This is a genomic window from Actinomadura fibrosa, from assembly GCF_900659615.1.
Classification (GTDB): Bacteria; Actinomycetota; Actinomycetes; order Streptosporangiales; family Streptosporangiaceae; genus Spirillospora; species Spirillospora fibrosa.
On record NZ_CAACUY010000047.1, the window covers coordinates 1 to 52,303 of the forward strand.

Annotated in this window: 46 protein-coding genes, 1 tRNA gene and 1 pseudogene; 17 read left to right on the forward strand and 31 right to left on the reverse strand. The window is 71.3% G+C overall.

Going from position 1 to position 52,303, the window contains the following annotated elements:
• The 8 genes from E1300_RS18320 to E1300_RS18355 all read right to left on the reverse strand — a co-directional run.
• On the reverse strand, window positions 1-552 hold a 552-nt coding region (locus E1300_RS18320; RefSeq protein ID WP_131758240.1), incomplete at its 3' end, for a hypothetical protein.
• On the reverse strand, window positions 549-911 hold the full coding sequence (locus E1300_RS18325; protein WP_131758241.1) for a hypothetical protein: 363 nt from the start codon (window positions 909-911) through the stop codon (window positions 549-551). The genes E1300_RS18320 and E1300_RS18325, both read right to left, overlap by 4 nt.
• Before the next feature lie 58 nt (window positions 912-969).
• Window positions 970-1,476: a hypothetical protein gene (locus tag E1300_RS18330; RefSeq protein ID WP_131758242.1), complete on the reverse strand. Its 507-nt coding sequence runs from the start codon at window positions 1,474-1,476 to the stop codon at window positions 970-972.
• 52 nt (window positions 1,477-1,528) lie between these two features.
• On the reverse strand, window positions 1,529-1,717 hold the full coding sequence (locus E1300_RS18335) for a hypothetical protein (RefSeq protein ID WP_131758243.1): 189 nt from the start codon (window positions 1,715-1,717) through the stop codon (window positions 1,529-1,531).
• 4 nt (window positions 1,718-1,721) lie between these two features.
• A complete protein-coding gene (locus tag E1300_RS18340) occupies window positions 1,722-2,114 on the reverse strand; it encodes a hypothetical protein (RefSeq protein WP_131758244.1) in 393 nt (130 codons plus the stop codon).
• 10 nt (window positions 2,115-2,124) lie between these two features.
• A complete protein-coding gene (locus E1300_RS18345; RefSeq protein ID WP_207399827.1) occupies window positions 2,125-3,285 on the reverse strand; it encodes a hypothetical protein in 1,161 nt (386 codons plus the stop codon).
• Window positions 3,286-3,308: 23 nt separating this feature from the next.
• Window positions 3,309-4,139 carry a hypothetical protein gene (locus E1300_RS18350; RefSeq protein WP_131758245.1) on the reverse strand — a complete coding sequence of 277 codons (831 nt, stop codon included), beginning with the start codon at window positions 4,137-4,139 and terminating at the stop codon, window positions 3,309-3,311.
• Window positions 4,140-4,155: 16 nt separating this feature from the next.
• The gene (locus tag E1300_RS18355; protein ID WP_131758246.1) at window positions 4,156-5,223 is read right to left on the reverse strand and encodes a hypothetical protein; all 1,068 of its coding nucleotides are present in this window, start codon (window positions 5,221-5,223) and stop codon (window positions 4,156-4,158) included.
• Between the two features lie 169 nt (window positions 5,224-5,392).
• Here E1300_RS18355 and E1300_RS52570 point away from each other — a divergent pair, with 169 nt between their 5' ends.
• Entirely contained in the window at window positions 5,393-6,229 is an 837-nt protein-coding gene (locus E1300_RS52570) for a CHAP domain-containing protein (protein ID WP_242619224.1), read from the forward strand.
• 83 nt (window positions 6,230-6,312) lie between these two features.
• Here the strand turns inward: E1300_RS52570 and E1300_RS18365 are convergent, their stop codons facing one another.
• Window positions 6,313-8,250 carry a hypothetical protein gene (locus tag E1300_RS18365; protein WP_242619225.1) on the reverse strand — a complete coding sequence of 646 codons (1,938 nt, stop codon included), beginning with the start codon at window positions 8,248-8,250 and terminating at the stop codon, window positions 6,313-6,315.
• Window positions 8,251-8,620: 370 nt separating this feature from the next.
• On the opposite strand from E1300_RS18365, the gene pabB reads away from it, so the two are divergent.
• Window positions 8,621-10,723, forward strand: a complete 2,103-nt coding sequence (gene pabB / locus E1300_RS18370) for an aminodeoxychorismate synthase component I (protein WP_131758247.1) — start codon at window positions 8,621-8,623, stop codon at window positions 10,721-10,723.
• 13 nt (window positions 10,724-10,736) lie between these two features.
• Here pabB and E1300_RS18375 read toward each other — a convergent pair whose 3' ends face one another.
• Both E1300_RS18375 and E1300_RS18380 read right to left on the reverse strand, forming a co-directional pair.
• Window positions 10,737-11,378 carry a class I SAM-dependent methyltransferase gene (locus tag E1300_RS18375; RefSeq protein WP_131758248.1) on the reverse strand — a complete coding sequence of 214 codons (642 nt, stop codon included), beginning with the start codon at window positions 11,376-11,378 and terminating at the stop codon, window positions 10,737-10,739.
• A gap of 86 nt (window positions 11,379-11,464) precedes the next feature.
• Complete coding sequence (locus E1300_RS18380; protein ID WP_131758249.1) at window positions 11,465-12,478, reverse strand: alpha/beta fold hydrolase; 1,014 nt, start codon at window positions 12,476-12,478, stop codon at window positions 11,465-11,467.
• Window positions 12,479-12,617: 139 nt separating this feature from the next.
• On the opposite strand from E1300_RS18380, the gene E1300_RS18385 reads away from it, so the two are divergent.
• Window positions 12,618-13,694, forward strand: a complete 1,077-nt coding sequence (locus E1300_RS18385) for a winged helix DNA-binding domain-containing protein (protein ID WP_165502897.1) — start codon at window positions 12,618-12,620, stop codon at window positions 13,692-13,694.
• A gap of 42 nt (window positions 13,695-13,736) precedes the next feature.
• Here the strand turns inward: E1300_RS18385 and E1300_RS18390 are convergent, their stop codons facing one another.
• The 5 genes from E1300_RS18390 to E1300_RS18410 all read right to left on the reverse strand — a co-directional run bounded on the left by E1300_RS18390 (window position 13,737) and on the right by E1300_RS18410 (window position 18,213).
• Window positions 13,737-14,714 carry an NAD(P)-dependent alcohol dehydrogenase gene (locus tag E1300_RS18390; RefSeq protein WP_131758251.1) on the reverse strand — a complete coding sequence of 326 codons (978 nt, stop codon included), beginning with the start codon at window positions 14,712-14,714 and terminating at the stop codon, window positions 13,737-13,739.
• 196 nt (window positions 14,715-14,910) lie between these two features.
• Entirely contained in the window at window positions 14,911-15,579 is a 669-nt protein-coding gene (locus E1300_RS18395; protein WP_131758252.1) for a hypothetical protein, read from the reverse strand.
• A 20-nt stretch (window positions 15,580-15,599) separates the two neighbouring features.
• A complete protein-coding gene (locus E1300_RS18400) occupies window positions 15,600-16,205 on the reverse strand; it encodes a zinc metalloprotease (RefSeq protein ID WP_131758253.1) in 606 nt (201 codons plus the stop codon).
• A gap of 105 nt (window positions 16,206-16,310) precedes the next feature.
• Window positions 16,311-16,661 (reverse strand): hypothetical protein, encoded by a 351-nt coding sequence (locus tag E1300_RS18405; protein WP_131758254.1) that lies wholly within the window; start codon window positions 16,659-16,661, stop codon window positions 16,311-16,313.
• Between the two features lie 115 nt (window positions 16,662-16,776).
• Window positions 16,777-18,213, reverse strand: a complete 1,437-nt coding sequence (locus tag E1300_RS18410; RefSeq protein ID WP_131758255.1) for an MFS transporter — start codon at window positions 18,211-18,213, stop codon at window positions 16,777-16,779.
• Between the two features lie 88 nt (window positions 18,214-18,301).
• Here E1300_RS18410 and E1300_RS18415 point away from each other — a divergent pair, with 88 nt between their 5' ends.
• Window positions 18,302-18,877 (forward strand): TetR/AcrR family transcriptional regulator, encoded by a 576-nt coding sequence (locus tag E1300_RS18415; protein ID WP_131758256.1) that lies wholly within the window; start codon window positions 18,302-18,304, stop codon window positions 18,875-18,877.
• Window positions 18,878-18,888: 11 nt separating this feature from the next.
• On the opposite strand, the pseudogene E1300_RS51620 reads toward E1300_RS18415, so the two are convergent.
• Window positions 18,889-19,216, reverse strand: a pseudogene (locus tag E1300_RS51620) (cupin domain-containing protein); the annotation flags it as partial.
• A 286-nt stretch (window positions 19,217-19,502) separates the two neighbouring features.
• On the opposite strand from E1300_RS51620, the gene E1300_RS18430 reads away from it, so the two are divergent.
• Window positions 19,503-19,937, forward strand: coding sequence for an MFS transporter (locus E1300_RS18430; RefSeq protein ID WP_207399828.1), 435 nt, complete (start codon window positions 19,503-19,505; stop codon window positions 19,935-19,937).
• A gap of 135 nt (window positions 19,938-20,072) precedes the next feature.
• On the opposite strand, the gene E1300_RS18435 is transcribed toward E1300_RS18430, so the two are convergent.
• Complete coding sequence (locus E1300_RS18435) at window positions 20,073-20,597, reverse strand: YbhB/YbcL family Raf kinase inhibitor-like protein (RefSeq protein ID WP_131758257.1); 525 nt, start codon at window positions 20,595-20,597, stop codon at window positions 20,073-20,075.
• 130 nt (window positions 20,598-20,727) lie between these two features.
• On the opposite strand from E1300_RS18435, the gene E1300_RS18440 reads away from it, so the two are divergent.
• Both E1300_RS18440 and E1300_RS18445 read left to right on the forward strand, forming a co-directional pair.
• Window positions 20,728-21,420 carry a GntR family transcriptional regulator gene (locus E1300_RS18440; protein WP_165502898.1) on the forward strand — a complete coding sequence of 231 codons (693 nt, stop codon included), beginning with the start codon at window positions 20,728-20,730 and terminating at the stop codon, window positions 21,418-21,420.
• A gap of 66 nt (window positions 21,421-21,486) precedes the next feature.
• The gene (locus E1300_RS18445; protein ID WP_131758259.1) at window positions 21,487-22,248 is read left to right on the forward strand and encodes an IclR family transcriptional regulator; all 762 of its coding nucleotides are present in this window, start codon (window positions 21,487-21,489) and stop codon (window positions 22,246-22,248) included.
• Here E1300_RS18445 and E1300_RS18450 read toward each other — a convergent pair.
• Genes E1300_RS18450 through E1300_RS18470 form a run of 5 tightly spaced genes read right to left on the reverse strand, consistent with a single transcriptional unit; the run spans window position 22,238 to window position 30,300 of the window.
• The gene (locus tag E1300_RS18450; RefSeq protein ID WP_207399829.1) at window positions 22,238-24,472 is read right to left on the reverse strand and encodes a beta-glucosidase; all 2,235 of its coding nucleotides are present in this window, start codon (window positions 24,470-24,472) and stop codon (window positions 22,238-22,240) included. The genes E1300_RS18445 and E1300_RS18450 overlap by 11 nt on opposite strands.
• Window positions 24,473-24,516: 44 nt before the next feature.
• The gene (locus E1300_RS18455; protein ID WP_131758260.1) at window positions 24,517-25,785 is read right to left on the reverse strand and encodes an ABC transporter substrate-binding protein; all 1,269 of its coding nucleotides are present in this window, start codon (window positions 25,783-25,785) and stop codon (window positions 24,517-24,519) included.
• An 8-nt stretch (window positions 25,786-25,793) separates the two neighbouring features.
• Window positions 25,794-28,565, reverse strand: coding sequence for an alpha-L-rhamnosidase (locus tag E1300_RS18460; protein ID WP_131758261.1), 2,772 nt, complete (start codon window positions 28,563-28,565; stop codon window positions 25,794-25,796).
• Window positions 28,562-29,386 (reverse strand): carbohydrate ABC transporter permease, encoded by an 825-nt coding sequence (locus E1300_RS18465; RefSeq protein ID WP_242619226.1) that lies wholly within the window; start codon window positions 29,384-29,386, stop codon window positions 28,562-28,564. The genes E1300_RS18460 and E1300_RS18465 overlap by 4 nt, the downstream gene beginning before the upstream one ends.
• On the reverse strand, window positions 29,383-30,300 hold the full coding sequence (locus E1300_RS18470) for a carbohydrate ABC transporter permease (RefSeq protein WP_131758262.1): 918 nt from the start codon (window positions 30,298-30,300) through the stop codon (window positions 29,383-29,385). The genes E1300_RS18465 and E1300_RS18470 overlap by 4 nt, the downstream gene beginning before the upstream one ends.
• Before the next feature lie 182 nt (window positions 30,301-30,482).
• Here E1300_RS18470 and E1300_RS18475 point away from each other — a divergent pair, with 182 nt between their 5' ends.
• The 4 genes from E1300_RS18475 to E1300_RS18490 all read left to right on the forward strand — a co-directional run bounded on the left by E1300_RS18475 (window position 30,483) and on the right by E1300_RS18490 (window position 34,955).
• Entirely contained in the window at window positions 30,483-31,424 is a 942-nt protein-coding gene (locus E1300_RS18475; RefSeq protein WP_131758263.1) for an AraC family transcriptional regulator, read from the forward strand.
• A 69-nt stretch (window positions 31,425-31,493) separates the two neighbouring features.
• Window positions 31,494-32,462 (forward strand): PDR/VanB family oxidoreductase, encoded by a 969-nt coding sequence (locus E1300_RS18480; protein WP_131758264.1) that lies wholly within the window; start codon window positions 31,494-31,496, stop codon window positions 32,460-32,462.
• A gap of 17 nt (window positions 32,463-32,479) precedes the next feature.
• Window positions 32,480-33,655, forward strand: a complete 1,176-nt coding sequence (locus E1300_RS18485; protein WP_131758265.1) for a cytochrome P450 — start codon at window positions 32,480-32,482, stop codon at window positions 33,653-33,655.
• Window positions 33,656-33,683: 28 nt separating this feature from the next.
• On the forward strand, window positions 33,684-34,955 hold the full coding sequence (locus E1300_RS18490) for a hypothetical protein (protein WP_131758266.1): 1,272 nt from the start codon (window positions 33,684-33,686) through the stop codon (window positions 34,953-34,955).
• A gap of 355 nt (window positions 34,956-35,310) precedes the next feature.
• On the opposite strand, the gene E1300_RS18495 is transcribed toward E1300_RS18490, so the two are convergent.
• Genes E1300_RS18495 through E1300_RS18505 form a run of 3 tightly spaced genes read right to left on the reverse strand, consistent with a single transcriptional unit; the run spans window position 35,311 to window position 40,587 of the window.
• Window positions 35,311-36,153, reverse strand: a complete 843-nt coding sequence (locus E1300_RS18495; RefSeq protein ID WP_131758267.1) for a hypothetical protein — start codon at window positions 36,151-36,153, stop codon at window positions 35,311-35,313.
• A 7-nt stretch (window positions 36,154-36,160) separates the two neighbouring features.
• Window positions 36,161-40,147 carry a PDDEXK-like endonuclease domain-containing protein gene (locus E1300_RS18500; protein WP_131758268.1) on the reverse strand — a complete coding sequence of 1,329 codons (3,987 nt, stop codon included), beginning with the start codon at window positions 40,145-40,147 and terminating at the stop codon, window positions 36,161-36,163.
• The gene (locus E1300_RS18505) at window positions 40,144-40,587 is read right to left on the reverse strand and encodes a hypothetical protein (RefSeq protein ID WP_131758269.1); all 444 of its coding nucleotides are present in this window, start codon (window positions 40,585-40,587) and stop codon (window positions 40,144-40,146) included. The genes E1300_RS18500 and E1300_RS18505 overlap by 4 nt, the downstream gene beginning before the upstream one ends.
• Before the next feature lie 819 nt (window positions 40,588-41,406).
• Here E1300_RS18505 and E1300_RS18510 point away from each other — a divergent pair.
• A complete protein-coding gene (locus tag E1300_RS18510; RefSeq protein ID WP_207399830.1) occupies window positions 41,407-42,480 on the forward strand; it encodes a restriction endonuclease in 1,074 nt (357 codons plus the stop codon).
• Between the two features lie 492 nt (window positions 42,481-42,972).
• Entirely contained in the window at window positions 42,973-43,461 is a 489-nt protein-coding gene (locus tag E1300_RS18515) for a hypothetical protein (protein ID WP_131758270.1), read from the forward strand.
• A gap of 566 nt (window positions 43,462-44,027) precedes the next feature.
• Here the strand turns inward: E1300_RS18515 and E1300_RS18520 are convergent.
• Window positions 44,028-44,104 (reverse strand) — tRNA-Arg (locus E1300_RS18520).
• 134 nt (window positions 44,105-44,238) lie between these two features.
• Here E1300_RS18520 and E1300_RS18525 point away from each other — a divergent pair.
• The 3 genes from E1300_RS18525 to E1300_RS18535 are packed head-to-tail and all read left to right on the forward strand — an operon-like array spanning window position 44,239 to window position 47,397.
• Window positions 44,239-45,009, forward strand: coding sequence for a phosphotransferase (locus tag E1300_RS18525; protein WP_242619228.1), 771 nt, complete (start codon window positions 44,239-44,241; stop codon window positions 45,007-45,009).
• Window positions 44,984-45,901 (forward strand): cobalamin biosynthesis protein, encoded by a 918-nt coding sequence (locus E1300_RS18530; protein ID WP_207399831.1) that lies wholly within the window; start codon window positions 44,984-44,986, stop codon window positions 45,899-45,901. The genes E1300_RS18525 and E1300_RS18530 overlap by 26 nt, the downstream gene beginning before the upstream one ends.
• Window positions 45,898-47,397, forward strand: a complete 1,500-nt coding sequence (locus E1300_RS18535) for a cobyric acid synthase (RefSeq protein WP_131758272.1) — start codon at window positions 45,898-45,900, stop codon at window positions 47,395-47,397. Before E1300_RS18530 ends, E1300_RS18535 begins: the two co-directional genes overlap by 4 nt.
• Here the strand turns inward: E1300_RS18535 and E1300_RS18540 are convergent.
• The 4 genes from E1300_RS18540 to E1300_RS18555 are packed head-to-tail and all read right to left on the reverse strand — an operon-like array spanning window position 47,390 to window position 51,072.
• Window positions 47,390-48,364: a glycine betaine ABC transporter substrate-binding protein gene (locus tag E1300_RS18540; RefSeq protein ID WP_131758273.1), complete on the reverse strand. Its 975-nt coding sequence runs from the start codon at window positions 48,362-48,364 to the stop codon at window positions 47,390-47,392. The two genes, E1300_RS18535 and E1300_RS18540, sit on opposite strands and share 8 nt — an antisense overlap.
• Window positions 48,364-49,185, reverse strand: a complete 822-nt coding sequence (locus E1300_RS18545) for an ABC transporter permease (RefSeq protein WP_131758274.1) — start codon at window positions 49,183-49,185, stop codon at window positions 48,364-48,366. The genes E1300_RS18540 and E1300_RS18545 overlap by 1 nt, the downstream gene beginning before the upstream one ends.
• On the reverse strand, window positions 49,182-50,432 hold the full coding sequence (locus tag E1300_RS18550; RefSeq protein WP_242619227.1) for an ABC transporter ATP-binding protein: 1,251 nt from the start codon (window positions 50,430-50,432) through the stop codon (window positions 49,182-49,184). Before E1300_RS18550 ends, E1300_RS18545 begins: the two co-directional genes overlap by 4 nt.
• Window positions 50,425-51,072, reverse strand: coding sequence for an ABC transporter permease (locus tag E1300_RS18555; RefSeq protein WP_131758275.1), 648 nt, complete (start codon window positions 51,070-51,072; stop codon window positions 50,425-50,427). The genes E1300_RS18550 and E1300_RS18555 overlap by 8 nt, the downstream gene beginning before the upstream one ends.
• Window positions 51,073-51,239: 167 nt before the next feature.
• Here E1300_RS18555 and E1300_RS18560 point away from each other — a divergent pair, with 167 nt between their 5' ends.
• Window positions 51,240-51,911 (forward strand): DUF1444 domain-containing protein, encoded by a 672-nt coding sequence (locus tag E1300_RS18560; protein WP_131758276.1) that lies wholly within the window; start codon window positions 51,240-51,242, stop codon window positions 51,909-51,911.
• Window positions 51,912-52,303 lie beyond the last annotated feature (392 nt).

Here is a 52,303-nt window from a genome sequence, read left to right on the forward strand (position 1 = left end):
CGTCCCCGCGCCGGCGGCGGCGTCCGGGACGGGGAGGGTCGAGCCGTTGGCGAGGGGCACGCCCGCCGCGAGCGCCAGCGCCTCCGCCAGCTCGAAGGGCGGGGCGCCCGCCGCGAGGTCCCGCTCGGCCGGGGCGGTCCGCAGCAGGTAGCCGCCCTCCTCCTGGCCGCGCAGCACCGTGCGGGACAGGCCGTCCGCCTCGACGGCGTAGGTCACGGACATGATCCGTCCGACCAGCACGCGGGCGGCGTCGGTGCGGATCGCCGGGTCGCCGAAGAACCCGAGGCTGATCACGGCGTTCAGCGGCACCGCCGCGTGCGCGCTGCGCAGCAGGTCGGTGACCCGGGACGGCAGGTTCACGAGGCTCACCTCGAACGCGTCCGCCTGCGCGCCCTCCGCCATCGTCACGACGAGCTCGGCGTCCACGACCGGGGAGCCGCTCAGCACGTCGTTGGAGACGGTGACCGGCAGCCCGGGCGCGCCGTCCGGCGCCCCCGCGCCCGGCGCGCCCGCCGCCGCGATCTCGACCTTGTACCAGAGGATGAAGCTCATCGCGCCGCCACCCCGCCCACCACGGACGAGCCGAACGTGCCCGCCGCGTTGAGGTTGCGCAGGTCGAGCCGGACCTCCGTGAAGGTCAGCGCCAGCTCGCCCGCCTCGTAGACCACGCCCGGCACCAGCTTGCGGCGCAGGATCGACGCCGTCCCGCCGGTCTGCTCCCGCTCCACCGCGAGGACCAGGAACGCCCTGGCGGCCGGCAGGTCCAGCGGGCCGTCCGGAGCGTCCCGCAGGACCTCCTCGGCGACGTTCGCGTACAGCAGGAACCGGTAGTCGCGGTCCGCGAACGCCAGCCGGAACGCCTGCGGGAACCCCTCGTCGGCGTCGATCGGCAGCCGCTGGAACTCGCTCATCGTGCCCCCTTCCTCACGGTTCGTCCCGTCACCTCACGCCCGGTCACAGTGCGCCCGGTCACAGCGCGCCCAGCACGGTGCGGGCGATCGGGTTCGGCGGGACGGCCGACGGGACCAGCGCCGACCCGGCGGCCACCGCCAGGTCGGCGACCTCGCCGAGGGTGGCGAGCAGGCTCGCCCGCGGCACCTCCTCCAGCGCGATCGACGCCTGGAGGGCGTCCCGCCGCTCGACGCTCTGCGTGAAGTGCAGCTCGGTGATCTGCATCTCCAGGCTCACGGTCAGCCCGGACACCACCGAGATCCCGTTCGGCAGCAGCCCGCCGCCGGCGTCGGCGAGCTTGCGGCCCACCAGCGCCAGCGCCTCCAGCGCCTTCTTCAGCGCGAGCCGGTCCGGCCCGGCCAGCAGCGCCTCGATCCCGATCCGCTTGCGGGTGGGCTGGGTCGCCTGCACGAAGCGCGTCCCCGCGATCCGCTCGACCTCGTAGCCCTCGGTGACCGTCATGCTCTGCACGAACAGCAGCGGCACCGGCCCCACCAGCACCGGGACGTTCGTCCCGACCGCCATGTCTCCCCCTGAAATCCGTGCCGAAGATCGGCCCGCGGTGCGCGCCCGGCGTTCACAGCCGGGACGCGAGCTCCTGGTCGAGCCGGTCGAGGTGCGTGCGCGCCAGCCGCTCCCGCTCGTCCGGCGGCAGCGTCCCGACGGTGTGCACCTCGACCGGGAAGTGGTAGTCGATGACGGGCCCGGCGGCCGGCTCCCCGGTCCGTCCGCCGGCGCCCGGCCAGCCGGTGCCCGGCTCGTCCACGGCGCTACGCCTCGATGCCGACGGTCAGCGCCGCGCAGTTGAAGCTCGCCTGCGGGACGCCGTCGACCACCACGTTGCTCGGATTGGCCGAGGTGATGACGCAGCGCGCGAACTTCAGCGAGCCGAACGTCCAGTCGGTGCCGTTCTTCTCGGCCACGACGACCGCGAACTCGCCGCCCGCGGTGGCGAGCTCGGTCAGGTCGGCGACCGCCGACCCGACGGCGGGCACCGTCATCGTGAACGTGAAGGTGAACGGCTGGCGGACGAAGCCGACGTTGTCGGCCTCGATGCTGTGCAGCACGGTGTGCGGCACGTTGAAGGTGGGCGTGAAGCTGGAGATCGGCGTGATGGTGGCGCCGCCGAGCTTGACCTCCAGCCGGGTGTTCCAGTCCGGCATCGGTGCTCTCCTAGTTGAACGTCACGGTGAGGGACATCCGGTGGACCTGGCCCGCGTAGTTCACGGCGACCAGGATCTGAACGAGCCGCTGCGTCTCGGCGTCGTGGACGCGCTGCGCCTCCGCGGCGGTGAGCGTCGCGGGATCGCGGTCGAGCAGCGCCAGCAGCGGCACCGACACCTCGAACGAGGTCAGGATGTCCGCCTGCTGCTGCGGGCCGAGGATCGCCTCGATCTGCGCGATCAGCGCGCGCAGCCCCGCCCGGGTGATCCGGACGTTCCCGATCGACCTGATCAGCCGCGCGTTGAGCTGGAAGGACAGCCCGTCGATGTAGCGGCGGGCGTCGATGTAGGTGATCCCGCCGGGGTTGCCGGTGTAGCCCTCGCCGAGGTAGACGGCGTTGCCGGGGATGAGCGCCGGGCTGGCCAGCCAGTTGACGCCGTTCTTCGCCGCCGGCCCCGAGCCGAAGTTCTCCGACCCGTTGATCGCCTCGATCTGCGCCTGGGTGAACGACGGGCTCGTGATGGCGACCTGCTTCAGCAGCAGCGTGACGTGCGGCTCGTATCCGGCGATCGTCCCCGCCACGGCCGCCGCCGCGTCCTGCGTGCTGCGGTGCGCGATGTACACCATGCGGTCGGTCGAGAGCGCGCCGCTGACCACCGACGGGTCCGCCGAGTCCTTGGGCAGCATCGCCACGCCGATGCGCTGCCGCCCGTCCGCGCCGGTCTCGGAGACCGACACGACGTGCTTGGCGAGCGCCACGACCGGGCCGTCCGACGTGGGCGGCGTCGCGTTCGGGTTCCCGACGGCGGTGTTCGCGGCGGTCATCGGCGTGTTCGCCAGCACGACGAGCTGGACGTCGAGGCCGGCGACCACGTCCAGCGCGGCCTGGAAGTTCGGCGACGTCTCGCTCACCCGCACCCCCGTCACCAGGGACGGGCCGGGGGACTGGGTCAGGGCCAGCGCGATCGCCTGGCCGAGGTCGCCGGGCGCGCGGCGCAGCGCCTCGGCCGGATCGGTGAAGTCGACGGGCGTGTTCACCGCGGCGAGGTCGGCGGGCGGCGACTGCGCCGGCGGCGCGATCTTCCCGATCACGGCGATGTTGCCGAAGGCGCGCACGGCCGGCGCGAACTGGTTCGCCACCAGGTTCTGCCGGATGTAACGGACGGTCATCGTCCCTCATCTCTTGCGTTGGGTCAGGCGGTGTCGTCGAGGAAGAGGGCGGCCACGCCCGCCCTGGAGTAGAGCCGCTGGACATCGGCGGCGGTGAGCCCGGCACCGGCCGGGCCGGACTGGGCCAGCACGGCCGCCAGCGCGTAGGGCGCGGTGGTCTCGGCCGGCAGCGTGGCGGGGTCCGGGCCCGGCCGCGACCGGCCCGCCTCCCGCACGAGCCGTGCGGCGCGGAGCCCGGCGGCCAGGCCGAACGGGTCGACCGCCACCACCGCGAGCGCGACGCCCAGCGTCCGGACGTTGGCCGGGTCGTCCGGGTCGAACGGCGCCGCCGCCTTCAGCCGGACCGTGGTCACCAGGTACCGGAACGCCTCGCGGAGCTGCTCGACGGTCGTGATGCCGTGCTCGCGCATGAACGCGTCGACGTCCACGAACGGGAACCGCCGCCGGAACTCCTCCAGCGTGGCGAAGGAGTCCGCGGGCACGGTGGCGGCCGACTCGGCCCCCGCGGGGTCGATCTCGGCCACCACCGTGACCCGCAGCCGCGCCAGCACGTCGATCCACACGGGTGCGGCCGTGCGGACCTCGTCGAGCGCCAGCTCCGTCCGGGTGTAGGCGGGCACGGTCCCGGTCCAGTTCCCGGTGATCCGCCCGGTGGGGAACAGCGGGCGCTGGAGTTCCAGCTCGTCCACCGCGACGTCCCGCACCTGGTCGATCCGCACCGCCGCCAGGTCGAAGGCCGCGCCGAGGACGGTCCGCAGCGCGGCCCGGCCGGGGTCGGCCGCGGGCAGCAGCAGGTCGCGGAGGGCGCCCGGATCGGCGAGGCGCAGCAGCGCCCGGTCCTGGAATGAGCTCACGTCGGCACCGTCCGGCTCAGAACGTGATCGTGATCTTCGAGGACGCCGACCCGGTGCCGCCGCGCGTGTCGGTCGCGGTGACCGTGAAGGCGATGTCGTCCCCGGTGGTCGCGAACGGGATGGCCGCCGACCAGCTCGACCAGTCGCCGTTCGGCCCGGTGTTGGTCGCCTGGCCGCTCGTGTTCAGCGCCGGGACGGAGTAGGTGACCAGGTTGACGCCCGACGCCGCGCCCGACGTCCGGCCGGTCAGCAGGAGCACCGCCGGCAGCTGCTGGACGACCAGCGGGTTCGGGAAGGCGTCCAGCGACACCGTGGGGGGCGCGCCGTCCTGCGTGATGATCGTCCGGCTCTGGCTCGCCGTCCGGTTCTGCGCGTCGACGATCGTCACGGTGACCGTCCGCGGCCCGATCGAGGTCTGCGCCAGCGTGACGCTCTTGCTGAAGCGCGTGCCGGTGGACTGGTCGGAGCTGGTCGCGCCGTCGACGGTCACCCGCACGGTGAGCGGGTAGGCCAGCGTCGCCGGGGTGCTGATGTCCACGGTCAGCGGGCCGCCGTTCGGGCCGATGCCGATGACCGCGCCGTTCGCCGGGGAGTTCCAGGTGAACGAGGGCGGGTCCGGGTTCACCACCGTCACGGTGGCCGCGTTCGCGTTGACCGTCGTGTTCGCGCTGGTCTTGCCGGCGGCGGTGACCTGGTAGGAGCCCGGGGACGAGATCGTGAAGGTGTAGGTGCCGCCGCTGTTCACCGAGGACCGGTGGTCGTGCGTCTCGACGACGCCCTGCACGGCGATGTCCAGCTCGGTGTAGTTCACCGCCGGGACCTGCGTCCATCCGCCGCCCGCCCGCGGGATGAAGCTGACGCCCCGGTCGACGTCCACCCGGTACTGGGTGGGCACGCCCGCGAGCACCGGTGTGGCCGGCAGCCTGATGGCCACCCAGGGCGGCGAGCCGTCGGGCGGCGTGGTGATGTTCTCGTCGGGCGGCGCCTGCGCCCCGCTCGTCTCGCCCGCCTCGGCGGCCTCGGCGGTCTCAGCGGTCTCGGCGGCTTCGGCCGTGTGAGCCGATTCGTCGACATGGTCGGTCACGGATTCCCCCTTGGATGTGTCCGTTCGCCCGGCGTTGCCCCGCGGGCTCACTGAAGAGGCGTTCCATCCCGTTCCAGAGGCGTTCCATTCGCGTGTCACGGCGCGGTCCCCGCGCGTGGAACGGGATGGCACGCCTTCCCGGGTGAACGCCCACCCGATGGAGGAGCCGATGAACGAACCGATCCCGCCCGAGCCGCGCGGCAGGGCGCAGACCTACCCGATGGACGGCCCGCAGGACGTCCCGCAGGCGCCCGGCAGCACGCTCGGCGATGAGGCGGGCGAGGCGAGCGCCGCGGGCGCGATGGCGGACGGCGCGGACCGGATGCTCGACGCGGCACGCGGCCAGCTGGGCGAGGGGGAGCACCCGCCCGGGTCGAACCACAACAAGTTCACCGCCTGGTACGGCATGGGCGACGTCGCGTGGTGCGACATCTTCCTCGCCTGGTGCGCCGACCGCGCCGGCTGCCTGAAGGCGGTCGGCCGGTTCGCCTACACGCCCGCGCACGCCCGCTGGTTCAAGGACAACGGCCGGTGGGGCGGCGTCCCGCGCAAGGGCGCGATCGTCTTCTACGACTGGGGCGGGTCGCGCGACATCGCCGCCATCGACCACGTCGGGATCGTGGAGTCGGTCCGCGGCGACGGCACGATCGTCACCATCGAGGGCAACACCGAGGACATGGTGCGGCGGCGCGTCCGCTCGTTCGGCATCGCCGGCTACGGCTACCCGCAGTACACGGCGGGCGGCGGCAGCGGCGACGGAGGCGGCACCTCGGCGCCCGCGTGGCCCGGCCGGCTGCTGCGGCAGCCGCCGGTCATGAGCGGCGCGGACGTCCGGACCTGGCAGGCCCGCATGCGCGACCGCGGCTGGTCGCTCGACGTGGACGGCGAGTACGGCCCCGCGTCCGAGGAGGTCTGCCGCGGCTTCCAGTCCGAGAAGGGCCTGGAGGTGGACGGCGTCGTCGGCCCGGAGACCTGGCGGGCCGCCTGGACCGCCCCCGTCACCTGACCGCGTCACCTGACCGCCCGCGTCCCGCACGGCGCCGGACCCCAGCGCTGAGCCCCGGCGCCGTGCGTCGCGGACGGGCCCGGTCAGCCGGGGCGGTACGAGCAGAGCGTCCCGGTCTGGATCGTCGCGCGCAGTTCGGCGCCGATGGCCGCGTCGGCGTCGGCCACGTGCTTCAGCGCCCGCCGGATCGCCTTCCCGACGGCGATGCGGGCCCGCTCCTCGCTGTCGGTGAAGCGCCGCGTCCGCCCGCCGAGGCCCGACGCGGACGCGAGCTCGGCGATCAGCCAGTCGCGCTCGGCGCCGACGGCCTCGGCGCGCTCGAACCGGCCCGCCGCCTCGTGCTCCTCGATCTCGGCCTCCAGCTCCGCGAGCCGCCGCTTGTACCGGCGCTTGGCCTCCTCGTCCAGCACCGGCTGGACGGACGCGGCGTCGCCCGGGGCGGCCGCCGGGCCCGTCGCCAGGCTGATCGCCGGTATCTCCCGCCCGGGATTGCCGATCAGGACGGCCAGGTGCCGCATGCCGACGCTGTCCCCGACCAGCGCGGCGCGGTGGCCGAGCGCCAGCGACCACCGCCTGCCCTGCCGCTCGCACACGATCCCCCGCGACCGGGGACGGCCCGCGCCCGCCACCGGCCCGGACGCGCCGGCCGGAACCGGCATCCCGAGCCGCGCCGCCTCTTCCGCCGCCGCCTCCAGCGCCGCCCGCGCCGCCTCGCTCCGCGGCCCGTCCCGCAGCGCGAGCGCCTCGGCCAGCCGCGTCCGGGACACGACCACGGCCGGCCAGTGCCACAGCGCGAGGTTGGCCTCGACCGCCTGGACCAGATGCTCCACGGCGGTGTCCGCGTCGCCGGTCGTCAGCGCGGCCACGCCCAGCGAGTGGTGCACCGAGCCGAGGCACGTGCCGCCGAGGCCCAGCGTCACCGGCAGGTCCGCGAACGGGGCCAGCAGCTCGTACGCCTGCGCCGCGGCCTCGGCGTCCCCGAGGAGGTTCGCGGCCTCCGCCACCCCGTACATCGCGAACAGCCACGAGCAGGAGCGCGGCGCCCCGTCCTGCACCCGGCCGCGCAGCCGCGCCAGCGACCCCTCCGCCAGCCGCCGGTCGCCGGAATGGGCGGCGGCGACCGCGAGGCCCGCGTAGCAGGCGTTGTCCAGCGGGCTGAGGTCCGGCGACGCGACCAGCTCCGTCAGCGCCGGAAGGCACTCGGCGATGCGGCCCTGGTACCACCGGATCGTTCCGATCTGCGCCGCGTAGAAGCCCGCCGCGGCGGCGTCGCCCGTCTTCTCCCCGCGCGCCAGGCACGCGCCGGCCAGCTCCTCGGCCTCCGCGAACCGGCCCTCCCTGATGGCCAGCATGACGTCGAGCGAGTCGAGGACGATCCCGACGGCGAGGTGGTCCCGCCGCCCGAGCGAGTCGCGCAGTTCCCGCACGCCGCGCTCGGCCTGCGGGTCGCCGCCGTCGAACAGGTCGACGGCGTGCCAGAGCAGCCCCATCAGCAGATCGGAGCGGCGCCCCGTCCTGGACGCCTCGCCGATCAGCTCCCGGGCGAGCCCGAGCCGCAGCGCCCCGTGCTCGGGGCCGAGGAGGCAGTGGTGGGCGAGGCTCAGCGCCTCGGCCAGCGGCACCGGGTCCCCGGCCTGCCGGGCCTCCGCCACCAGCGCCAGGATCGCGGCGTGCCCGCCGGTCGCGTAGTCGTCCTCGGCGGCCAGCCTGATCCGCAGCCGGAGCGCCAGCGGCGACCCCGGGTCGAGCAGCGCCAGCGCGGCGCGCTGCCGGGTGCGGACCATCTCCGCGGCGGCCGCCAGCCGGTGCTCGTGCAGCCACAGCCCGCCGAGCCCGAGCGCCGCCCGGGCCATCCCCGCGGCGTCGCCGTGGCGCTCCGCCTCGCGGTAGGCCGCGTCGAACCAGATCCGGCCCGTGCGCAGGTCCCCCTCGTCCAGCAGAGCGCGCTCCCCGGCCACCAGCGACGCCTCGGCGTCGTCGCGCGCGGCCGGAGCCGCCTCCAGTCCCCGTGTGATCGTCACAGACTCGTCCACCCCCTGTTCGCCACCACTTCCGTGCCGCGCGGAAGCCGGCTCCTCGGTCGTGCGGGGGTTCTCGGACCGATGCCGTGCGCATGCATTCCCAACACGCCGGGGAGGCGGCCCCGGTTCGATGGATGACCCTTCAACCACTGGCCGCACCTGGCCGCGGCTCGCCACCCGGCCCGCCGGGGTGACGAACACCACGCACCGGGACGGGCCCCGGCGGGATGATCCCGTCACCGGTGACGGGAAGCTGGGGGAGCACCGTGCGCCCCCGCGCAGGTGGCGGCCGTTGGAGGTTGGCGGGAACCGTGACCGGACTGGAGTACCAGCGCGCGGGCCTCGGCGTGCCCGACGACGCCCGCCCGCCATGACCGGCATCCTCCTGGTGGACAACTACGACTCGTTCACCTACAACCTCTGCCACCAGCTCGCGCGGGTCTCCGGCATCGACCCCCTCGTCGTGCGCAATGACGCCCTGTCCATGGACGGCGTGCGGGCCCTCGCCCCGGAGGCGATCGTGCTGTCGCCGGGGCCGGGCCATCCCGCCGTCCCCCGCGATGTGGGCGTGTGCGCGGAGATCCTCGCGGAGTCGGACGTGCCCGTCCTGGGCGTGTGCCTCGGGCATCAGGCGCTCGTCCACGCGGCCGGCGGGGAGATCGGGCGGATCGACCCGGTGCACGGCCGGGCGAGCGAGATCATGCACTGCGGCGGCGATCTGTTCGCGGGCGTGCCGCAGGGGTTCCAGGCGGTCCGCTACAACTCGCTGGGGGCGGTCGGGCGGCTCCCCGACGCGCTGGAACTGACCGCCTGGACGGCCGACGGCGTCCCCATGGCCGTGCGCCATCGGAAGCGCCCGGCCTGGGGCGTGCAGTTCCACCCCGAGTCGATCCGCACGGCGCACGGGGACCGGCTCATCGCCAACTTCCTGGAGCTGGCCGGGGTCGGCCGCCCCCCTCGGACGCGGTCCCGCGGGCGACGGCGCGCGGCCGTCCGGACGCCCCGCGCCCGGGTGCACCACCGCGTCCTGGCCGATGCCCCCGCCGCGGAGGACGTCTTCACCGCCCTCTACGGCGACGCGGCGACCGCGTTCTGGCTCGACAGCAGCCAGGTCGAGCCGGGGCGGGCGCGGTACAGCTTCATCGGCGCGGCACGCGAGGGCGCGACCTCTCTGTCCTACGACGCCGGACAACGCCGTGTGACGCTGCGCCGCGGACGCGCGGTCGAAGTGAGGCAGGCCGGCGTGTTCGACGTGCTCGCGGAGGAACTCGGACGCCTGGAGACGTCCGCGCCCGGCCTCGACCTGCCCTTCGTGGGCGGATTCGTCGGCTATTTCGGCTACGAGGTCAAGGCCGACCTCGGCAGCCCCGGCGCGCACCGGTCCGCGCTGCCGGACGCGCAGTGGCTCCTCGCCGACCGGATGCTCGCCTTCGACCACGAGAAGGGCGTCGCCTACGCCGTCGCGCTCGCCCACGACTCCGACGACGACGCGTGCCGCGCCTGGCTGGACGCCGTCGAGCGGGACGTCCGCCGGATCGCCCCCGCGCCGCCGCCCGCCCCGCCGGAGGAGCCGCTCCCCGATCCGCTCGTGCTCCGCCTCGACCGCACGCCGGACGAGTACCTCCGCGACATCGGCGCCTGCCTGGACGCGATCCGCGCGGGGCAGAGCTACGAGCTGTGCCTGACGGCCCAGGCGAGCACCGCGCCCGTCTCGCGGCCCCTGGACCTGTACCGCGTGCTGCGCCGCGTCAGCCCGGCCCCGTACGCGGCCTACCTGCGCTGGGGCGACACCGCGGTGCTGTGCTCCTCGCCCGAGCGCTTCCTCCGGCTGGACGCCGACCGCGTCGTCACGTCCAAGCCGATCAAGGGCACCGCCCCGCGCGAACCCGGCGCCGCCGCCGACGAGGCCGCCCGCGAGCTGCTGCGCGGCAGCGTCAAGGACCGCTCCGAGAACCTGATGATCGTCGATCTGCTGCGCAACGACCTCGGGCGCGTCTGCGCGACCGGCACGGTGGAGGTGCCGGTGCTCATGGACGTCGAGTCGTACGCGACCGTCCACCAGCTCGTGAGCACCGTGTGCGGGCGCCTCGCCGACGGGCTCGGCGCGGTCGACGGCCTGCGCGCGGCGTTCCCGGGCGGATCGATGACCGGGGCGCCCAAGCCGCGCAGCATGGAGATCCTCGACGGCCTCGAACGCGGCGCCCGCGGCGTCTACTCGGGGTCGCTCGGCTACCTGTCCGCCGACGGCCGCGCCGATCTCAACATCGTGATCCGCACCGCCGTGACGACCCCCGACCGGACGACCGTCGGCATCGGCGGGGCGATCGTCGCGCTCTCCGACCCCCGCGCCGAGCTGGACGAGATCGTCCTGAAGGCGCAGGGCATCGTCCGCGCGCTGCTGGCCTGGCAGGGACGGCCCTACGCGGAGACCGCGTTCGCCGTCGAAGGCCCAGAGCTGAGAACCCACGTCTGACCGCCGCGCGGAGTCAGCGCACGGCGGTGCCGGCGATCTGGGTGCGGACGGGAACGAAGCTCGACCGGAAGTCGAACCCGGTGATGTCCACGGAGCGGAACCCGGCCGCGCGGATGTACGCGGCGGTGTCCCGGTCGGTGCGGCAGCCCTCGAACGTCCACCGCCACGGCCGGCGGACCAGCCGCTGGGCCCGCCGCACGCCGCCCGGCGGGGCGGCGACGTGCTCGATGAACGCGAACCGTCCGCCGGGCCGCAGGATCCGGTGGACCTCCCGGAGCACCTGGGCCGGGTCGTCGACCGTGCAGAGGACCCAGGTGCAGAGCACGGTGTCCACGCTGGCGTCGTCCAGGTCGATCGCCTCGCCCGGCACCGGACGGACGGTCAGGTCGATGCCGAGACCGGCGGCCGTCCGTTCGAGCCGCCGATGGAAGTACGGATTGGGCTCGATGGCGTGGACGGTCGTCCCCGGCGGCAGGTAGCGCAGGTTCGGGCCGTTGCCGGCGCCGATCTCGGCGACCACGCCGCCCGCCGGCGTCAGGATCCGCCGCTTGTGGCCCGCGAGCCGCTGGTCGATGTAGCCGGACATGGCCGCGAAGAACGCCGAGTTCAGGCGTCCGCGGACGGGGTGCGTGGGCAGGGTGCCGGCGTCGGGCATGGGCCACTCCTCGTGATCGGTGCGCACGGCAAGGATCCGGTGGAGCGGGCCGTCCCGTCAGGCGGGAGAACACCCCAGGCACTACCTCAACGGGCGTGCCGAACCCACCAGGCGGCGATCTGTGCCCGGGACCGGACGTCGAGCCGCTGGCGGATGCGTTCGAGATGGCCCTCGGCGGAGCGTTCCTCGATGCCCAGGGCGCGGGCGATCTGGCGGTTGCTCAACCCGTCCGCGACCAGGGCCGCCACCTCAAGCTGCCGGGGAGTGAGGACGGCGTCGGGCTCCGTCCCGTCCAGATGCTCCAGGATCGCCTGGATCATCCGGGTGGTGTCCCCGGCCCAGGGGAGGTGGCTGCGCCCGGGCAGCCTCACCAGCCGCGCCCCGGGGATCCGCGCCGCCAGGTCCCGCCCGAGCCGGTACGGGATCGCCCGGTCGCCGTCGCGATGCAGGACGAGCGCCGGCGCGGCCAGCCGGTCGAGCCCGTCCTCCACACGCGCCTCGTAGCACTGCTCCAGCAGCTCGCACGCGAACTCCGCGGTGGCCGTCGCACGCTGGAGCCTGACGAAATGCGTCCGCACGTCGGGATCGGCGTCGGCCATGAAGATGTCGGCCAGCACGTCCGACCCCAGTCCCCAGTGCGCGCGCACCAGGTCGAGCAGCGCCGCCCGGACCTGCGGCGAGCCGATCTGGCGGCCGTCGGCGTAGCCGCCGTAGACGACCAGGCGCCCGACGCGCTCAGGATGCCGCACGGCGAACGCCAGCGACGCCACCGCGGCCGCCGAGACGCCCAGCAGATCGACGCGCCGCTCCTCCAGCTGATCGACGACCGTCCGCAGCACCCGCACGTCCACGTCCACCGTCTGGCGGGACGGCCACGGATCGGACAGCCCGCACCCGGGCTTGTCGTACAGCACCACCGTCCGGCGTGCGGCCAGGGCGAGGAAGAACGCGCGCACCGCCGGGTCCTGCCACAGCAGCTCCAGGTGGCTGATCCAGGCGGGAGGCATGACCAGCGGCGGCCCCTGGCCGACCGTGGCGTACGCGATCCGCACCCCGTCCCCGGCAGTGCAGAACCGGACCTCGAACCGCGGACGCCGCATGGGATCATGCTCCCCCGCGAGCGCGCGGGCCACGGTCCCGTGTCCGGACGCGGCCATGGGCGGACCGGCACCGCCGTCATCGGCTCGGGCCGGGTCTTGACTAGGCTGTCCCCGGTCCGGCGGGGGAGGTGGTGGCTTGGTGCGGGACGTCGACATCGCCCGCTGGCGGTTGCGCAGCCAGCACCTGGTCCGGCCCCACGCCGGGTCGGCGCGTGAGGTGGTGGGCTCGCTGCTGGCCGTCCAGGCGGAGAATCCCGGTCAGACGGCGTGGGCGGTCGCCTCGCGCACAGCGGACCCCGGCCAGGCCGACCTGGCGGCGCTCCTCGACGGCGGCGCCGTCCTGCGCACGCACGTGCTGCGCCCGACGTGGCACTTCGTCCGGGCCGAGGACATCGGCTGGCTGCTCGACCTGACCGGCCCCCGCGTCCGGCGGGTCACCGGCAAGCAGCTGCGCGAGGCGCACGGCCTCGACGACCGGTCCATCGACCGGGCCGTCGCCGCCGTCACCGACGCACTGGCCGGCGGGAGGTGGCTCACCCGTGCGCGCGTGGCCGAGGAACTGAGCGGGCGCGGTGTCCAGGCCGCCGGGCACGCGCTCATGATCCTGCTCGCCCACGCCGAGCTGGACGGGCTGATCTGCAGCGGGCCCGCCGCCGGCGGCGAGCACACCTACGCGCTGATGACCGAGCGCGTACCCGCGCCGCGACGGCTCGACCGGACCGAGGCCCTGGCCGAGCTCGCGCTGCGCTACTTCACCGGGCACGGCCCGGCGACCGAGCGCGACCTGGCCTACTGGGCGACGCTCACCCTCACCGACGTGCGGACCGGCCTGGACCAGGTCCGTGACCGGCTCGACTCCTTCCAGCACGACGGACGCACCTTCTGGCACGCCCCCGGCGAGGCTCCCGGCGGACCGCAGGACCCCGCGGGCCATCTCCTCCAGATCCTCGACGAGACCTACCGCGGCTACCAGGACTCCCGCTGGGTGCTGGACGCCGCCGGCGACGTGCCGCGCACCCGGGAGACCGCGCTCGGCATGGCCCTGGTCGACGCGCAGCTCCTGGCCGCCGCGCGGCGCACCGTCGGCCGCGACCAGGTGCGCTTCGACCTGCGCCCCTACCGCCCCCTGACCCGTCCAGAGGTCGAGGCCCTCGACCAGGCCGCCCGGCGGTACGGCGAGTACCTGGGACTCAAGGCCGAGCTCGCCCTTCCTTGACCGGCACGAGCGAGCGGTTGGCACGCTAGCCGCGTACCCGGTTCAGGCGTCCCGGGGCGGGACGATCTCGATGACGACGTTGCCGATCTTCTGGCCGGTCTCCACGTACCGGTGGGCGTCGGCGATCCGGTCGAGGGGGTACCGCCGGTCGATCACCGGCCGGAAGCGCCCGGACTCGATGAGGTCCGCGAGGCGCCGCACCACGTCCTGCCCGTTCATCGGGAACGGGAACCTCACCTTCCGGCGGCCGGGCAACCGCGTCACGAGCGGCAGGAACACGTTCTGCCCCCAGGGGCCGAGCTCGGAGGACAGGTACGTCCCGCCGGGCCTCAGCAGCCGCCGGCAGCGTCCGAAGGTGCTCCTGCCGACCGTGTCGAACACCACGTCGTAGGTCCGCGCGTCCTGGGTGAAGTCCTGAGCGGTGTAGTCGATGACCCGGTCCGCGCCCAGCCCGCGCACGAGATCCAGCTGCGCCGCGGCGCACACGGCGGTCACCGTGGCGCCGGCGTCCTTCAGCAACTGGACGGCCGCCGAGCCGATGGCGCCCGTCGCGCCGTTGACGAGGACGTCCTGCTCTGCCTCGATCCGGCCCCCCTTGAGGAAGGCGAGCGCGTAGTGCGAACCCTCGGTCCCGGGTGCGGCCTCGGCGAAGGACACGTTCGCGGGCATCGCCGCGACCATGCCGCTCGCGCGGACCGCGACGTACTCGGCGTGCGCGCCGAACGGCCCCTCGTTGTACCCGAACACGCGGTCGCCCGGTGCGAAGGACGTGACGCTGTCGCCGACCTCTTCGACCACCCCCGCGAACTCCGTCCCGAGGATCTGGCGCCTCGGACGGGTCAGGCCGCTGACCGCCCGTATGAAGAAGGGCCTGGCCTCGCGGTAGGCGCAGTCCGTCCGGTTGACCGTCGTCGCATGCACCCTGACCAGGATGTCGCCCGCACGGACCGCGGGCCGGTCGACCTCGGCGATCCGGATGACCTCAGGCCCGCCGTAGCTGCTGTGGACGGCCGCCTTCATGACCGTGCCGGCGGCGACGGCCGCGAGACGAGCGGATCACCGGTGACGCCGATGCTGGTGATCGCGTCACGCTCCATGGCACCGGAGCCTAAACGGGGCACGGCCTCTCTGAGAAGCATGCCCGGTGACCGGCTGCGGCGGTGAGTGGTATTTCACGCCTACCCGCCCGTCCGGCGGCACGTCCCGCCCGCCGTCGCTACTTGAAGGCCGTCGAGAGCTGGTCGACGGTCTCGGCGCGCTTCCAGCCGGCCGGCAGCGCGGCGGCCTCGACGCCGACGCCGAACATCCGGGCGTCGCTCCGGCCCTGGAGCCACAGGCCGTCGGTGTACGGCGCGTACAGGCGGGCGCTCGCCGGGATGCCCGCCGGCCGCACGACGGTCTCGTCGGGCGACGGGCGCCAGCCAGTGATGTCGTCGAGGACCGCCACCACTTCGGCCTGCGGGTTGAGGGCGGCGAGCTTCGCCGCCGGGGTGGTGCCGTCGGTGTAGACGGACACGTAGACCTTGCCGCCCGACACCCCGCGCGCGTCACCGTCCAGCACCTTGCGGACGTTCACGACGAAGGTGACGTAGCTGTCGTCGGTCGGGGTCGAGCCGGTGGTGAGCCGGATCCCGTCCTCCACCTTCGCCAGCGTGCCCTCGACGATCAGGTCGGCCTTCTTCCTGGCGTCCGCCGGGGACGTGAGCGGCGTGTAGTCGACGTGGACGTTCTGGCCGGCCAGCTCGGCCAGCGCACGCACCGAACCCGAATCGCCCTTGCCGCTCGCCGCGGCGGGCCTGCCGCCGGAGTCGCCGCCGGAGCAGGCGCTCGCCGTGAGCGCCAGGCCGATCGCGGCGGCGGACATGACGACGATGTTCGTCTTCATCTTGGTGTCTCCCGCTCGGCTCAGTAGCTCGCGTTGATGTGGCTGCGGTCGTGGGCGGTGTAGCTGCGCCAGACGATCGAGCGGCTCGGGACCTCGCCGGAGATCATGGCGCACTTGTGCGAGCCACTGGCGTGGTGGTCGAAACCGATGGTGTGCCCGATCTCGTGGACGGCCGTCTTGCGGTAGTCGTACCAGTCGTCGGTTCCCTTGGCCAGTTCGGGAAAGTCCATCCAGATGGCGGCGCTGTCGCATTTCGGGCCGATGAGCCGCACGCACTTCGTCCGGCCGCGCACGCCCGCCTCCAGATTCTTGGTCCGCCAGACCACGTCGGTCTTGATGGTGCAGCTCTCCGACTTGGCGGACATGTCGGTGGTGTTGGCCAGGCGGTTCATGCCCCAGACCGCGGAGGTCCTGCGCGCGGACGTCCAGCCGCCGCCGGTGATGCAGTACGTGTGCGTAGCGTTGTCGGCCAGCCGGAGCTCGGGGAACGGAGTCGCCTGCGCCTGGGTCTGCACGGTCACGAGGGCACCGGTCGCGACGGCCGATACCGCGAGGATCCGGAGCGCGCCGTTCACGCCCAGGAAGCGGCGCACCGGGCGGCTGCCCGCTTGGGGGTCACCTGTCATTTCCATAGGTGAGGAGCCAAGTCCTTTGGCGGACATGGCGAAAGAAGCCAGGGCACCATTCGGAATTAGCCCCGGAGAACCATGCGCGAGAAGCCCGCCTGTGCTTTAGGACGTGACGGAGCTGAAAGGCGGCTCGGCGTCCTCGCCGGCACCCGCGACCGCGACCTGCCAGCGGGGCTCCTTGGCGTCGTCGAGGTGAAGCCACACATAGACGAGCGGGAAGGGCTTGCCTTCGCGGTCCAGGGGCGGGGTGGCGGCAGCGGCGGCGAGGCGCTGAGCGAGGACGCCGGCGTGGCCCGGGGAGAACCGCGGCCCGTCGCCCGCCTGCACCACCGTGGTGGCCCGATCGCCCTGCCAGACGGTGAGCTGGTCACCGGTCACGCCGATGCTGGTAATGGTGTCCGTACGGATGAGGTGGACGTCCTCGGTCACCAGCCAGACCACGGGACTCGTCAACGCTTCGGGCTCCATGCCAACGGAGCTTAGGGGCAGTACGGGCCATTTGATAGAGCCCGTCCGAATTTCGTCGATCAAGGACGCTGAGGCGCCCCGGACCGGGCCCCTGGCCGCGTCAGCGACGTGCGGTGTTCTCATGGACCGGTGGGGTCGGGGCCGCCGGGCCCGGCGACTCGGTGCTCCTGATCAGCCACAGGCCCGTGAACACCGCCGTGGCCAGGGTGATGGCACCGGCCACGACGAAGGCGCTGGTGAGCCCGTCCTCGAAGGAGGCGCCACCGGACTCCCGGGTGCGGACGACGGCGCCGAGCACCGCCACGCCGAGCACCGCGCCGATCTGCCGGGTGGTGCTGCTGACGCCCGAGGCCAGGCCGCCCTCCTGCGGGCTGACCGACTGGATGGCGGCGCCGGTCAGCGGGGACATGGTCAGGGCGAACCCGACACCGACGACGGCCAGCCGCCACCACACGTTGGTGTAGCCGGTGCCGGCGTGCACGAAGCCGAGGGCCAGCAGTCCCAGCCCGGCGAGCGCCAGGCCGAGGGTGACCATGATCCGGAAGCCGTACCGGGCGGCGAACCGGCCCGCGAACGGGCTGACGAGGACCATGGCGAGGGTGGCGGGCAGCGTCTCCACCCCGGCTCGCAGGATCGAGCTGCCCTGGACGTAGACGAAGAACTGGGAGAAGAAGAACGACGAGCCCATGAGCGCGAAGCCGACCACGGTCATCGCCGTGTTGGAGACCGTGAACAGCCGTTGCCGGAAGAGCCGCAGCGGCAGCATCGGCGCCGGAACGCGTCCTTCGACGACGACGAAGACGGCGAGGATCACCACCCCGATGGCGAAGCTGCTCAGGATCACGGGCGAGGTCCAGCCGCGGGAGCCGCCCTCGATGAGCCCGTAGGTGAGCGCCCCCACGCCCAGGACGGACAGGACCGTCCCCGGGACGTCGATCGCCGGCGCGTCCGGGTTGCGGGACTCGCTCAGCGTGCGCAGGCCGGCGACCAGCAGGACCGCGCCGACGGGCACGTTGACGAGGAAGATGGCGGGCCAGCCGAAGGCCTCCACCAGAACGCCGCCGGCCAGCGGCCCGGCGGCCAGGCCGATCCCGCTGAACCCCGCCCACAGCCCGATCGCCCTGACCCTCTCCTGCGGGACCGGATACGCGGCGGCCAGCAGCGCCAGCGAGGCGGGGCTCAGCGCCGCCGCCCCGATTCCCTGGAGCACCCGTCCGGCGATCAGCCAGCCGAGCGAGGGCGCCGCCGAGCACAGCGCGGACGCGGCGGTGAACACCACGACGCCGGCCAGGAACAGCCTCCTGCGGCCGAAGCGGTCGGCGAAGACGCCGCCGGACAGCAGCAGCATGGCGACCAGCAGCACGTAGGCGTCGACGATCCACTGCAGCCCGGTCAGCCGGATGTGCAGCCGCTCCTGCATGTCGGGCAGCGCCGCGCCGACGATCGTGTTGTCGAGCAGCACCATGAACTGCCCCAGGCAGGTCACCGCGAGCAGCGCCGCCCGGTTCGGCCTGGGCACCGGCGGTGCAGACGTCATCGTTCCCCCTAAAGCAGTCAGCTACTGCGTTAGCAATGTAGACAGTGCCGCTCCTAAACGCAACTGCGGACTGCGCTAAGGTGGGGGCATGCAAGAGCGATCGCCGGTCCGGCGGCCCGGCGGACGCAGCGCCCGCGTCCGGGCGGCGGTGCACCAAGCCGTCACGGACCTGGTCGGCGAGCGCGGCTACGGCGAGTTCACGGTGGGGGACGTCGCGGCCCGCGCGGGCGTGGCCGACACCAGCGTCTACCGCCGGTGGGGCACGCTGGAGTCGCTGCTCACCGACGTGCTGCTCACGCGCCTGAACGCGCGGTCACCGATGCCCGACACCGGGACCCTGGCCGGTGACCTGCACGCCTACGCGGCCCAGGTGGCGCGCGAGATCACGGGACCGGACGGCCTGGCGGTGCTGCGCCTGACCGTCGCCCTGTCGAACAGGGGCGAGAAGGGTCTGCGCGCCCGTGACGAGTTCCTCGCCGAACGCGCCCGGTTCGTCCAGGGCATGCTCGACCGCGCCGCCGAACGCGGCGAGCGTCCACCCGACGCGCTGGAGGTCCTCGACCACATCATGGCCCCGATGTACATCCGCGTCCTGTTCAACGCGGGCCCGCTCACCCCGGACTACGTCGCCGGCCTGGTCGACCGCCTACTGACCCAAGCCTGACCTCCGCGCGATCACCCGGACGGCCGGGCCTTGGGCGCTGCGCGGACGTGCGCGCGTTCGCCCTGCCGTCCGATGAGGCTGAGGTACTCGACGGGACCGGCGCTGGTGGCACCGAACCAGTGGGGGGGTGCGAGTGTCGAACTCCGCGGCTTCGCCGGGCTTGAGGATGAGGTCGTGCTCGCCCAGGACGAGGCGCAGCGTGCCGTTGAGGACGTAGACCCAGTCGTATCCCTCATGGGTGCGCAGGTCGGGCTCGGCGTCGTCGTCCCCTGCCGGAAGGACGAACTTGTAGGCCTGGATGCCTCCGGGCCTGCGGGTCAGCGGCAGGATGGTCGACCCGTCGCCAGCGTGCTGGCGGAGATGCCCGTCTCCTCGGCGAGCGCGGCCAGGGTGATGTCGCGGCGCTGTCACAGCTGCTTCAGCACACCGGTCCGACGAGGAGTACTGGGAGCGGGTCGTCACCGCCGAGGAGGGCCACCGGACGCTCATCGGCCACCGGGACGCAACGGCCTCCCTCCACGACGTCGTCGTGCGAGCCACCCGCCGCCACTAGCCGCTCCATCCGCCACCAGCGCCGGGGCCCTGCTCCGGCGCCGATGCCCTCTGCCCGCTGGAAGGAGATCCCATGAGCACGAACCCGTCCGCACAGCCGGGCGGCACCGGCCCGACCATCGAGGACCCGCGCCGGCGCCGCGCGATTCTGATCGCGGTCTGCGCCGCCCTCATGGCCGTCATCGCCTCGGTGACCGGCCTGAACGTCGCCCAGCCGCAGCTCGCCGTCGAGTTCGGCGCCTCCCAGACCACCGTGCTGTGGATCATCAACGTCTACACGGTCGGCCTCGCCGCGCTGCTGCTCCCGCTCGGCGCGATCGGCGACCGGTGGGGCCGCAGGCCGGTGCTCCTCATCGGCCTCGCGGTCTTCGGAGCGGCCAGCGCGGCCGCCGGCCTGGCCACGTCCTCGGACGTCATGCTCGCCGCGCGCCTCCTCGGCGGCGCGGACGCGGCGATGATCATGCCGGTCACGCTCGCCGTCCCCAACGGGGGTGGACCGCTCCCGTGACGCTGCTGAGCCTCCTCGTCGGCGGCCGGGGCCGGGGTAGGGCACTCGCCGTAGACGAGTGCCCTGCCGGTCACGGAGGTGGTGGAGCAGGCGAACGGAGAGACCCGCTAAGCGTCGGTCGGTCGCGCGCGAGGGTCACGGGGTCTCGGCGGTGGCGGTCAGGACCGCGCGGCCGAGGAGGTGACCGCCGATGGTGAAGCCGAGATACGCGGGGGTGGCGTCGGCCGGGACGCCGATGGTCTCGGTGTCGAGGGCGTGCACCACGACGAAGTAGCGGTGCGGGCCGTGCCCCGCCGGCGGGGCCGCGCCGAGGTAACGCGCCACCCGTGCGTCGTTGGGCAGCTGGTAGGCGCCGTCGGGCAGGCCGGAGCCGGCGTCGTCGCCCGCGCCCTCGGGCAGCTCGGTGACGGTGGCGGGGATGTCGGCCACGGCCCAGTGCCAGAACCCGGATCCGGTCGGCGCGTCAGGGTCGTACACCGTGACGGCGTAGCTCTTCGTCCCCTCGGGGGCGCCGCTCCACGACAACTGCGGCGAGACGTCCTTGCCGCCCGGGACGCCTGCGGACATCTGCTCCGGGGGCCAGGGAGCGCCGTCGGTCAGCGTGGTGCTGGTGACGGTGAAGGAGGGCACCCGGGGAAGGCGGGCAAACGGGTCGTTCATGTCTGTTCCTCCATAGGAGTGCGAGGGGTGCCGGCCGATGGGCCGGCCTGCGCGGACGGCGTCATCGTCCACGTGTCATCGACCATAGCACAGATAATCGATTATTTGGCCGATGGTCTATCCTGGCGGCATGACGCAGACGGCCGAGCCCTCCACGAAGCAGATGCTCTCCGAGCGTGTTCACGCCCGGCTCCGGGAAGCGATCATGAGGGGTGAGCACGCCCCGGGCGAGGCGCTCAAGCCGCAGCAACTGGCCGGAGAGCACCAGGTCAGCCTGGCCGTCGTACGCGAGGCCCTGGTGCGGCTGGTCGGCGAGGGCATCGCGGTGCGGCTGCCCAACCGCGGCTTCGCCGTCCCCGACTTCTCCGACCGGCGGTGGGAGCAGATCGCGGAGGCCCGCCGCGCGATCGAGCCGGTCATGCTGCGCCTGGCGATCGAGCGCGGCGACCTCGACTGGGAGGCGCGGGTGCGCGCGGCCCACCACCGCCTGGCCCGCACACCGCCGTACGCGCCGGAGGAGGGCGAGTACTACACCAGCGCGTGGTCGGAGGCGCACCGCGTCTTCCACCGGACGCTGCTGGACGGGTGCGGCAACCCGGTGCTGCTGGACACGTTCGACCGGCTGTGGACGGCCGGCGAGCTGGCCCGCCGCTGGTCGGCGCAGCGCACCCCGGGCCGCGACGGCGTCGCGGAGCACCGCCGCCTGGAGGAGGCGGCGCTGGCCCGCGATGCCGACACCGCCACCGAGGTGCTGACCCGGCACCTGACGCTGACCGTCGCCGCCCTCACATCCGCACCCGAACAGGTCACGCCGCAGTCGTGAGCCCGGCGATTCCATTGAATGGATGGCCGGGAGCGCGCCGGCTTCGTGCGCTGCGAGGATGGGGGCGTGGCAAGGTCACCTAGCGGGGAGTCGCTGCTCACCAGGGTGGTGCGGATCCTGGACGCGTTCGGGCCGGACACGCCGGTGCTGACCGTGAGCGAGATCAGCCACCGCGCGGCGCTGCCCGCGGCGACGACGGCGCGGCTCGTGCGGGAGATGACTGGGCACGGCCTGCTTGCGCGGGACGAGCGGCGCCGCGTGCGGATCGGGACGCGCATGTGGGAGCTGGCCGAGCGGGCCTCCCCGGTGCTCGGTCTGCGCCAGGCCGCCTTGCAGTACATGGGGGACTTGCAGGCGGTAGTGGGTCATTCCACTCAGCTGGGGGTGCTGGACGGCGGCGAGGTGCTGTTCGTCGAGCGGCTGTCCGCGCCGGACGCGGTCGTCAACATCACGCGGATCGCCGGGCGGCTGCCGCTGCACGCCTCATCGGCGGGCCTGGTCCTGCTCGCGCACGGGTCCGCCGAGGTGCGGGAGCGGATCGCGCGGGGGCCGCTGCCCGCTCTGACTCCGCACACGATCGCGGACGAGCGGGCGCTGCGGGCGGAGCTGGCGGAGGTCCGGCGCCGCGGGTTCGCGTTCTGCCCGGGGCACATCCATCCCGACGCGACGGGGATCGCCGTGCCGGTGCGGCAGAACGGCGAGGTCGTCGCCGCGCTCGGCCTGGTCGTCCCCAACGACGACGCGGCCTGGCCGCTGCATCAGCCTCTGCTGTTGACGGGGCGGGCGCTCAGCCGCGCGCTGAGCGCCGCCCCGGTATTCAGCGGGTAAGGGTCGCGGTCAGAGGCAGGTTCCGTGAGGACGAGCCGACACTCACGGTGTAGGTGCCTTTCGGTGTCGTCCACGCGTCGGTGGCCGGGTTCCAGACCGAGAACGGGTGGCCGGGGTCCGCAGCCTTGATCGTGAGGTTGACGACCTGTGCCTGTCCGGGCTTCAGCTCTGCCCGGGCATAGGCGACCAGGCGCTTGCCGGGTTCGCCGGATTTGGGAGGCAGCGTGAGGTAGACCTGGGCCGTCTCCGTGCCGGCCCGCGCGCCGACATTGCTGAGCCGGAACCTGACCTGGACATCGCCCGTGCCCTTCGGGGTGACGCGCAGGCCCTCGTAGCGGTACCGCGTGTAGGACAGGCCGTATCCGAAGGGGTAGAGCGGCTCGATGCCCTGCGCGTCGTACCACTTGTAGCCGACCTTGAGGCCTTCGGTGTAGTCGACCTGGCGGATGGTGGTCTCGTCGCCTCCGGGCCGGGTCGTCGATCCGTCCGGGAAGGTGCCGGGATACTGGCGGGGAGTGCGGGTCGGGGTGTCGGCGAGCGACTTGGGGAAGGTCATCGGGAGTTTGCCGGACGGGTTGGCGTCTCCCCACAGCAGCCGGGCGATGGCGGTGCCCTGCTGGTCTCCGGCGTACCAGGTCTCCAGGACGGCCTTGACCTCGTCCTTCCAGGGCATGAGCACGGCGCTGCCGGTCTGGAGGACGACGACGGTGTTGGGGTTGGCCGCGGCGACGGCCGAGATCAGGGCGTCCCCGCCGGCGTCGAGGCGCAGGTCCGGACGGTCGGCGAACTCGCCTTCGGTGTAGTGGCCGAAGACGATGGCGACGTCCGCCGAGCGCGCGGCGGTCGCGGCGGCGGCGTGGTCCTTGCCGTTGTCGAAGGTCACGGTCCCGCCGTTCTGGGCGGCGCGCCGGGTGATGGCGTCCACGGCGGCGACGGGGCTCGGGCAGGAGACCGACGGCTGGCCGAAGAACAGCGATGCGCACACGGTGGAGGCGCTGATCCCGTCGGTCGGGGTGCTGGACGCCGTCGGGCCGATGACGGCGATCTTCTGCCGGTCGGGCTTGAGCGGCAGGATGTCGCCCTGGTTCTTGAGCAGCACCGAGCCCTGCGTGGCGACGTCCAAGGAGACGGCCTTGTGGGCGGCGGTGGAGACGTCGTCGGCGGGCGTGCTGGGGACGGGATGGTCGAACAGGCCCGCGCGGATGTAGGCGCGGACGACGCGGAAGGCGGCCTGGTCGATCTGCGCCTGGGTGATCTGGCCGGCGTTGAGGGCGGCGGTGAGCCGTTCCGGGGTGAAGTAGAGCGGCTTGTTGAGTTCCTGGTCGAGCCCGGCGTTCAGCGAGGGGGCGGTGGAGTGGACCGCCCAGAAGTCGGAGACGACGAACCCGTCGAAGCCGAGCGTTGTTTTCAGCACGTTGCGCAGCAGCGGGTTCTCGCAGGCGTAGACGCCGTTGATCTGGTTGTAGGAGCACATGACGCCTCCGGGACGGCCGTCGCCGATGGCGATCTCGAAGGGCAGGTCGTAGACCTGGCGGAGCGTGCGCTCGTCGATGTTGGAGGAGCTGAGCGTCCGGTCGAGTTCCTGTTCGTTGGCGACGTAGTGCTTGAGGACGGCGAGGGTCGGCTTGGCGGCGTTGCCCGTCTGGAGGCCGCGGATGCCCGCTCCGGCGAGGCGTCCGCTCAGGAGCGGGTCCTCGCCGAGGTACTCGGAGTTGCGGCCCGCCAGCGGTGTCCTGCCGCTCGCGATGCCGGGGGCGAGGACGACGGCCTTGCCCTTGTCGAACGCCTCCTCGGCCTGCGCCCTGCCCTTGACCTGGCTCAGCCGGTCGTTCCAGGTGGAGGCCAGGGAGATGGGGGCGGGGAAGGCGGTGACTCCGGTGGAGCCGCGGACGCCGTCCGGCCCGTCGGTGTAGGTGATGGACGGGGTGCAGGGAAGCTGCGCGGGGTAGCGGACGCCGTCGAAGGCGGTCTCGGTGGGACGGGTCGCCGACTGCTCGTCCAGCCAGCGCATCTTCTGTTCCGGCGAGCTCGCGTCGAGCAGGAGGCGGGCACGCTGGCCGGCCGTCTTGGTGGTGTCCATCCAGGGGCATTCGGCGGGGAACGCCGGGGCGGCCTGGGCCGCGGGTGCCGGAAGGCCGGTTGCGAGTGCGGTGATCGCGATCAGCGCTGTCAGGGGACGGAACAGCGTCCTTCTGACCGTGACCGGGGGGCGATGAGGCGGCATCCGTGCTCCTCGGGGTGGGGGCGGAACGGGATGAGAGTCGGCGCCTACTTCTGCTGGTAGGTCTCGTCCATCTCCTTGAGGACCTCGGCGGGGTCGGCCTTGCCGGCGAACAGGTTCTGCACGCCGGTGAAGTGGGCCTGCTGGACCTTGGGGTTGGGCCAGAGCTGGTCCATGAACGGGACGGTCTTGCCGGCCTTCTGGAAGTCGACCAGCGGCTGGAGGGCGGGTTCGGCCTTGTACTGGTCGTTGGGGAAGCTCGGCAGGTTGCCGGTGGCCTGGGCGTACAGGTTCATGGCCTTCGGAGTGGCCAGGAAGTCGATGAACTTCGACGCCAGATCGGGGTTCTTGGCCTTGGCGTTCATCGCGAAGGCGCCTCCGGCGGCGCCGGGCATCCGGGTCTCGGCCGCGTCGTCGGTGGCCGGGAGCGGGAACATCCCGAACTCGGTGCCCTGCTCGGCCTGCGACTTGAGCTGGTTGAGGGTGGACGTGACCTGGACGGCGGCGACGGCCTTGCCCTCGGCGAGCTGGGCGACGGACGTCTCGAAGGAGGTGCCGAGGGGGTCCTTGGAGAAGCAGCCGCGCTTGTCCATCTCCAGGTACTTGTCCATCGCGGTCTTCCAGCCGGACCCGGCGAAGGTGGCCGCGCCGGACTGCATCCTCTGGTCGAAGTCCTTGTCGGCGGCGTAGACGGTGGTGGGGACGAGGGCGTAGTCGACGAGCTGGGTGACCCAGTCGGTCTGGTTGCCGAGGGCGAAGGCGACCTTGCCCTTGGCCTTCGCCGCGTCGCACAGGGCGAGGGTCTCGGTCCAGGTCGTGGGGGTCTTGCCGCCGACCTCGTCCAGCGCCTTCTTGTTGTAGAGGGCGCCGATCCCGACGAAGGTCAGCGGGATGATGTAGGTCTTGCCGCCGACCTGGGTCACCGGCTTGATCCCGGCGGGGACCTGGGACGTCCAGCTCCGTCCGCTCAGGTCGGCGAGGTAGCCGGTGGGCGCGAGGACCTGGATCGCGCCGGGGTTGCCGTTGCCGGGCCAGGCGAAGAACACGTCCGGTGCCGTGCCCGAGGACAGCTGGGTGCGCAGCGTGCCCTGGTACTGGTCGGTGTCGGAGTACGAGGCGGTGATCTCGACGCCGGGGTTGTCCTGCTTGAACGCCTTGATGACGGCCTCGGTCCCGGCGCGGTCGGTGGCGACGGCGGCCACCCGCAGGGCCTTGCCGCCGCCGGACGAGGCGCCGGTGCCGCTGCTGCACGCCGCGGCGGTCAGGGTGACGGCCGCGGCGACGCCCGCCGCGGTGATGCGGTTGATCGTGGACATGGTGTTCCTCAAGGGGTGGGGGAGTCCTGGAGCAGGACCGTGGACGGGGAGGAGGGGGCGACGGGGGCGGGGGGGGGGGCGGTGAAGCGGTAGCGGCCGCTGCCGAGCCGCACGGTCAGCGCATGGCCGGTCCGCGCGACGACCTCGATGTCGTCGCGTCCGGACACCGGTTCGCCGCCTTCCCGGACGTCGCCGGGCGCGGCGGTCGGCAGCACGAGAGCGGCCCGGGCGCCCGGCGGGACGACGGCGTCCACGCGTAGCCCGCCCGGGTCCAGCGACCAGCCGCACTCGACGGTGCCGCGCGCGGTCTCCTGCCGGGCGTGCGCGGAGGTGAGCCGGCCGCCGACGGTGGGCTTGAGCAGCAGGTCGCGGTAGGCGACGGAGTCGGGATGCTGGCCGATGCCGGCGACGCCGCCGTACAGCCACTCGCCGACCGAGCCGAGGCTGTAGTGGTTGAAGGAGTTCATGGCGGGCGACTGGAAGCCGCCCTCCTCGGTCCAGCCGTCCCAGCGCTCCCAGATCGTGGTGGCGCCGTGCCGGATGGAGTAGCACCAGGACGGATAGGTGTCCTGGTGCAGCAGGGCGTAGGCCAGGTCGGGGCGGCCGTGCTCGGCGAGGACGGGGCACAGCAGCGACACGCCGACGAAGCCGGTGGTCAGGTGCCGGTCGTGCGCCTCGATGTCGGCGGCGAGGCGCGCCACGGCGGCGGGCACCGTCCGCGGCGGGAGGAGGCCGAAGGCGAGGGCGAGCAGGTAGCCGGTCTGCGTGCCGCCGGCGACGCTTCCGTCGTCCACGTCCACGAACGCGTCGATGAACGCGTCCCGGACGGCCGCGTGCAGCGCCTCGTAGCGGGCGGCATCCGCGCCCTCGCCCAGCACGGCCGCGGTCCTGGCGACCAGCTCGGCGCTGCGGGCGAAGTAGGCGGTGGCCAGGAGGTCGCGCGGCGTCTCGGCGTTGACCTGGAGCCAGTCGCCGTAGTGGTTGCCGGTGCGGCGCCGCCAGACCAGGTCGGGGTTGTGGCGGTGGACGTGGTCGACCCACGCCTTCATCGCGGGGTAGGAACGCTCCAGGACGCGCCGGTCGCCGTAGACCCGGTACAGCGTCCACGGGATGATGACGCCGCCGTCGCCCCACGCGGGCGCGCCCTCGCGGAGCATGCACAGCTCGGGCACCACGTCGCCGAACGCGCCGTCGGGATGCTGGGCGTCCACGACATCGCGCATCCAGCGGGCGAAGAACGCCGAGACGTCGGCGTTCCGGCAGGCCGTGGGAAGGAACACCTGGGCGTCGGCGAGCCATCCGAGCCGCTCGTCGCGCTGGGGGCAGTCGGTCGGGATCGACACGAAGTTGCCGCGCTGGCCCCAGCGGATGTTGTCGTGCAGCTTGTTGACGGTCTCGTCGGAGCAGGTGAACTCGCCGGTCCACGGGGTGTCGCTGTGCAGGACGCGCCCGGTGACGTCGTCCGGCCGGAGATCGCCCGGATAACCGGCCACCTCGACGTAGCGGAACCCGTGGAAGGTGAAACGCGGCTCGAACACCTCGACCGGGCGCCCTGCCGCGACGTAGAAGTCGGTGGCCTCGGCCGTGCGCAGATTGTCCAGGTAGAGCTCGCCGTCGCCGGTGAGCATCTCGGCGTGCCGGAGCCGGATCCGCTGCCCGGCTCGCGCGCCGCGGACGGTCAGGCTCACGCGTCCGACCATGTTCTGACCGAGGTCGACGATGAACCGGCCATCTGGACGGCGCCGCACCGCCTGGGCGGGAAGGTCCTCCAGCACGCGCACCGACCGGTCGGGAGCGGCCTCCAGGACGGCGGTGTCGGTGCCGGCAACCACGACGGGGGACCATGCGCTGTCGTCGTAGCCGGGTTCGTCCCAGCCGGGAAGGTCGTCGCGTGCGTCGACGAACTCGCCCATGAGCAGGTCGGCGTAGCGGATCGGGCCGGGGTGCTCGCGCCAGGACCCGTCGGACGCCACCCAGCGGCGCGACCCGTCGGCGAAGTCCAGCAGGAGCTGGACGATCACTTGCGGCGCGTCCCCGTAGTGCAGGGCCGCGCGCCGCGAGTCGAAGCCGACGAAGCCGCTCCACCACCCGTCCGCCAGCACCGCGCCGACGGTGTTGGCGCCCTCGCGCAGCAGGTCGCCGACGTCGTAGGTCTGGTAGAGGACGCGGTGCCGGTACTCCGTCCAGCCCGGGGCCAGCTCGGCGTCGCCCACGCGGCGGCCGTTGATCCGCAGCTCGTACAGGCCGCGCGCGCTGACGTAGGCGCGGGCCCGCACCAGCGGAGACGCCACGGTGAAGTCGCGCCGCAGGTGGGCGCAGGGCAGCAGGTGGCGGGTCCGCTCGGTGCGGTCCTCGTCCTGCGGCGGGTCCTGGGCCGGTGCCGACTCCGGGTCCCGGGCGATCCACGCGGCCTTCCAGTCGCCGGGGTGCAGCAGCCCGGTCTCGAACCAGGAGCCGGCGTGCGCGGTCTGCTCGCCCCGGGCGTCCCAGACGGCGACGCGCCAGTGGTACCGGGTCGAGGACTGCAACGGCGGCCCGTCGTAGGGGACGAGCAGGGCGTCCTCGCCGGCGCGGCGGCCGGTGTCCCAGAGGAGGCGGCCGGTGTCGAGGTCGTCCTCGGTGAGCGCGACGGTGATCCGGTAGGCGGTCTGCGCGTCCCCGCGGACGCCGGAGCGCAGCTTCCACGACAGCCGCGGAGCCGGCTCGTCCAGGCCGAGGGGCTCGTCGAGCATCTCGCAGGTCAGACCGTACGGGACCAGGTGCTCTTCGGACACGGTCATCCCTTCAGCCCCCCGGCGAAGCCCTTGATGATGTGCCGCTGCATCGCGAAGTAGACGGCCAGGATCGGCAGCATCGCCAGCACCAGCCCGGCGAACACCAGGTTCCACTGCGACACGTACTGGCCGAGGAATCCGAAGATGGCGACCGGGATGGTCTGCTGGTCGCCGCCGCTGAGATAGAGGAAAGGAGTCAAGAAGTCGTTCCAGATGAAGATGGCGTTGAGGATGACGACGGTTCCGGTGATGGGCCGGAGCAGCGGGAAGACGACCCGCCAGAAGGCCTGCATCGGCCCGGCGCCGTCGATGAGCGCGGCCTCTTCGTAGCCGCGTGGAAGGGCGCGCAGGAAACCGGTGTAGAGAAAGGTCGCGAACGGCACCTGCAAGCCGCTGTAGAACAGAACCAGCGACCAGAGGCTGCCGAGCAGATGCAGATCGCGAATGGTCTGGTACAGCGGTAGCAGCGCGAGCTGGAAGGGCAGCAGCAGGCCGAGCATGAACAGCAGGAACAGCCAGCGCGACCAGCGGGCGGTGACCCGCGCCAGCGGGTAGGCGGCCATCGCCGACACCACCACGATCAGCGCCACGCTGACCGCCGTCACGATCACGCTGTTGACGACGGCGCCCGCCAGGCCCGCCTCCCGCCAGGCGTCGGCGTAGTTGCGCAGCGTCGGGGACGTCGTCGGCGCGATCACCGAGCCGCCGTCGCGCGGATCGCGCAGGGACAGGTTGACCAGGACGTACAGCGGGAACGCCATGGCGGCGGTGACCGCGATCAGCAGGATCTCCCGCAGCAGCGTCCGGACGGTGTAGCGGTTGTTCACCGGGCGGCCCTCTCCTGCCGGCGCAGCAGCGCGTACTGCCCGCTGGACAGCACCGCCACGAAGACCGCGAGCACGATCGCCAGCGCGACGCTGTACCCGTACTCGTTGAACTGGAAGGCGTTCTTGTACATCAGCGTGGAAAGGGTCTCGGTGGAATCGCCGGGCCCGCCCGCGGTCATCACCCACACCTGGTCGAACAGCTTCAGCCCGCCGATGACCGACAGCATCAGGTTGATGGTCATCGCGGGCGCCAGCAGCGGCAGCACGATGCGCCGGAAACGCTGCCAGGCCCCGGCGCCGTCCACCGCCGCGGCCTCCTGCACGTCGGCGGGAATCCCCTGGAGCCCGGCCAGGAAAATGACCATCGAATAGCCGGCGAACTGCCAGACGATGACGCCGATGACGCTGCCCAGCGCCAGATCCGGCTCGCCCAGCCAGTTCTGCCGCCACGAACCGAGGCCGACCGACCCCAGCAGGCCGTTGACCGCCCCTTCCGGAGCCAGCATGTACTTCCACAGCGCCGCCGTGACGACCGGCGTCATGACCGCCGGCGCGAACAGCAGCACGCGCAGCACGAACCGGCTCCTCACCAGGCTGTTCACGCCCAGCGCCAGCGCCAGCCCCAGCGCGTTCTGGACGACCGTGACGGCCACCGCGATGATCAGCGTCTGGCGGAGCGCGCCCCGCGCCGCCGGGTCGGACCACAACTCCCGGAAGTTGGCCAGGCCCACGAAGTGCTTGGCGGGGTTCAGGCCGTCCCAGTCGGTGAAGGCGAATGTGGCGCCCTGCGCGCTGGGCACCAGCACCACGAACACGTACAGGGCCAGCGCCGGGAACGCGAACCAGACGGGGACGCGCCTGTGGCGATGCGCCTTCACGCGTGCGGTCACCTCCTCGGCATGCGGACCGGACATCGGGTACCTCCCAACGCCGTGCGGCGCGGCGCGCACCGCACATGGCGATCTCGTTTCGACCAGGTGAACGGCGTCACCGGCTAGTGAGGGATCGTGCGCCCGCCGCCGGGGCCGCTGATAGCCCGAAAAGGACCTGCACTAGCACGAAATTCACTTCAGTCGGACGGGCTAGGGTGCTCGCCATGGACGAACCCCCCGTCGGAACCGCCAAGGGGCTGCTCTACTTCACCGAGGGCTCCCTGGCCTACGCCGGTCACTACATACACGAGCAGCACCACCCCGTGCACACGCACAGCTTCGTGGAGATCGCGGTCGTCACCGGCGGCGAAGGCGTCCACCGCTCGCTGGACGGCCGCAAGCAATTGCAGGTGGGGGACGTCATCCTGCTGCGCCCGGGGGTCTGGCACGGCTACGAGGACTGCCGGGGGCTCGACCTCTACAACTGCTGCTTCAGCACCGAGCTGCTCCAGCGGGAACTGGCCTGGACCCGCGAGGACCCGCTGCTCGGCTACCTCCTATGGACCGGTCCCAACTCCATGCAGCGGCGGGGCATGCTGACCTCGCACCTGGATGCACAAGCGCTCAAAGCATCCATCGTTCACCTGGACGCGCTGGACCGGCTCAGCGACCACAGCATCGACCGGCACCGCGGCGACTTCATCGGGCGGCTGATGCTGTTCCTGAGCCACCTGGCCCGCGCCGTCGCCGCCCAGCGCGACGGCGACACCGGCACCGGCCCGACCCACCCGGCCGTGGCCCAGGCGATGCGGCTCCTGGAGGCCCGGCCCGCGCACCGGTGGACGCTCACCGAACTCGCCGAGGAGCTCCACCTCACCCCGCGCTACCTGGTGCGCATCTTCAAGACCACCACGGGCCTCCCGCCGATGGCCTACCTCGCCCAGCACCGGGTCGAGCGGGCCGCCGCGCTGCTCCTGCACACCGACCACTCGATCACCCAGATCGGCCAGGCCGTCGGCTGGCCCGACCAGAACCACTTCGCCCGCCGCTTCAGGGCCCACTACGGCCTGTCGGCCACCACCTACCGGCAGCGCTTCGCGCACCACAACGTCGACATGAGAATCGGCGCCGTGAGGGGCGTCACAAAGAAGCCGCTCATTGAATGAGAGTGCGCCTGGCCTTTTATCGGAGCCCGGACGATCCTCGGGACCCACCGAACGTCCGAGGGAGGGCCCATGGCGATCAACGCAATCGGCGGCCCCGGCCCCGGCCACGCCGCGCATCTGCGCGTCGAGGCGAAGACCGTGGTGGCCGCCGATGTCGTGGCGTTGACGCTGGCGCGTCCGGACGGCGGCCGCCTGCCGGACTGGACGCCGGGCGCGCACATCGACCTGGTCCTGCCGAACGGCCTGACCCGCCAGTACTCGCTGTGCGGCGACCGGTGGGACGCGCACACCTACCGGATCGGTGTGCTCCGGGAGCCGGACGGCCGCGGCGGATCGGCGTTCGTCCACGACGAACTGCGCGAAGGGGACCTGGTCGGGATCGGCGGACCCCGCAACAACTTCCGGCTCGCGCCCGCCGACCGCTACCTGTTCATCGCGGGCGGCATCGGGATCACACCGCTGCTGCCGATGATCGTCCAGGCGGACCTGCTGGGCATCGAGTGGCGCCTGCTGTACGGCGGCCGCACCCGCGCATCGATGGCCTTCCTGGACGAGCTCGAACCCCACGGCGACAAGGTCACCATCGCCCCCCAGGACGAGCACGGCCTGCTCGACCTCGCCGCCTGGCTGCCCGCCCCCTCGTCCGGCACCAAGGTCTACTGCTGCGGACCCGCCGGACTGCTGGACGCGGTGGAACGCCACTGCGCAGACTGGCCGCCCGGCCGCCTACGCACCGAACGGTTCGTCGCGTCCCGCGACAACGGAACGACCGACGCCTTCGAGGTGGAGCTGCGCCGCTCCGGCCGCACGCTGACGGTCCACCGGAACCAGTCACTCCTCCAAGCACTGGGCGAGGCCGGCGTGGCGGTGCTGTCGTCCTGCCGCCAGGGACTCTGCGGCACGTGCGAGACGACCGTCATCGAAGGGGTGCCCGACCACCGCGACGCACTCCTCGACGACGCCGAACGCGCGGCGGGGGACTGCATGCTCGTGTGCGTCTCCCGCGCTCACAGCCGCCGCCTCGTCCTGGACCTGTGACCGTGAGAAGCCTCCCCATGACCGTCACCTCCGCGGATCCGTTCGCCGCTGAGGTGCTCCGCGACCCACTCCCACTCCAGGCCGAGCTCCGCGACGCCGGACCGGTCGTCTACCTGAGCCGCTATGACGTCTACGCGCTGGCCCGTTACGAACAGGTGCACGCCGCGCTGACCGACTGGCAGTCGTTCCAGTCCGGAGCCGGTGTGGGACTGGCCAACTTCCGCCACGAGAAGCCATGGCGGCCACCGAGCCTGCTGCTGGAGGCCGACCCGCCCCGGCACGACGCGCCCCGCGCCGTCCTGACCAAGATCCTCGGCCCGCGCGCCCTGCGCCGCCTGCGCGACCCCTGGGCCGCCGCAGCCGACGACCTGGTCGACCGCGTCCTCACGAACACAGAGTTCGACGCGGTCACCGCGCTCTCGCAAGCCTTCCCGCTACGGGTCTTCCCCGATGCCGTCGGGCTGGAAAAGGAGGGCCGCCACCACCTGCTGCCGTACGGCGACCACGCCTTCAACGCCTTCGGCCCGCACAACGACCTGGTCGCCAAGGGCGAACCCCGGCTGGCCGAGGTCGCCGGCTGGGTCAACGCCCAATGCGCCCGCGAAAGGCTCACCCCCGATGGGTTCGGCGCGCAGATCTGGGCCGCCGCCGACCGCGGCGACATCACCCACGAGCAGGCCCCGCTGATCGTCCGGTCGCTGCTGACGGCCGGGGTCGACACCACCGTGCACGCCCTCGGCGCCGTCCTCTACGCGCTCGCCACCCACCCCGACCAGTGGAAACGCCTCCGCGACGACCCGAGCTTGGCGCGGGTGGCGTTCGACGAGGCGGTGCGCTGGGAATCGCCCGTCCAGACCTTCTTCCGCACCGCCACCGGCGACATCGACATCGCCGGGACGACCATCCCCGACGGCAAGAAGATCCTCATGTTCCTGGGCGCCGCCAACCGCGACCCGCGCCGCTGGCACGACCCCGACGCGTTCGACCTGTCCCGCGACCCGTCCGCGCATGTCGGCTTCGGGATGGGCCTGCACCAGTGCGTCGGCCAGCACGTCGCCCGCCTGGAGGCCGAATCCCTCCTGACCGCCCTGGCCCGCCGCGTCGAGCACCTGGAGCTGGCCGGGACCCCGATCCGACACCTGAACAACACCCTGCGAGCCTGGCAGTCGCTCCCCGTACGCGTCCGCACGTGACCGAGAAGGAACCAGTAGATTCCGGGCCGTGGAGCATCATTCGTCGAGCCCGGGACGGGCTCAGCAGGTCGGCACCGCGGGTGTCATCGGAGCGCTGGGCGGGGCCGCGCTGGCGGCGCGTCGCGGCGGCAGGGCGGCGGTCCTAGGCGCGGTCGCCGGGGCCGTCGGGCTGGGAGCCGTCGACGCGGTCGCCCGCGCACGGCAGCGTCCCAACGAGATCCCCGCGCTGTGGGCGCGCATCGCGAGCGGCGCCATGATCGCCGCCCCGCTCGGATGGGCGGCCGAACGGCTCACCGGGGCCGGGCCCCTCGCGGTCGGGACGGGCACCGGCGCGGCCGTCGGAGCCATGGGACTCCGGCCCCAGAAGGTCGCGCTCGGGCCCGCCGTGGGGGCGGCCATCGGCGGGGCTCTCCGCGGACGTTCGGGGGCGGTCGTCGCCGGCACGACCGTGCTGGCCTACCGCACCCTGGCCGCGCTCCTGTTCCGGGACGCACAAGTGACCCTGCTTGCCGAGCGGGTCCGGGCGGAGGACCTCCCGTTCGTCGTGCCTCGCGAGTCCACGACGCGGTACGTCGGCACCGGCTACGTCCGGGCCCTCGCCGAGACCCTCGGCGGCGACTACACCGAGGACGCCCGGGACGTCGGCATCGTCGCCTCACTCGACGAACTGCGCGGCCCCGACTTCGATCCGGCGGACGTGGACCCGCAGGTCCGCGAGTTCTACGAGCACACGACGCGGTTCACGCTCGACATCGTCCCCACGTGGCGGCCGTGGGTCCGGCCCGGCTACCTGCTCTACCGGACGCTCGTCGCCCGCCCCCTCGGCCAGGCCAGCGTCCCCCTGAACCAGCGCGAGGCGCAGCGCGGCGTACGGGGACGCATCGACACCATCACCACCAAGGACGGCGCGGAGACCATCCGCGGCTGGATCAGGTCCTTCGCCGACACCGACGAGCCGATCTACATCGGCATCTACACGACGTACCGGCGCGAGGGCCGCGGCTACGTGAGCGTCGGATTCCCCCTCCCGCAAGCCAGCTTCACCGCCACGCTCGCGCCGCGGGCCCGCCCCGGCGGAGGGCTCGTCCTGACCAGCCGAAGCGACGACGACCAGTCCGGCCACTACCTCACCTACATAGACCCGGAAACCCGCGACCTCACAGCCCTAGCCGTACACGGCTTCGCCGAACAACTAGACGTCTACACCCAAGACGGCGAACTACGCGCCGAACACGCCTTCGCAATCTTCGGCATCCCCTTCCTAGTACTCCACTACCGCATGCACAAAAAGCCCCACTAACCCAACCAACCCCCAGGAAGAAACCCCCAGAGAAGTCGCACACAACGCCATAACCGAACGCACCGCGTTAACGACCTGAAAGAGGCCGCCTACATCCCCCGCAGGAAGGGCGCCGCAGCTCCACCTGGGATCCGCCCCTGCCGGAGGTCGGGGCGGACTGCGGTTATCTCGCCAGATTCCGCGGTTCGACTGGCAGGGGACGGCAACCCGCGACCGTCGGATTAGGAAATTGCTCCGAGCGAACACGGCCCCGCCGGCGATGTGACCGGCGAGCGACAGGACACCGATCCCGTGGGGGAGCGCCCTGTCACGCAACGACCGGGAACGAGCAGTGCTGGCGAGGTCGCGCAGCGGCTCAGGTGGAGTGGTTGCCGAGGTCGTTGAGGGTGGCGACGACGGTGGCCCAGGACAGGTTGACGGTGTCGTCGTCGGGTGGGTCGCCGAGCCGCAGTTCGGCTGCGGGGTGCACCATGTTGCGGTACTCGCGCAGAGCCGTCGCCCAGCTCTTGACGTCATGTTGGATCCATCCGCATCGATGCGCGACATCGATCAGATCTGTGAGGCGCCAGTTCGTAATGGGACGCACCCTGCCATCCTTGTCCCGGGGCGCGGCCGGACAGCGGCAAGCCTCCTTGGCGTGCTTCTTCGTGAACTCCAGCAGGACGCCTTCCATGATGCTGCCCAGAAGGATCACGCTGGCCAGCATCGCGCCGTACTCTCGGCAGGTGCGCGCTTCGTCCAAGCGGGTGCGCAGCCGCCGGGCAAGCGGTGTGTCGCCGACGATGTCGCCGATCTCCGTCTTCAGGACCGGGGGAGCGGGCGCGGCCGGCGAGCGCAACGTCGGATCGCGCTCGACGACGGCGGGCCGGCCGTTCCGGTAGACGACCTGGAGTCCTTCGTAGGCCAGTACCTCGTTCAATTGGGCCGCCACCTGCGGCGCGTCGTCGCAATCCATGTGCTCAAGGGGGCTGGCGAGCCGGCAGATCACCTTTTCGATGGCGATGGTGTCGCCCCGGCGTTCACGTAGCAGGTCCAGAGTCCAGCCGAGGCGGCTCTCGCCGTCGTATTCCGGCACGCCCTCCCATTTGGCAGCCGTGAAGAACTTGGGAAGCTGCCAGTACTGGCGGTGATGAGGACCGTTCGTGTCACAGATCATCTCGCCTATGCGTGTCAGAGTGTTGTCGTCGAGTTCCTGCATGTGATCCTCAGTGCCTCCGGCGTGCGTCGGTGATGGCGGAGTCGATCGCGTCGACGATCCTCGAGCCGCGACGGTTGAAGCCCAGCACGGCCATGGTCTCGACGAGGACCTGCTCTCGTGTGCGAAGAAGACCGTCGCTCTCGATCCATCGCACCAGGCGGACGAGATCCCGGTGCGCGTACTCGGTGATCGGCAGGCCGCTCTGGACGGCGGGGCGGGGCAGCATCTTCGGGTGGGATGCCATGGCCGGAGTGGGCTCCTGCCTGCGCGCCTCGGTCGAGTGCGGTCCGGTTCGGGGTGGTGCGTCGGCCTCGGCGACCGCCCGGTCGTAGGCGGCTCGTGCTCGTGTCGTCTCGGTCACCGGATCGCGGAACCAGGCCGTCGACCAGATGCGGTGGAAGCGCCAGCCGAGTCTCTCCAACTGCTGCTGGCGGAGGCGGTCACGGTCTCGGGCGCCGGGCGCGCTGTGGTAGGAAGCGCCGTCGGCTTCGATGGCCAGCACCATGCGCCCGGGCTGTGCGGGATGCTTGGCGGCGAAGTCGATGCGGTATCCGGCCACGCCGTACTGCGGGATGACCGGGATGCCGGCAGCGATCAGCCGTTCGTGGACGTCCTGTTCGAATGGGTTGAGATCGGGTGCGTCGGGTGCGGTGTATCCGAGGCTCTGCCCGCGGGTCTCTGCGAATTCGAGGTAGCGGCACAACATCTTTCCGCCCTCGTTGTGCAGCCGGTCGGGATCGACGTCGTGCCGCGTGAAGGAACTGACGAGGGTGAGCCGGTGTTTGGCCCGGGTGATCGCGACGTTCACCCGCCGCTCGCCGCCGGGCCGCATGATCGGTCCCCACAGGTAGCGCATGCGTCCGTCGGCGTGCTTGCCATAGCCGAGAGTGAGGATGATGGCATCGCGCTCGTCGCCCTGAACGCGTTCGAGGTTCTTGACGAAGAACGCCTCGTCGCCGTTCTCGGCGAAGAACTCCTCGAGTTCGGGGTGCTCGGCGAGACGCTGCCTGAGCAGCGCGTCCACCCGCTGGGCGTGTCTTGAGCCGAGCGCTATCACACCGAGGGACTCCTGCGGCCGGGTACGCGCGTGTTCGAGCGCGAGATCGACGACTTCGTGGACCTCGGCGGTCACGGACTGATCCTGTCCGGCCCCCGGGGTTTGGGAGGCGTGAACGAAACGCAGGCAGTCTTCACCTTGGACGCCTGGGAACGTGGTCAGCGCGCCCTTGTAGAACCAGTGGTTGGAGAAAGCGATCAGCCGTTCATCGCGGCTGCGGTAGTGCCAGGTCAGCGGGCAGTTCAGCAGCAGCGGCTCAAGGGCGTTGAGGATGGATTCGAATCCTCTGGCGTACGAGACGATCCCGGCTGGTTGCTCTGCCTCGTCCTCATGGTCGTACCCGGAGACCTGGCTGAAGAAGTTGCTGGGAGGAAGTTGCCGGCCGTCTCCCGCAACGACCAGTCGGCGGCCCCGCATGATGGACGGGACCGCGTCCGCGGGAATCACCTGGCTGGCCTCGTCGAAGATCACGACGTCGAAGATCTGCTCACGCGGCAGTACCTGGCTGGCCATGAGCGGCGACATCGCCCAGCAGGGCTTGAGCGACAGCAGGACCTCGCCGGCCTGCTCGACGAGGGACTTGAGCGGCAGATGCCGCCGCTGCAGGGCGGCCTGCCGGCGGATGAGCCGGGCTTGCTGCGGTGCCCGGTCCATGCTTTCCCGAAGCCATTCCGCGGTGGCGCGCCGGACCCGTTCGCGGTTCGTGCGCTGGTGCTCGCGATCAGAGGCCGCGAAGTGCCGGGCCTCTTGGTCCAACGTGCCGCTCGTCCAGGAGGCCCATCGCCGGTCCTCGTTCTGGACATGATGCAGGACCGATGAGTACCAGACGAAGTCGAACGACCAGGCGGCGAGGTCGGCATCGGCGCGCCGGCCGGTGACTTCGGCGAGCAGCGGCTCCAAGCCGAGGCTGTGCAGGCTCGTCCGCAGTTCGTAGAGGGTCGGCAGGTGCCAGAGGACCGGCTGTTCGGCCGCCAATTGGTCGAGTAGGCGGGTGAGGTCGGAGAGCCGATAGTCGAACAGCGGATGCGTCGGCAGGAACCTCGACAGCTTGTTCAGAGCGGCCACCAGGGCATCCCTGGCCGTCCGAGCGGTGTCGAGGTCCTGGTAGGCGCGGATCGGCCCGTCCGTGAGCCGACGCCATTCATCGAGCTGCCGCTCCGCGGCCAGCAGGGCGGTGTGCAGATCGTGCCGTGACCCCGAAGGAGCGATGCGAAGTCGCCGGGCCCGTCGTCGCAGCGACCACCGTTCCCGCCACCCCAGTGCGCTACCGCGTTCCCAGCGAGTACGACGCGGCCCGGTCGCTGCGATCAGGTGGTCGAGCGGTGCCGTGTACACCTCGGGGAGGAGGTCGCGGCTGGTGGCCCGCACGGCGTCGAGCAGGTCCACCGCCTGGACCATCGCGGCAGTGGTCGCGCTCAGCCGAAAGCCGAACTCCCGGCTGACGAGCGCGAACTGGGTTGCAGCAGTGGGCAGGACGCGGGTCCGCAGCTCATTGATGAGCTCTTGGACCTCCTCCACCTGCTGGAAACTGGTGACAACGGCTCCGTACCAGGCGCTGCTCTCCTGGCGCATGGCGAAGCCGCCCAGATCGGCGTACTGACGCAGCTCGTCGCGTGCTCTTCTCGCCGCATCCTCGCCGAGACCGCGAAGGACACCCTCGGGGAACCGCAGATTCGAACGGGCCTCGGACGGTGCCCGGAGCAGGATTCCCTGTGCTTCGAAGGCGGTGACGCTCCAAGGCTGACGCACAGCATGGAGGGCGGCCTCATGGGCGATCAGTGCTGCCCGCTGCTCAGCCAGCCTGCGGTGTAGTGCGCCGACCTGCGGCGGCGGTGTCCGCCCCGCTCGCTCCAAGGTCGTCCCGAGTTCCGCGGCGATGCGGCGCCGATCCTGCGTCCCACCGTGGATGTCCAGCACCAGATCGGCGAGATCGACCCGGCGGAGCCGGTCCAGCACCGCGTCGATGGCGGCCCGCTTCTCCGCCACGAACAGCACCTTCTTGCGCTCGGCGACGAGCGTGGCGATGAGGTTCGCGATCGTTTGCGTCTTCCCAGTGCCGGGCGGACCGTGAACGACCACGTTGAGCCCGCGGCGTACCGCTTGGATCGCCCTGACCTGAGACGAGTCCGCATCGTCGACGGTGAACTCCTCAGCGGGCGGCAGCTGGTCCCCTGAGGGCAGGTCCTCGCCAGTACGCAACTGGCCGTCCAGGCGGTCCTGCGCCTGTGGATCGCCGGCGATGGCGGCGATGACGTCGTTGCCCGCCAGCAGTTCGGTGGCCCGCTCCAGGTCACGGACCATGGGAAGTTTGGCGTAGGTGAACGTGCCCAGCACTGCCCATTCGGTGATCCGGAAGCCGGGAACGGAGGAGGCGGTGATCTTCTTGAGCCGCTCGAACACCGGTGTCGGGTCGAACGTGTCTCCGTCGAGCAGCCCTAGTAGTCCGGCGTCGTCGGCCTGCACCGAGAAGTCGGTCGCGAGCTTGTGAAGTAGGACCTCGTTGAGTTCTACCTCCTCGTCGAGCACCAGCTCGAAGTCGTCCTGCCGTGCGCGGGTCGGCTTCAGCGTGAGCCCGCGGAGCAGCACTGGAGCGGCGGGCACGCGGTCCGGCTCTGACCAGCTCGCGATGCCGATCGCCATGTAGGCCGCCGCGATGCCGCGCTCCTCGCTCAGCTCGCGGGCCTTGCGGTACAGGGCCCGGACACGCTTGACCGCGTCGTCCTCGTCCGGGAACAGGCGCGACAGCCGGACGGGTTTGGCGGCGAGGAGTCTCTGTACGGCTTCGGGGTCTCCCTCACCAACATTGATCGTTCCAGCGCCACTGCTCTTGTAGTAGAGCAGCGTGTTCTGGCCGCTGAGGTCGGTCAGATCGGCTTTCCACCCGCGCACACAGTCGGCCAGGAGCTGTTCACGTCCGTCCACCGGCGGGGCGTTCATAGGAGAGCCATGATCGTCAGGACGAGCTGGATGGTCATGACCATGCTCACTACCGCGATGAGGTAGACCATCAGGCGTTGGTGGGGTTCGAGAACGGCTTGTTCTGTCATCCCCATGCCAGGTGTCTCGCTGTCCGCCGTCCCGCGGTATCGTGCGGACTTGATCGGCAGCAACTCCAAGAGAGCTCTGTTCTTCATTCTTCTGTGCACGGTCAGAGAGCACGCGTAGAGCCTGCCGTTGGCATGATTCCTACACGGTTCGCCGTGGTTCGTCTGTACGCCGCAATTCGTCGGGCAGTAGCAGAGTTCGTAGACGATCCAGGCTAGCACTGGAATGATCCACAACTGCCAGATCTGTGCGAACAGCGCGATCGCAGTCAACACCGCCATCCCGGCCCACCAGGCATTCCTCGTCTGATCCCGTGTCCTCCGCCGAGCCATGCGCACCTCCTGCGGAAGCAAGGTAAGCCGGAAGTGAAGCGAGCGTGAAGGAGCCTGGCCGTAAGTGGCTGATGCCCCTCGGGTCGCCCAAATACCCGCTGAGGCGGTATGGACAACTGTGAAAAGAGAGAAAGATCGGTCGCCGGATTCGGATGATGTCCTGGATGATTTCGATCCTCCGGCGATCCGAGTGAGGGACTGGAGAGGAATGCACAGATCGAGTCTGGAGCGCCTGAAGCGTCGCCCGGTCATGCTCGCCGGTCACCGGGCCGCTTGTTCAGCCGATGTGGATGGACTGGGCCAGTGCGCGACCGAAACAGGAACACCCGCGCCGAGAACGCAGTCGGCATGGGGACGGTGGGCAGGCCGCGGCGCCAGCAGGCGGCATGCAGTCGTGGGTCGCGAGCGATGCCGTCGAGGCGCAGGAGGATGGCTCGCCCACCTTGATGACCCGGCCACGACCGTGCGGTCGTTGGTGGCGCAGCATCCGCTCGGAGTGACGGTTGACGCAGGTGGACGATCTCGGCCAGGGCGAACTCTGATGCCGTGAGGGAGGTATCCCGGCCACCGTGAGGCGAGCGCAGCCCATACTGGTTCTCGGCGTCTTCGATCCCACTCCGATGATCAGGTGTCGTGACGTCGATGACCGATAGGTCAGCGGAGGTGCCACCTACGAATTCTCTGCTCCCGGACGTGGGGGAGGGGTGGTGTCCTACACGTTGTTGGCCTATACCGGTCCCATCGCGGCGAAAGTCGGCTCACCGTGGGCGTCGGCCGGTTGCGCCTGCGACCCTAGGCTCGGAGCGGACGGTCTTGGATGTGGAGGACGCTGTGGCAGTAGCGTGGGTGGTTCGAGCGGGAAAGTATGGAGAGCGTGATGAATGGGCTCTAGCGCAGGGCTGGTCTGGCGGCGGATGGCGCGAGGTTCCAGACCTGACCGGCTGTACCACTCGCGAGCAATTGGCGAAAGTGGTCGCGGCAGCATTTCCCACCGCGTCTGATGGTCGGCTCAACAACTTCATCGGCCAGTTGTGGGCGCTGCGCAGCCGTATCGAAGTGGGTGACCTGCTCATCATGCCGCTCAAGACGACTAGACAGATCGCGCTCGGACGTGTGACCGGCGGTTACATCTACCGCGGTGACGATCCGGACTTGGACAAGCGCCATGTGGTAAAGGTCGATTGGCAGCGTACGGACCTTCCGCGCACAGCCGTCAAGCAGGACCTGTTGTTCAGTTTGGGGAGTGCGTTGACCATCTTCGCGCCGAGCAAGAACAATGCGGTGATACGCCTTGAAAAGCTCTTGACGACCGGTGTCGATCCTGGCAATGCTGCTCTTATCGGCCCGTCGACGGGCGCCGCCAATGTAGCGGAGCCCGGAAAGATCACCGACGTCGATGAGCCAGAGCTGGCGGCTGATATCGAACAGGCGGCTCTCGACCAGATCACTGCGCGCGTAGCCGAGGAGTTCGCCGGTCACGGGCTGGCCACCCTTGTGTCGGCGGTGCTGACGGCGGAGGGCTTCTACTGCGACCAGTCGCCCCCCGGACCGGACGGCGGCATCGACATCACCGCTGGCCGGGGACCTCTCGGCTTGGACAGCCCGCGACTGCTGGCGCAGGTCAAGTCCGGAGGTCAGATCGGGGCCCCGGTAGTCACGCAACTGCACGGCGTCATGAGTACTCACGGTGCTGAACAAGGGCTCTTGGTGGCTTGGGATGGACTGACCAAGCCGGCCCGCGACGCCTTGAAGAATCAGGCACTGCGTGTACGCGTGTGGCAAGCAGCCGATGTCGTCAACGCGGTATTGCGTACCTATGACCGGCTCCCGGAAGACATCCGCACGCGGCTCCCGCTGCGCCGAGTCTGGATGCTCAGCGACGGCAATTCCTAGTGATCACAGGGTCGCATCTCCATGAGCGGTCTTCATCTTCAGTGAGTGGCTATAAGCCATAGTATTGTCGCGAGTCGGTCGCTCGGCGAGTGAGATAAGAAGCCCCAAGCCAGGGGTGATGGTCTTAATCCACGGCTGTCATGACCAAAGGCCTCTATCGCGCCGCTGTCGCGTTGCCCCGCCAATCGCTGAACTCTCTAGATGGTATCCCACGCCTGCGCCGTGGGGTGATCGGGTCGCAGTGGCGGCTACTCGGCCAGGGGCATCGAGCCCGACTCTTGCTGGTCCGCTCCGGACGAAGGCGAGGTCTTCACCGAGTTCGGCGCGTCAGTCGGGTATCGGCGAGCGCGGTTCGGCGGTACGTAGAAGATGCGATCCGACTGACGAAGGCGCCATCACCTATGACGCTAGGAAGTCTCCTCGGCCTCCGATCCCTGTTCCCATGCCGGACGGTCCTGGCGCCCGGTGCCATCGCCCGTTAGAGGAGTGGCCATGTTGAAGGTTGCTGAAGACGTGCAAGTGGCGGACGTCGAATACAGAGGCGGCGACATCGTCAGTTCGACTGCCTTTTGTAAGCAGTCGTGCGGAGGAAGAGTCGAAGTGATCAAAAATGTCGGATTCTTCAGGGAACTTAGTCATGGTGATCCTGACGGGCCTTCCCTCATGGCGTGCGTGTCGAAAGGGGATGTGAAGAAGCGAAACCTGCTTGCCTCGTATCTGGAGCATGGCGCAGTACTGGCGGTGACCGGTCGAGATGTCTACGATGTGTTGGCGGACGACAAGACCGTGTCAGGTCGATTGGCGCTGATGACGGACGGCACATGGCTCTGGCCGGCGGATCTTTCATATTATGTGCGCGTCTATAATGTCCAGCTCCCTCTCGAATTTACGGAACATGCTGAGAGCTTGGATTGGAGGTCTCCGAGCGTTTCTTCTGGAACCCTTCTATCGATTGAGGAGCAGCTTTCGTCTGGCGAGTAGTAACGCGGAACATGCGGTCGAGTCCGTGGACTCGGCGATGCGACGGGTTGGTGCTGTCATCGCTCTTCATGACTCTGGGTGAAGTTGGCGGGACGTGGTCGTCTCCTCGCTTGCTGCACAGGGCCAGGGCCGTTCGCGGCCCGAGGGAGGGGAGGCCGAGGATGCCGCCGCTGTACTGCTGGACGCCGCCCCCCGCAAGTCTCGTCCAGACGTCACGAGGGCGAGCGTTATGAGTCTGGCGCTGGGGGGTCGATCCTGGTGACCGCTTGACGGTGACCATCGGATCTTCGTCTGCGCCGAGTCCGCTCCTGCTGAGGGCAGGGGTGGAGTGCGGTCTCTTCGCAGGATTCGCGGTCCGGGTGGCAGGGGCGGCAACGCTGGCAAGGCCGACCGTCTGGGGAGTTCCGCGCTGTGGTGCTCGGACGTGGGGAGGGTGACAGCGGGGTGCGGCCGTCATCGGATGGCCGGTGTCCGGGGCCGTCCTGCGGCAGGGTCCTGTGACATCCGAGCGAACACGGACCATAGGCCTAGCGGGTAGGCCGCTGAGGCAAAACTGCTGGTCAGGGTGGCGCGCCCGGCAGGATTCGAACCCGCGACCGTCGGATTAGAAGTCCGATGCTCTGTCCAGCTGAGCTACGGGCGCTCGGCGGCCCGGCGGGGCGCCGGGACACAGTGTATGGGTGTGCGTCCTCCGGCTCCACATCTATAACGGCCGTAACGGGCGGCAGTGGTGTCCAGGGGGTCATATCTTGGGGTGCTGTGGCGGTGGACATGGAGATGCCGCTCTCCGGCGGGGACGTCACGGAGGGCGTCGTGAGGGTCGGGGACACGGTGCGGAGGCCGTTGCGGGCGCACAGTCCGGCGGTGCACGAGTTGCTGAGGCATTTGGAGAGGGTCGGGTTCGAGGCGCCGCGGGTGCTCGGGGTGGACGAGCGGGGGCGGGAGATCCTGAGCTGGGTGCCCGGGGAGGCGGCGCACCGGCCGCTGCCGGCCTATGCGGTGAGTGACGAGGCGCTCAGGGGTGTCGGGGAGCTGCTGCGGCGGTATCACGAGGCCGTCGCGTCGTACGAGGCGCCGACCGATGCGCCGTGGGATCGGGAGGCGTCCAACCTGGACGGGGCGCCGGAGATCATCGGGCACTGCGATGTGACGCCGGAGAATGTGATCTTCAGGGACGGGTGGCCTGCGGCGTTCATTGATTTTGATCTTGCTCGGCCTACGACGCGGTTGTACGACGTGGTGACGGCGCTGCGGCACTGGGGGCCGATCGCGGATCCGTGTGATCGCGATGCCCTGCTGTACCGGGCGGACGTGGGGCGCAGGCTCCGGGTGTTCTGTGACGCGTACGGGTTGGATCGTGACAAGCGGCGTGAGGTGCTGCCCGCGGCGCGGGTGAGGTTCGAGCGGTCGTATCGGGCGATGCGGGCGCGGGCGCAGTGGGGCGGCGGGTGGGCCCGGATCTGGCAGGGTGGGGCCGGGCCGCGGATCCTGCGGGCTCAGGACTGGCTGGAGCGGAACTGGGATGAGCTGGATGCGCGTCTCGCCTGAGGGGTTGCTGCTCGGGGTCGTGCTGGACGGGCTGCTGGGTGATCCGCGCAGGGGGCATCCCGTGGCCGGGTTCGGACGGGCCGCCAACTGGGTTGAGGGCAAGGTCTATGGGGATTCGCGTGGGCGGGGTGTGCTTTTCGTAGGTGTGGTTGTGGGGGCTGTCGGGGTTGTTGGGGTTGTTGTGGAGCGGGTTGCTGAGGGGCGTGTTTTGCGGGCTGTGAGTACGGCGGTCGTTACGTGGGCTGTGCTCGGTGGTACCTCGCTGGGACGTGAGGGTCTGCTCATGGCTCGGGCGTTGGAGGCGGAGGAGATGGAGGCGGCGCGGGGGCGGTTGTCTCATTTGTGTGCGCGGGATCCCAAGGGGCTGGGGAGTGCCGAGTTGGCGCGGGCCACTGTGGAGTCGGTCGCGGAGAATACGTCCGATGCTGCTGTGGCTCCTTTGCTGTGGGGGGCGGTGGCCGGGATTCCGGGGTTGATGGTGTACCGGGCCGTCAATACGTTGGATGCCATGGTGGGGTACCGGAATTCGCGGTATGAGCGATTCGGGTGGGCGGCGGCACGGCTCGATGATGGGGCGAACTGGGTGCCTGCGAGGGTGACCGGGGTGCTGACGGCTCTGGTGGGTGGGGCTGATGCTTGGCGGGTGTTGAGGAGGGACGGGGGGAACCATCCGAGTCCCAATGCGGGACGGTGTGAGGCCGCGTTCGCCGGGGCCTTGGGGGTCAGGTTGGGCGGGACGAATTCGTATGGCGGGGAGGTCGAGCGGCGTCCGGGGATGGGGGACGGGCGGGCTCCCGAGGTGCGGGACATCCGGAGGGCCGTGGCGTTGTCGAAGAGGGTGGCGTTCGCGGCGGCGGGAGTGGCGGTGGCGGTCGCGTGGTGGCGGCGATGAGCGGGGCGCTGCTGGTCGCGGGGACGACGTCGGACGCGGGCAAGAGCGTGGTGGCGGCGGGGTTGTGCCGGTGGCTGGCGAGGCGGGGCGTGCGGGTGGCGCCGTTCAAGGCGCAGAACATGTCGCTCAATTCGATGGTGACCGAGGACGGCGCGGAGATCGGGCGGGCGCAGTACATGCAGGCCCAGGCGGCGGGGGTGGTGCCGCGGGCCGTGATGAACCCGGTGCTGCTGAAGCCGGGCAGTGATCGGCGCAGCCAGGTGGTGGTGCTCGGACGGCCCGTGGCGGAGGTCGACGCGCTGGAGTACGGCGCGCACAAGGAGCGGCTGCGGGAGGTCGTGCAAAGAAGTTTGCGGGAATTGCGCGATGAGTTCGATGTTGTGATCTGCGAGGGGGCCGGTAGTCCCGCGGAGATCAATCTCCGGGCCGGTGACATCGTCAACATGGGGCTTGCGCGGGCGGCCGATATTCCGGTGGTGGTGGTCGGCGATATTGATCGGGGTGGGGTTTTCGCCTCTCTGTTCGGGACGGTCGCGCTTCTCGAACCGGAGGATCAGGCGCTGATCGCCGGGTTCGTCATCAACAAGTTCCGCGGGGCGAAGGAGTTGCTGGAGCCCGGTTTGGAGCAGTTGAGGGCGCTGACCGGGCGGCCGACTCTGGGGGTGCTGCCCTGGAAGCTCGGTCTCTATCTGGACAGTGAGGACACGCTGGCTCTCGATGCGCCGCGTCCTGACGCGAAGGCGGCGTTCGGGAGGGAGACGTTGCGGGTGGCGGTGGTGCGGTTCCCGCGCATTTCCAATTTCACCGATCTGGACGCGCTGGCGTGCGAGCCGGGCGTGGTCGTCCGGTATGCGGCGAGTGCGGGGGATCTGGCGGAGGCCGACCTCGTGGTGCTGCCGGGGACGCGGGCGACCGTGAGCGATCTGGCGTGGCTGCGGGAGCGGGGGATGGACGAGGAGATCCTGCGGCGGGCGGCGGAGGGGCGGCCCGTGCTCGGGATCTGCGGCGGTCACCAGATCCTCGCGCGGGAGATCGTCGATGAGGTGGAGTCGCGGCAGGGGCGGGTGAAGGGGCTCGGGCTGCTGCCGATCACGGTCGAGTTCGAGGTGGGCAAGACGCTCGGGCGCCCATGGGGCCGTGCGTACGGGCATGACGTCCACGCCTACGAGATCCACCACGGGATCGTGAGCGTGGAGGGCGGGGAGCCGTTCCTGGACGGGTGCCGCGAGGGCGCCGTCTGGGGGACGACCTGGCACGGGGCCTTCGAGAACGACGGGTTCCGGCGCGCCTTCCTCCAGGACGTGGCGCGGGTGGCGGGGCGCGACTTCGTGCCCGCGCCGGACGTGTCCTTCGCAGAGCTCCGGGAGGCGACGCTGGACGCGCTCGGCGATCTCGTCGAGGAGCATCTCGACACGGACGCCGTGTGGCGGCTGATCGAGGGCGGGGCGCCGGAGGGGCTCGCGGTGGTGCCCCCGGCGGGGCCGTCCGCTATTTGACGAGGCCCTCCTTGCGCATCCAGTCGCGGGCGACGAAGGCGGGGTCCTCGCCTTCGACGTCGACCTTGCTGTTGAGGCCGCGGATCACGTCCGTGGTGAGCCTCGGGCTGATCTTGGCGAAGAGCGCGGTGAGTTCGGGGTGCGCCCGCAGGACGGACTCCCGGACGGTGATCGCGGGGTTGTAGATCGGGAAGAAGTGCCGGCTGTCGTCGAGGGGGTGCAGGTCGAGCGCCTGGATGCGGCCGTCGGTGGTGGTGACCTCGCCGAACAGGCACCGGTTGTCCTTGATCGCCTGGTAGATGACGCCCTCGGACATCTGCCGGACGTTCCCCGCGGGCACCGAGGAGCCGTAGGCGAGCCCGTACGCCTGGAGCATGCCGCGGAACCCGTCGTTGCGGGCGAAGAACTCGGGCGCGACGCAGAACGTCCGCTGCCCGGCGGGGACCTTGGCCATGTCGGCGAGGTCGCGGATGCCGTACCGCTTCTGCGCGGCGGACGTCACGGCCATCGCGTAGGTGTTGTTGAACGGCGCGTAGGGGGCGAGCCAGGCGATGTGGTTCCTCTTCAGGTCCATGTCGCGGACGGCGTCGAACTGCTTCTGCGGGTCGGCGATCGGGTCCTCCTGGCCCAGGTAGGTGATCCACCCGGTGCCGGTGTACTCCCAGCCGAGGTCGTTGTCGCCGCTGGTGATGGACTTGCGGAACGTGACGCTGCCCTGCGCGTTGGTGTGGTCGACGGCGTCCGCGCCGGCGGCCTTCAGCGCCAGCACGGCGATCTTGCCGAGGATGAGCTGCTCGGTGAACTCCTTGGACGAGACGCGGATCCGCGCGTCCTTCAGCCCGGGGACCGGCTGGATGCCGGCGGGCTCGACGCTCGGGATGAACGCCGAGGCGGGTTTCAGGCCGCAGGCGCCGAGGGCGAGCAGGACGGGGCAGAGCAGCGCGGCGGCGAGGCGGCGGAGCGGCATCACAGCCCCTTCGGCGCGAGGAGGCGGGTCGCCATCCCGCCGAGCCAGTCGATCAGCAGGGCGAGCAGGGCGATGAGGACGCAGCCGGTCAGCAGGACGGGGTTGCGCTGCGTGCTGACGCCCGTGGTGATCAGGTCGCCGAGCCCGCCGCCGCTGATGAAGGAGGCGATGCTCGCGGTGCCGACCATCAGGACGAGCGTGGTGCGGATCCCGGCGAGGATGACCGGCGTGGCGAGCGGCAGCTCGACGCGGGCGAGGACCATCGCGGGGGACATCCCGATGCCGCGGCCCGCGTCGATGAGCGTCGGGTCGACCTGCTGGAGGCCGACCATGGTGTTGCGCAGGGCGGGCAGGACGCCGTAGGCGACGAGCGCGACGACGGTCGTCCAGAAGCCGATGCCGAAGATGACCGCGAGCAGCACGACCACGCCGATCGCGGGCGCGGACTGGCCGATGTTGGCGACGGCGAGCACGAACGGGGTGGCGGGACGGGCCCACACGCGGCTCAGCAGGATGCCGAGCGGGATCGCGATCGCGAGGACGACGACCGTGGACACGACGGTCAGCTCGATGTGCTCCCAGGTCTTCTGCCAGACGTAGTCGGGTTTGAGGCTGCGCTCCTCGATGCTGTCGAGGTCGGAGTTCTCGACGTACAGCATCCACGCGGCGCCGATGAGGAGCACGGCGAGCGGTTCGAGGAAGGCGCGCCAGGAGCGGCCGGTGGGGGCGTGCAGGGCGACCGTCGGCGGGATCACCGCGTCCTCGGCGCCCGGCGCGGCGGGGTCGATCCCGGCGGCCGTGCCCCGCGGCGGCGCGCTCATGTCGCGTCCGCTCCGCGCCGCCGGGCGCGCGTGCGTTCCTTCATGTCCCTGATCGCGTTCTGGAGGGTGGCGAGGGTGACGGTGCCGCGGTAGACGCCGCGCGGCCCGACGACCGGGACGGTCTCGTGGTCGATCTGGATGAGGCTTTCGAGGGCCTGCTGGAGCGTGTTGCGGGCGCGGATGGGCGTGGCGGTCGGCATGCCGCGGGTGCCGATCGGCCCGGTGACGCCGTCGAGGTCCTCGGGGTGGATCCAGCGGACGGGGCGGCGCCGCTCGTCCAGGACGATCGCGAACGCCGTCGAGCCGGCGGCGATGCGGTCCCGGACGGCGGCGGCGTCGTCCTCGGGACGGGCCTCGGGGACCTGCTGGAGCGGCACGTCCGCGACCCGGCTGAACTTCAGCAGCCGCATCGCCTGGCCGCCGCCGATGAACTGCTCGACGTAGTCGTCGGCGGGGTGGAGGAGGATCTCCTGCGGCGTCGCGTACTGGGCGATGCGGGAGCCCTTGTCGAGGATCGCGATGCGGTCGCCGAGCTTGAGCGCCTCGTCGATGTCGTGGGTGACGAACACGATCGTCTTGCCGAGCTCCTCCTGGAGGCGGAGCAGGGAGTCCTGGAGGTGCTCGCGGGTGATGGGGTCGACGGCGCCGAACGGCTCGTCCATCAGCATGGCGGGCGGGTCGGCGGCGAGGGCGCGGGCGACGCCGACGCGCTGCTGCTGGCCGCCGGACAGCTCGCGCGGGTAGCGGCCGCGGAACGTGGCCGGGTCGAGGTCGACGAGTTCCAGCAGCTCGTCGACGCGGGCGGCGATGCGGTCCTTGTCCCATTTGAGCATCTGCGGGACGAGGCCGATGTTGGTGGCGACCGTCATGTGCGGGAACAGCCCGGCGTTCTGGATGACGTAGCCGATGTGGCGGCGCAGCTCGACCGGGTTCAGGCCGAGGGCGTCCTGCCCGGCCACGATGATCTTGCCGGAGGTCGGCTCGATCAGCCGGTTGATCAGCCGCATCATCGTGGTCTTGCCGCTGCCGGACGGGCCGAGCAGCACGACGATCTCGCCGCTCGGGACCGTCATCGTCACGTCGTCCACGGCGGGCACCGACTGCCCCGGGTAGCGCTTGGTGACGTTGATGAGCTGGATGCCGCCGCGGTTCCCCCGGGCCGCGTCCGCGCCGGCGGCGTCGCCCGTCACGGCGGCGGACGCGGCGGAGGTCGCGCCGGACGCGGGGGCGGGGTCGGCGTCAGACACGGATGCCTCTCGGGGTGGTCAGGCGGCCGATCAGCACGAAGCAGCCGTCGAAGATCAGGGCGAGGAGGACGATGCCGAGCGTGCCGGCGAGCGTCATGTTGATGGCGTTGGCGCCGCCGAGCCGCGCCAGCCCGGAGAAGATCTGCTCGCCGAGGCCCGGCCCGGAGACGTAGGCGGCGATCGCGCCGATGCCCATCGCGAGCTGCGTGCTGACCCGCACGCCGGTGAGGATGACCGGCCAGGCGAGCGGCAGCTCGACGCGCAGCAGGATCGCGGTCCGCGTCATGCCGATGCCGCGCGCCGCGTCCACGAGCGTGCGGTCGACCCCGGACAGCCCCACGACGGTGTTGCGGACGATCGGCAGCAGCGAGTACAGCGTGAGCGCGACGACGCTCGGCGCGACGCCGAGGCCGAGCGGGGTGATGAGGAGCCCGAGCAGGGCCAGCGACGGCACCGTGAAGATCACGCCGGCGGTGCTGGTCGCGAGCGCGGACAGCCGCTCGCTGCGGTACACGAGGAGGCCGACGAGGACGCCGATGACGAGCGCGGCGAGGACGGTCTGGAAGACCATGCTGGCGTGCTGCCAGGTCTCGAACCACAGCCGCTCGCGGCGGCTGCCCAGATACTCCCAGAAGCTCACGGTTCCCTCCAGGGAGATCATTACCCCTCCGGCGGCACGGATCACACATGCACAGGTCAGGGATTCGGTGCGCGGTCCCGGGTCGGCGGTAGGGTGATCCATTCGTCCGCACGCCCGCGGCCGCCGCCCGCGGGAGGCGTCCCGGAAGGCATCAGGAGGAACGTCCCGTGACCGAGCCGCGGTCCAGTCTCATCGTCCCGCTGATGAAGGCCCGGGTGCCCGCCGAGGTCCAGCTGGAGTTCCCGCTGCCCGCCGGCGAGGAACCGGTCCGCGACCCGTTCGCCGGCGACCTGTACGCCACCTACGCGCTGGAGCTCGCCGACGAGGCCGCGCCGCTCGGCCGCCGCTACGAGCACGTGGCGCGGCGGCACTGCGAGGCGCTGGGCGTGGCGCCCGGCGACCTGCGCCGGCTCGCGGTGATCAACCTGCGGAACCGGCGGCCCGACCTCAGCCTGAGCTGGTATCCGGACGTCCGCGCCGTGACGGTGTCGCTCGGCGACGGAGCCCCGGTCTCGGGCGGAGCGCCGGGCGGAGGCGCGGGCGCGCCCCGGCGGGGCGGGCTGGAGGCGGGCCTGCTGCTGGACGACGGGTTCCTGGAAAAGCTCGCGCAGGACGTGGAGGGCGACCTCGTCGTCGCGGCCCCGGCGCGGGACGTCTTCGTCGCGTCCGGGACCGGGCACCCCGACGGCGTCGACAAGCTCCGCTGGGCCGTCGCCCAGGTGTGGGCGGAGGACCGCGGCGAGGGAGCCGACCCGGTGTGGGACGTCCCGCCGGGCAGCCTGCTCACCCATCAGCTCCTCGTACGCCGCACCGGCGGCTGGGAGGTCATGCCGGGCTGAGCGGCGTGGACGCCCCGAGGCGCGCGGACGCGCGGCCGTGCTTCAAGGTTGCGGTGGGCTGAGGGCTTGGGGGCGCGCCGACGGCGGTCTGTCGGCTGCGAGTTGAGGCGGCCTGAGTTGCCTGCTTTTGTGGACCGAAATCGTGAACTCCCCGTGTTTCTTTGCGCACAGGGCGTAGCCTCCGCATGTCGTTCCCGGCATGAGGAGCTTCCCGATGGGCAACAATCTCGCGGCCGTGCTCGCCGGCCGCGCGCATGAGCGAAAATGGCACGACCGGCCGCTGTACTACGCGGCGATCTCTGTGCGAGCGCACCGTCGTCATGGGCGAAGGCACCGGCCCGCTGAAAACCCCGCCGCTACTCATCGAAACGACAACGAGAACATCCGATCTT

What these genes read in the sequence shown, in the direction of transcription:
- E1300_RS18435 (WP_131758257.1), bottom strand. Translation starts at nt 20,597, where the DNA reads ATGAACGACCCGTTTGCCCGCCTTCCCCGGGTGCCCTCCTTCACCGTC.
- E1300_RS18515 (WP_131758270.1), top strand. Translation starts at nt 42,973, where the DNA reads ATGTTGAAGGTTGCTGAAGACGTGCAAGTGGCGGACGTCGAATACAGA.
- E1300_RS18545 (WP_131758274.1), bottom strand. Translation starts at nt 49,185, where the DNA reads ATGAGCGCGCCGCCGCGGGGCACGGCCGCCGGGATCGACCCCGCCGCG.
- E1300_RS18475 (WP_131758263.1), top strand. Translation starts at nt 30,483, where the DNA reads ATGGACGAACCCCCCGTCGGAACCGCCAAGGGGCTGCTCTACTTCACC.
- E1300_RS18375 (WP_131758248.1), bottom strand. Translation starts at nt 11,378, where the DNA reads ATGCCCGACGCCGGCACCCTGCCCACGCACCCCGTCCGCGGACGCCTG.
- E1300_RS18530 (WP_207399831.1), top strand. Translation starts at nt 44,984, where the DNA reads ATGAGCTGGATGCGCGTCTCGCCTGAGGGGTTGCTGCTCGGGGTCGTG.
- E1300_RS18480 (WP_131758264.1), top strand. Translation starts at nt 31,494, where the DNA reads ATGGCGATCAACGCAATCGGCGGCCCCGGCCCCGGCCACGCCGCGCAT.
- E1300_RS18470 (WP_131758262.1), bottom strand. Translation starts at nt 30,300, where the DNA reads ATGTCCGGTCCGCATGCCGAGGAGGTGACCGCACGCGTGAAGGCGCAT.
- E1300_RS18430 (WP_207399828.1), top strand. Translation starts at nt 19,503, where the DNA reads ATGAGCACGAACCCGTCCGCACAGCCGGGCGGCACCGGCCCGACCATC.
- E1300_RS18380 (WP_131758249.1), bottom strand. Translation starts at nt 12,478, where the DNA reads ATGCGGCGTCCGCGGTTCGAGGTCCGGTTCTGCACTGCCGGGGACGGG.
- E1300_RS18330 (WP_131758242.1), bottom strand. Translation starts at nt 1,476, where the DNA reads ATGGCGGTCGGGACGAACGTCCCGGTGCTGGTGGGGCCGGTGCCGCTG.
- E1300_RS18535 (WP_131758272.1), top strand. Translation starts at nt 45,898, where the DNA reads ATGAGCGGGGCGCTGCTGGTCGCGGGGACGACGTCGGACGCGGGCAAG.
- E1300_RS18525 (WP_242619228.1), top strand. Translation starts at nt 44,239, where the DNA reads ATGCCGCTCTCCGGCGGGGACGTCACGGAGGGCGTCGTGAGGGTCGGG.
- E1300_RS18400 (WP_131758253.1), bottom strand. Translation starts at nt 16,205, where the DNA reads ATGACAGGTGACCCCCAAGCGGGCAGCCGCCCGGTGCGCCGCTTCCTG.
- E1300_RS52570 (WP_242619224.1), top strand. Translation starts at nt 5,393, where the DNA reads ATGAACGAACCGATCCCGCCCGAGCCGCGCGGCAGGGCGCAGACCTAC.
- E1300_RS18395 (WP_131758252.1), bottom strand. Translation starts at nt 15,579, where the DNA reads ATGAAGACGAACATCGTCGTCATGTCCGCCGCCGCGATCGGCCTGGCG.
- E1300_RS18415 (WP_131758256.1), top strand. Translation starts at nt 18,302, where the DNA reads ATGCAAGAGCGATCGCCGGTCCGGCGGCCCGGCGGACGCAGCGCCCGC.
- E1300_RS18450 (WP_207399829.1), bottom strand. Translation starts at nt 24,472, where the DNA reads ATGCCGCCTCATCGCCCCCCGGTCACGGTCAGAAGGACGCTGTTCCGT.
- E1300_RS18410 (WP_131758255.1), bottom strand. Translation starts at nt 18,213, where the DNA reads ATGACGTCTGCACCGCCGGTGCCCAGGCCGAACCGGGCGGCGCTGCTC.
- E1300_RS18500 (WP_131758268.1), bottom strand. Translation starts at nt 40,147, where the DNA reads ATGAACGCCCCGCCGGTGGACGGACGTGAACAGCTCCTGGCCGACTGT.
- E1300_RS18460 (WP_131758261.1), bottom strand. Translation starts at nt 28,565, where the DNA reads ATGACCGTGTCCGAAGAGCACCTGGTCCCGTACGGTCTGACCTGCGAG.
- E1300_RS18440 (WP_165502898.1), top strand. Translation starts at nt 20,728, where the DNA reads ATGACGCAGACGGCCGAGCCCTCCACGAAGCAGATGCTCTCCGAGCGT.
- E1300_RS18325 (WP_131758241.1), bottom strand. Translation starts at nt 911, where the DNA reads ATGAGCGAGTTCCAGCGGCTGCCGATCGACGCCGACGAGGGGTTCCCG.
- pabB (WP_131758247.1), top strand. Translation starts at nt 8,621, where the DNA reads ATGACCGGCATCCTCCTGGTGGACAACTACGACTCGTTCACCTACAAC.
- E1300_RS18455 (WP_131758260.1), bottom strand. Translation starts at nt 25,785, where the DNA reads ATGTCCACGATCAACCGCATCACCGCGGCGGGCGTCGCCGCGGCCGTC.
- E1300_RS18505 (WP_131758269.1), bottom strand. Translation starts at nt 40,587, where the DNA reads ATGGCTCGGCGGAGGACACGGGATCAGACGAGGAATGCCTGGTGGGCC.
- E1300_RS18485 (WP_131758265.1), top strand. Translation starts at nt 32,480, where the DNA reads ATGACCGTCACCTCCGCGGATCCGTTCGCCGCTGAGGTGCTCCGCGAC.
- E1300_RS18495 (WP_131758267.1), bottom strand. Translation starts at nt 36,153, where the DNA reads ATGCAGGAACTCGACGACAACACTCTGACACGCATAGGCGAGATGATC.
- E1300_RS18390 (WP_131758251.1), bottom strand. Translation starts at nt 14,714, where the DNA reads ATGAAGGCGGCCGTCCACAGCAGCTACGGCGGGCCTGAGGTCATCCGG.
- E1300_RS18540 (WP_131758273.1), bottom strand. Translation starts at nt 48,364, where the DNA reads ATGCCGCTCCGCCGCCTCGCCGCCGCGCTGCTCTGCCCCGTCCTGCTC.
- E1300_RS18340 (WP_131758244.1), bottom strand. Translation starts at nt 2,114, where the DNA reads ATGCCGGACTGGAACACCCGGCTGGAGGTCAAGCTCGGCGGCGCCACC.
- E1300_RS18345 (WP_207399827.1), bottom strand. Translation starts at nt 3,285, where the DNA reads ATGACCGTCCGTTACATCCGGCAGAACCTGGTGGCGAACCAGTTCGCG.